General features: G+C 35.3%; 53 protein-coding genes (1 of these 53 running past the window's edge). 19 read left to right on the top strand and 34 right to left on the bottom strand.

Going from position 1 to position 57,671, the window contains the following annotated elements:
• Positions 1-35, bottom strand: partial view of a dipeptidase gene (locus KKG99_08540; GenBank protein MBU1013042.1) — the 5' end (the start) only. The gene continues 1,336 nt to the left of window position 1, outside the view; only the first 35 of its 1,371 coding nucleotides appear in the window; its start codon is at positions 33-35; its stop codon lies off the left edge, out of view.
• A 170-nt stretch (positions 36-205) separates the two neighbouring features.
• On the opposite strand from KKG99_08540, the gene gap reads away from it, so the two are divergent.
• The gene (gene gap, locus KKG99_08535; GenBank protein ID MBU1013041.1) at positions 206-1,219 is read left to right on the top strand and encodes a type I glyceraldehyde-3-phosphate dehydrogenase; all 1,014 of its coding nucleotides are present in this window, start codon (positions 206-208) and stop codon (positions 1,217-1,219) included.
• Between the two features lie 354 nt (positions 1,220-1,573).
• Here gap and KKG99_08530 read toward each other — a convergent pair whose 3' ends face one another.
• The 5 genes from KKG99_08530 to KKG99_08510 all read right to left on the bottom strand — a co-directional run bounded on the left by KKG99_08530 (position 1,574) and on the right by KKG99_08510 (position 6,585).
• On the bottom strand, positions 1,574-4,207 hold the full coding sequence (locus KKG99_08530; GenBank protein MBU1013040.1) for a valine--tRNA ligase: 2,634 nt from the start codon (positions 4,205-4,207) through the stop codon (positions 1,574-1,576).
• Between the two features lie 126 nt (positions 4,208-4,333).
• On the bottom strand, positions 4,334-4,861 hold the full coding sequence (locus tag KKG99_08525) for a DUF4252 domain-containing protein (protein MBU1013039.1): 528 nt from the start codon (positions 4,859-4,861) through the stop codon (positions 4,334-4,336).
• Between the two features lie 110 nt (positions 4,862-4,971).
• Positions 4,972-5,514, bottom strand: a complete 543-nt coding sequence (locus KKG99_08520) for a DUF4252 domain-containing protein (GenBank protein ID MBU1013038.1) — start codon at positions 5,512-5,514, stop codon at positions 4,972-4,974.
• 11 nt (positions 5,515-5,525) lie between these two features.
• A complete protein-coding gene (locus KKG99_08515) occupies positions 5,526-6,089 on the bottom strand; it encodes a hypothetical protein (GenBank protein ID MBU1013037.1) in 564 nt (187 codons plus the stop codon).
• Positions 6,070-6,585 carry an RNA polymerase sigma factor gene (locus KKG99_08510; protein MBU1013036.1) on the bottom strand — a complete coding sequence of 172 codons (516 nt, stop codon included), beginning with the start codon at positions 6,583-6,585 and terminating at the stop codon, positions 6,070-6,072. The genes KKG99_08515 and KKG99_08510 overlap by 20 nt, the downstream gene beginning before the upstream one ends.
• A 205-nt stretch (positions 6,586-6,790) precedes the next feature.
• Here KKG99_08510 and KKG99_08505 point away from each other — a divergent pair, with 205 nt between their 5' ends.
• The 3 genes from KKG99_08505 (at position 6,791) to KKG99_08495 (ending at position 10,133) form a co-directional block, all read left to right on the top strand.
• Entirely contained in the window at positions 6,791-8,596 is a 1,806-nt protein-coding gene (locus KKG99_08505) for a peptide MFS transporter (protein MBU1013035.1), read from the top strand.
• A gap of 28 nt (positions 8,597-8,624) precedes the next feature.
• Positions 8,625-9,104, top strand: a complete 480-nt coding sequence (locus KKG99_08500) for a hypothetical protein (protein MBU1013034.1) — start codon at positions 8,625-8,627, stop codon at positions 9,102-9,104.
• A gap of 87 nt (positions 9,105-9,191) precedes the next feature.
• Complete coding sequence (locus KKG99_08495; GenBank protein MBU1013033.1) at positions 9,192-10,133, top strand: TIGR01212 family radical SAM protein; 942 nt, start codon at positions 9,192-9,194, stop codon at positions 10,131-10,133.
• A 6-nt stretch (positions 10,134-10,139) separates the two neighbouring features.
• On the opposite strand, the gene KKG99_08490 is transcribed toward KKG99_08495, so the two are convergent.
• The 4 genes from KKG99_08490 to KKG99_08475 are packed head-to-tail and all read right to left on the bottom strand — an operon-like array spanning position 10,140 to position 12,509.
• Positions 10,140-10,823: a GPP34 family phosphoprotein gene (locus KKG99_08490; protein MBU1013032.1), complete on the bottom strand. Its 684-nt coding sequence runs from the start codon at positions 10,821-10,823 to the stop codon at positions 10,140-10,142.
• Between the two features lie 55 nt (positions 10,824-10,878).
• Complete coding sequence (locus tag KKG99_08485; protein ID MBU1013031.1) at positions 10,879-11,046, bottom strand: Arc family DNA binding domain-containing protein; 168 nt, start codon at positions 11,044-11,046, stop codon at positions 10,879-10,881.
• 12 nt (positions 11,047-11,058) lie between these two features.
• Positions 11,059-11,643, bottom strand: coding sequence for a hypothetical protein (locus KKG99_08480; protein ID MBU1013030.1), 585 nt, complete (start codon positions 11,641-11,643; stop codon positions 11,059-11,061).
• An 11-nt stretch (positions 11,644-11,654) separates the two neighbouring features.
• The gene (locus KKG99_08475) at positions 11,655-12,509 is read right to left on the bottom strand and encodes an SPFH domain-containing protein (GenBank protein ID MBU1013029.1); all 855 of its coding nucleotides are present in this window, start codon (positions 12,507-12,509) and stop codon (positions 11,655-11,657) included.
• A 102-nt stretch (positions 12,510-12,611) separates the two neighbouring features.
• Here KKG99_08475 and KKG99_08470 point away from each other — a divergent pair, with 102 nt between their 5' ends.
• On the top strand, positions 12,612-13,337 hold the full coding sequence (locus KKG99_08470) for a YjjG family noncanonical pyrimidine nucleotidase (GenBank protein MBU1013028.1): 726 nt from the start codon (positions 12,612-12,614) through the stop codon (positions 13,335-13,337).
• A 210-nt stretch (positions 13,338-13,547) separates the two neighbouring features.
• On the opposite strand, the gene KKG99_08465 is transcribed toward KKG99_08470, so the two are convergent.
• Genes KKG99_08465 through rsfS form a run of 5 tightly spaced genes read right to left on the bottom strand, consistent with a single transcriptional unit; the run spans position 13,548 to position 18,158 of the window.
• Positions 13,548-14,207: a phosphatidylserine decarboxylase family protein gene (locus KKG99_08465; GenBank protein ID MBU1013027.1), complete on the bottom strand. Its 660-nt coding sequence runs from the start codon at positions 14,205-14,207 to the stop codon at positions 13,548-13,550.
• 1 nt (position 14,208) lies between these two features.
• The gene (locus KKG99_08460; GenBank protein ID MBU1013026.1) at positions 14,209-15,024 is read right to left on the bottom strand and encodes a phosphatidate cytidylyltransferase; all 816 of its coding nucleotides are present in this window, start codon (positions 15,022-15,024) and stop codon (positions 14,209-14,211) included.
• Positions 15,025-15,033: 9 nt separating this feature from the next.
• On the bottom strand, positions 15,034-15,690 hold the full coding sequence (locus KKG99_08455) for an LUD domain-containing protein (protein ID MBU1013025.1): 657 nt from the start codon (positions 15,688-15,690) through the stop codon (positions 15,034-15,036).
• Between the two features lie 13 nt (positions 15,691-15,703).
• Positions 15,704-17,743 (bottom strand): ATP-dependent zinc metalloprotease FtsH, encoded by a 2,040-nt coding sequence (gene ftsH / locus KKG99_08450; protein ID MBU1013024.1) that lies wholly within the window; start codon positions 17,741-17,743, stop codon positions 15,704-15,706.
• Between the two features lie 37 nt (positions 17,744-17,780).
• On the bottom strand, positions 17,781-18,158 hold the full coding sequence (rsfS, locus tag KKG99_08445) for a ribosome silencing factor (GenBank protein ID MBU1013023.1): 378 nt from the start codon (positions 18,156-18,158) through the stop codon (positions 17,781-17,783).
• 87 nt (positions 18,159-18,245) lie between these two features.
• Here rsfS and KKG99_08440 point away from each other — a divergent pair, with 87 nt between their 5' ends.
• Positions 18,246-19,040: a biotin--[acetyl-CoA-carboxylase] ligase gene (locus KKG99_08440; protein ID MBU1013022.1), complete on the top strand. Its 795-nt coding sequence runs from the start codon at positions 18,246-18,248 to the stop codon at positions 19,038-19,040.
• A gap of 4 nt (positions 19,041-19,044) precedes the next feature.
• On the opposite strand, the gene KKG99_08435 is transcribed toward KKG99_08440, so the two are convergent.
• Both KKG99_08435 and KKG99_08430 read right to left on the bottom strand, forming a co-directional pair.
• Positions 19,045-19,446, bottom strand: a complete 402-nt coding sequence (locus tag KKG99_08435) for a hypothetical protein (protein MBU1013021.1) — start codon at positions 19,444-19,446, stop codon at positions 19,045-19,047.
• A 10-nt stretch (positions 19,447-19,456) separates the two neighbouring features.
• Positions 19,457-20,083, bottom strand: a complete 627-nt coding sequence (locus KKG99_08430; protein MBU1013020.1) for an orotate phosphoribosyltransferase — start codon at positions 20,081-20,083, stop codon at positions 19,457-19,459.
• A gap of 25 nt (positions 20,084-20,108) precedes the next feature.
• Between KKG99_08430 and KKG99_08425 the strand changes: the two genes are divergently transcribed.
• The 7 genes from KKG99_08425 (at position 20,109) to frr (ending at position 28,004) form a co-directional block, all read left to right on the top strand.
• Complete coding sequence (locus KKG99_08425) at positions 20,109-20,726, top strand: NUDIX domain-containing protein (protein ID MBU1013019.1); 618 nt, start codon at positions 20,109-20,111, stop codon at positions 20,724-20,726.
• Between the two features lie 42 nt (positions 20,727-20,768).
• A complete protein-coding gene (coaD, locus tag KKG99_08420) occupies positions 20,769-21,236 on the top strand; it encodes a pantetheine-phosphate adenylyltransferase (protein ID MBU1013018.1) in 468 nt (155 codons plus the stop codon).
• A 34-nt stretch (positions 21,237-21,270) separates the two neighbouring features.
• Positions 21,271-22,650 carry a TlpA family protein disulfide reductase gene (locus KKG99_08415; GenBank protein ID MBU1013017.1) on the top strand — a complete coding sequence of 460 codons (1,380 nt, stop codon included), beginning with the start codon at positions 21,271-21,273 and terminating at the stop codon, positions 22,648-22,650.
• A 193-nt stretch (positions 22,651-22,843) separates the two neighbouring features.
• On the top strand, positions 22,844-26,131 hold the full coding sequence (secA, locus tag KKG99_08410) for a preprotein translocase subunit SecA (GenBank protein MBU1013016.1): 3,288 nt from the start codon (positions 22,844-22,846) through the stop codon (positions 26,129-26,131).
• A gap of 20 nt (positions 26,132-26,151) precedes the next feature.
• Entirely contained in the window at positions 26,152-26,604 is a 453-nt protein-coding gene (locus tag KKG99_08405) for a hypothetical protein (GenBank protein MBU1013015.1), read from the top strand.
• Positions 26,605-26,673: 69 nt separating this feature from the next.
• Positions 26,674-27,381: a UMP kinase gene (gene pyrH / locus KKG99_08400; protein ID MBU1013014.1), complete on the top strand. Its 708-nt coding sequence runs from the start codon at positions 26,674-26,676 to the stop codon at positions 27,379-27,381.
• A gap of 59 nt (positions 27,382-27,440) precedes the next feature.
• The gene (frr, locus tag KKG99_08395; protein MBU1013013.1) at positions 27,441-28,004 is read left to right on the top strand and encodes a ribosome recycling factor; all 564 of its coding nucleotides are present in this window, start codon (positions 27,441-27,443) and stop codon (positions 28,002-28,004) included.
• Positions 28,005-28,024: 20 nt separating this feature from the next.
• On the opposite strand, the gene KKG99_08390 is transcribed toward frr, so the two are convergent.
• Positions 28,025-29,119 (bottom strand): AI-2E family transporter, encoded by a 1,095-nt coding sequence (locus KKG99_08390; protein ID MBU1013012.1) that lies wholly within the window; start codon positions 29,117-29,119, stop codon positions 28,025-28,027.
• 94 nt (positions 29,120-29,213) lie between these two features.
• Between KKG99_08390 and KKG99_08385 the strand changes: the two genes are divergently transcribed.
• Positions 29,214-29,537: a prolipoprotein diacylglyceryl transferase gene (locus tag KKG99_08385; protein ID MBU1013011.1), complete on the top strand. Its 324-nt coding sequence runs from the start codon at positions 29,214-29,216 to the stop codon at positions 29,535-29,537.
• Here KKG99_08385 and KKG99_08380 read toward each other — a convergent pair.
• The 3 genes from KKG99_08380 to lpxK all read right to left on the bottom strand — a co-directional run bounded on the left by KKG99_08380 (position 29,534) and on the right by lpxK (position 32,252).
• The gene (locus tag KKG99_08380; protein MBU1013010.1) at positions 29,534-30,307 is read right to left on the bottom strand and encodes a UDP-2,3-diacylglucosamine diphosphatase; all 774 of its coding nucleotides are present in this window, start codon (positions 30,305-30,307) and stop codon (positions 29,534-29,536) included. The genes KKG99_08385 and KKG99_08380 overlap by 4 nt on opposite strands.
• 99 nt (positions 30,308-30,406) lie before the next feature.
• Positions 30,407-31,216 carry a purine-nucleoside phosphorylase gene (locus KKG99_08375; protein MBU1013009.1) on the bottom strand — a complete coding sequence of 270 codons (810 nt, stop codon included), beginning with the start codon at positions 31,214-31,216 and terminating at the stop codon, positions 30,407-30,409.
• Positions 31,167-32,252 carry a tetraacyldisaccharide 4'-kinase gene (lpxK, locus tag KKG99_08370; protein MBU1013008.1) on the bottom strand — a complete coding sequence of 362 codons (1,086 nt, stop codon included), beginning with the start codon at positions 32,250-32,252 and terminating at the stop codon, positions 31,167-31,169. The genes KKG99_08375 and lpxK overlap by 50 nt, the downstream gene beginning before the upstream one ends.
• Positions 32,253-32,421: 169 nt before the next feature.
• Here lpxK and KKG99_08365 point away from each other — a divergent pair, with 169 nt between their 5' ends.
• Both KKG99_08365 and KKG99_08360 read left to right on the top strand, forming a co-directional pair.
• On the top strand, positions 32,422-33,516 hold the full coding sequence (locus tag KKG99_08365) for a Nif3-like dinuclear metal center hexameric protein (GenBank protein ID MBU1013007.1): 1,095 nt from the start codon (positions 32,422-32,424) through the stop codon (positions 33,514-33,516).
• Positions 33,517-33,533: 17 nt separating this feature from the next.
• Positions 33,534-34,379, top strand: a complete 846-nt coding sequence (locus KKG99_08360; protein MBU1013006.1) for a hypothetical protein — start codon at positions 33,534-33,536, stop codon at positions 34,377-34,379.
• A 59-nt stretch (positions 34,380-34,438) separates the two neighbouring features.
• Here KKG99_08360 and KKG99_08355 read toward each other — a convergent pair whose 3' ends face one another.
• Complete coding sequence (locus tag KKG99_08355) at positions 34,439-35,914, bottom strand: hypothetical protein (GenBank protein ID MBU1013005.1); 1,476 nt, start codon at positions 35,912-35,914, stop codon at positions 34,439-34,441.
• A 39-nt stretch (positions 35,915-35,953) separates the two neighbouring features.
• On the bottom strand, positions 35,954-37,441 hold the full coding sequence (locus tag KKG99_08350) for a hypothetical protein (GenBank protein ID MBU1013004.1): 1,488 nt from the start codon (positions 37,439-37,441) through the stop codon (positions 35,954-35,956).
• Positions 37,442-37,563: 122 nt separating this feature from the next.
• Here KKG99_08350 and proS point away from each other — a divergent pair, with 122 nt between their 5' ends.
• Positions 37,564-39,036, top strand: a complete 1,473-nt coding sequence (gene proS, locus KKG99_08345) for a proline--tRNA ligase (GenBank protein ID MBU1013003.1) — start codon at positions 37,564-37,566, stop codon at positions 39,034-39,036.
• Positions 39,037-39,054: 18 nt separating this feature from the next.
• Positions 39,055-39,828 carry a nucleoside triphosphate pyrophosphohydrolase gene (gene mazG, locus KKG99_08340; protein ID MBU1013002.1) on the top strand — a complete coding sequence of 258 codons (774 nt, stop codon included), beginning with the start codon at positions 39,055-39,057 and terminating at the stop codon, positions 39,826-39,828.
• Between the two features lie 51 nt (positions 39,829-39,879).
• Here the strand turns inward: mazG and KKG99_08335 are convergent, their stop codons facing one another.
• The 11 genes from KKG99_08335 to KKG99_08285 all read right to left on the bottom strand — a co-directional run bounded on the left by KKG99_08335 (position 39,880) and on the right by KKG99_08285 (position 56,029).
• The gene (locus KKG99_08335) at positions 39,880-40,509 is read right to left on the bottom strand and encodes a peroxiredoxin (protein ID MBU1013001.1); all 630 of its coding nucleotides are present in this window, start codon (positions 40,507-40,509) and stop codon (positions 39,880-39,882) included.
• Positions 40,510-40,609: 100 nt separating this feature from the next.
• Positions 40,610-42,088: a TolC family protein gene (locus tag KKG99_08330; GenBank protein MBU1013000.1), complete on the bottom strand. Its 1,479-nt coding sequence runs from the start codon at positions 42,086-42,088 to the stop codon at positions 40,610-40,612.
• Between the two features lie 119 nt (positions 42,089-42,207).
• Positions 42,208-44,778, bottom strand: coding sequence for a S9 family peptidase (locus tag KKG99_08325; GenBank protein ID MBU1012999.1), 2,571 nt, complete (start codon positions 44,776-44,778; stop codon positions 42,208-42,210).
• A 104-nt stretch (positions 44,779-44,882) separates the two neighbouring features.
• Positions 44,883-46,205, bottom strand: coding sequence for an ABC transporter permease (locus tag KKG99_08320; protein MBU1012998.1), 1,323 nt, complete (start codon positions 46,203-46,205; stop codon positions 44,883-44,885).
• Between the two features lie 104 nt (positions 46,206-46,309).
• The gene (locus KKG99_08315) at positions 46,310-47,782 is read right to left on the bottom strand and encodes an HlyD family efflux transporter periplasmic adaptor subunit (GenBank protein ID MBU1012997.1); all 1,473 of its coding nucleotides are present in this window, start codon (positions 47,780-47,782) and stop codon (positions 46,310-46,312) included.
• A 158-nt stretch (positions 47,783-47,940) separates the two neighbouring features.
• Positions 47,941-49,317 carry a peptidylprolyl isomerase gene (locus KKG99_08310; GenBank protein ID MBU1012996.1) on the bottom strand — a complete coding sequence of 459 codons (1,377 nt, stop codon included), beginning with the start codon at positions 49,315-49,317 and terminating at the stop codon, positions 47,941-47,943.
• Positions 49,318-49,346: 29 nt separating this feature from the next.
• Positions 49,347-50,198 (bottom strand): hypothetical protein, encoded by an 852-nt coding sequence (locus KKG99_08305; protein ID MBU1012995.1) that lies wholly within the window; start codon positions 50,196-50,198, stop codon positions 49,347-49,349.
• Positions 50,199-51,902 carry a peptidylprolyl isomerase gene (locus KKG99_08300; protein ID MBU1012994.1) on the bottom strand — a complete coding sequence of 568 codons (1,704 nt, stop codon included), beginning with the start codon at positions 51,900-51,902 and terminating at the stop codon, positions 50,199-50,201.
• A 21-nt stretch (positions 51,903-51,923) separates the two neighbouring features.
• Positions 51,924-53,393: an IMP dehydrogenase gene (gene guaB / locus KKG99_08295; GenBank protein MBU1012993.1), complete on the bottom strand. Its 1,470-nt coding sequence runs from the start codon at positions 53,391-53,393 to the stop codon at positions 51,924-51,926.
• A gap of 98 nt (positions 53,394-53,491) precedes the next feature.
• The gene (locus KKG99_08290; GenBank protein MBU1012992.1) at positions 53,492-54,787 is read right to left on the bottom strand and encodes an insulinase family protein; all 1,296 of its coding nucleotides are present in this window, start codon (positions 54,785-54,787) and stop codon (positions 53,492-53,494) included.
• On the bottom strand, positions 54,788-56,029 hold the full coding sequence (locus KKG99_08285; GenBank protein ID MBU1012991.1) for an insulinase family protein: 1,242 nt from the start codon (positions 56,027-56,029) through the stop codon (positions 54,788-54,790).
• Between the two features lie 208 nt (positions 56,030-56,237).
• On the opposite strand from KKG99_08285, the gene KKG99_08280 reads away from it, so the two are divergent.
• The gene (locus tag KKG99_08280) at positions 56,238-57,518 is read left to right on the top strand and encodes a serine hydroxymethyltransferase (GenBank protein MBU1012990.1); all 1,281 of its coding nucleotides are present in this window, start codon (positions 56,238-56,240) and stop codon (positions 57,516-57,518) included.
• Positions 57,519-57,671 lie beyond the last annotated feature (153 nt).

Raw genomic sequence — 57,671 nt, 5'->3', positions numbered from 1 at the left:
TTGTTTTCTTTGATGTATTTCTTCGCTTGTTCCATGATGGTATTTATATTTTATAAATTCATAAGCTATAAAGGTAAGAAATTTAAAATTTAAGCAGCCAGTATAATCATAAAATTAGTTAAAAGTACTGATGTATTTTAGATATATCTCCGAGCTTTTCCGTATAATTTTCATAATTTAGCAGCATCAAATAATTTATATAAGAATGGAAAAAATTAGGGTTGCTATTAATGGTTTTGGAAGGATAGGACGGATTACCTTACGTCAGCTAATGAAGAATGAAAGGATGGAAGTTGTTGCAATCAACGATTTAGCCGACAATAGAACTTTGGCACACTTATTTAAGTATGATTCTGTTCACCACCAATATCAAGGCAGTGTTGATTTTGATAAGGAAAATTTAATCGTTGATGGTCATCCTATTAAAATATTATCAGAGAAATACCCGGCCAAACTTCCATGGAAATCGCTTCAAATTGATGTGGTGATTGAGGCGACAGGAAATTTTGTTACAAAAAACAAGGCTATCCAGCATGTTACAAGTGCCGGAGCAAAAAAAGTGATTATTTCTGCACCAGCAAAAGGTGAAAGTAATGGGGTAAAATACATTGTATTGGGCGTTAATGATCACCTGATTGATAGGAACGATGTGATTATCTCGAACTCTAGTTGTACCACAAATAATGTGGCTCCATTGATTATGATTTTAGATGATTTATGGGGCGTTGAAAAGGGTTTTATTACGACTGTTCACTCCTATACCAAAGATCAAAATTTAATTGATGGGCCACATAAAGATTTACGCAGAGCTCGTGCTGCAGCTTATTCTATTGTTCCTACAACTACCGGAGCGGCAAAGGCTGCCACCAAAATTTTCCCACATTTAAAGAATAATTTAGGTGGGGCAGGTATTCGTGTTCCTGTGCCTGATGGTTCATTGACCGATCTTACCTGTACTTTAAGAAATCCGGCAAGCATTGAAGAGATCAATAAGGCTTTTAAGCAAGCCGCAGAAGGTAAACTGAAAGGGATATTGGAATATACTGAAGATCCAATCGTTTCAATGGATGTGATTGGCAATACCCACTCTGCCATTTTTGATGCCGGGTTAACCGCGGTATTGGGCGATAAAAATAAACTGGTTAAAGTCGTGGCCTGGTACGATAATGAAATGGGCTATTCTACACGATTGGTTGAGCTGATTGAGAAGTTTGTTTAGACCATGGTAATACAGTTGTTATACGATAGAAATACTTTGTAATACAATAGTTGTGCGAAGTTTAAAACTTCGCACAGCATTATCAGTTATTTTAGAAATAAGATGTACTCTAATTGAAAAATCCTAATTTTCAAATCAACACATTGACGAATTAACCTTGGACATTTCGATACTTTTCACTTCGTGAAAAACTCAATGTCCAATCATTAGCACACTTGCCTGCTGCAAGCAGGTCAGCACATTTTCAAATCATCAAATTACCAAGGACACTTCGGCTCCGCTCAGTGTCCAATGATTATTACATTTTCAAATTGGCACACTTGCCTGCGGCTGGCAGGTTTTCAAATCATCAAATTATCTTAGCATTTTCAGTTGCTCTTCCAATACCAATATCCTTGCTTCGGCATCAGCTTGTTTTTTACGTTCGATTTCAACAACTTTTTCAGGAGCACTGCTTACAAACCTTTCGTTCGAAAGCTTTTTTATCACCGTTTGGATAAATCCACGGGTATATTTTAATTCTGTTTCCAACTTTTCAATTTCTGCTTCAACATCAATATTTTCGAGAAGCGGGATATAAAACTCAGTCGATTTCAAAGTGAACGAATTGGCACCTTCAACTTTTTCGGTTACGTATTCAATTGTTTCCAGATTACAGAGTTTGGCAATTAAACTGTCGAAAGTTAGATCAGCCTTAGTGTCATTTTTTTTAATGAACAATTTCAGCGATTCTTTGTTTTGAATATTTTTCTGACTTCTTACACTTCTTAAAGCAATGATAACCTCGTTTGCGGTTTCAAATTGTGCCAGAATTTTATGATCAATTTTCCCTCTTTTTGGTAATAAACTAACCATGAGATCTTCGCTTCGTTTTTCATCAGCAATTTGATGCCATATTTCTTCTGATATAAAGGGAATAAATGGATGCGCAATCTTCATTAAGGTTTCGAAAAAGTCAATGGTTCTTTCAAGCGTGAGTTTGTCGATTGGTTTTTGATAGGCTGGTTTTACCATCTCTAAATACCACGAACAGAAGTCGTCCCAAATTAACTTATAGGTGGTCATTAATGCATCCGAAATGCGGTATTTTGAAAAATGATCGTCCAAAGTTTTAAGGGTTTCATTTAATTTGGCTTCAAACCAATGAATAGAAACTTTACTTGAATCAGGTTGCTCTATCGTTGAATCAACTTCCCAGCCTTTTACCAAACGCAATGCGTTCCAGATTTTATTACTGAAATTTCGTCCCTGCTCACAAAGCCCTTCGTCGAAAGGTAAGTCGTTTCCGGCAGGGGAGGTGAGGAGCATTCCGACACGTACTCCATCGGCACCATATTTATCGATAAGCTCAATAGGATCGGGTGAATTACCAAGCGATTTCGACATTTTTCGTCCTAGTTTATCTCGCACAATTCCTGTCAGATAAACATTTTTAAATGGAATATCTTTGCGATATTCAAGTCCGGCAATAATCATACGGGCTACCCAAAAGAATAAAATTTCAGGAGCGGTAATCAAATCATTGGTTGGATAATAATATTTGATGTCCTTATTTTCTGGATTTCGAATTCCGTCGAATACGGAAATGGGCCATAACCATGACGAAAACCAGGTATCGAGTACATCTTCATCCTGTTTTAAATCTTCAATCTTAAGGTTTGGCAGATTGAATTTTTGTTGTGCTAAGTTTAATGCTTCTTCTGGCGATTTGGCAACGACCATTTCATTGTTTGGCAAATAATAAACAGGGATGCGCTGCCCCCACCAAAGTTGTCTTGAAATACACCAATCCCTCACATTTTCCATCCAATGACGGTAAGTGTTTTTGAATTTTTTGGGATAAAATTGAATGGTATCGTTCATTACGATTTCAAGGGCCGGTTTGGCCAAATCTTCCATTTTCAAGAACCATTGCAACGATAGTTTGGGTTCAATAACTGCATCGGTTCGCTCCGAAAATCCAACCTTATTAACATAATCTTCGGTTTTAACCAAAAAACCATTCGCATTTAAATCTTTAACAATTTCTTTACGAACGGCAAAACGATCTTTCCCGATATATAATTGGGCAGCTTTATTCAAGGTGCCATTATCGTTGAAAATGTCGATGATATCAAGTTTGTATTTAAACCCCAGATTGTAGTCGTTGATATCATGTGCCGGGGTAATTTTTAAAGCACCGGTTCCGAATTCACGATCAACATAATTATCAAAAATAACAGGTACCGAACGGTTAACCAAGGGTACAATTACTCTTTTACCTTTTAGGTGTTGAAATCTTTCATCCTCCGGATGAACACAAAGTGCCGTATCGCCCAAAATGGTTTCAGGTCGTGTGGTTGCAATGGTTACCCAATCATCGGTACTTCCTTCAACCTGATATCTTAAATAATATAATTTTGAATTTACTTCTTTATGAATTACTTCTTCGTCGGAAAGTGCCGTTAATGCCGAAGGATCCCAATTAACCATTCGCACGCCACGATAAATCAAGTCTTTATTATATAAGTCAATAAATACATCAATTACCGATTCGTAAAGGGATTCATCCATGGTAAAAGCCGTTCTTTCCCAATCGCAGGAAGCACCCAATTTTTTAAGTTGCTCCAGAATGATCCCTCCATGTTTCTCTTTCCATTCCCAGGCGTGAGCCAAAAACTCATCACGATTGAGCATTGATTTTTCAATTCCTTCTGCTTTAAGTTTTGCAACCACTTTTGCTTCGGTGGCAATGGAAGCATGATCGGTACCGGGCACCCAGCAGGCATTTTTGCCCAGCATCCTTGCTCTTCTGGTCAACACATCCTGAATGGTATTGTTCAACATGTGGCCCATATGCAACACTCCGGTCACATTTGGTGGCGGAATTACAATGCAATAAGGCTCACGGTCATCAGGTTCCGAATGAAAATATCCTTTTCCCATCCAATGTCCATACCATTTATCTTCAGTGTCTTGAGGGTTGTATTTGCTAGGTATTTCGGTCATTATTCGTAGTTTGCAAAATTAAGTTGCGAAATTAGTAAAAATTTGAGTTAAACCATTTTTGTTTTAGGGCATAAAAAAAGGATTTGCTTAGCAAATCCTTTAAAAAACTCAATCAAATAATAATTTTTAGCGATGTTTATAATTCTTATGGTGATTATGTATTCCATAAAAGCGTGGCATATGACCATGCATACTTAAAAAATCAGCCGGTTTCATATTTCCACGAACAGAGATGATTGCTGCTTCTTCATCTTCATTTATGATAATTAAACCTTCTTTTACCAATCCATCTTCTCCTTCAATGATATAAATCCCAACATTTTCGTCACCGCTCTTTACATCAACCAATTGCTCGTAGTTATTTTTTTCGATAATGGCGTTTACTTCTTTATAAAAGTCAGAATCACGAAACGATTTATAATGATTTTCGAAATTAAGGATATTGATTTTACTGATTTGATTGATAAGGTTACCTAATTCACCTTCCTCAGCATTTGCAAAATGGATTTTCAAACCATCCAGTGAGAACATAATTGAAGTAACGTCTTTACTATCACTGTATTTATTGAAAAGATCGTCGAAAGGACCTTTTTGTGCCATTAATGTTAATGGCATGAGTAAAGCAACTGTAATAATGAGTCGAAGTGTTTTCATATTTTAAAATTTTATAGTGAATATTAATTCATTTCTAAATAAGGTTAATGATTGAATAAACTCAACTATACAATTTCATGATAGATTTACTTCCAAAAAATAGGGTGCAGCTATTTTTTGTATTTATCTAAGCTGTTCAATTTGTCCATTCCGTTAATTTTAACAGTTTTCGACAATTTTGAAATAGCTTGTAAGTCGATGATACCGAAGAAACTTAATACTGTGACTTCGTTATTTTCGCTGGCGACTAACATCAGTTCAACGATGTCTTTACCCACTGTTTTAGTCATGAACTTTACTTCCTGACCGTTTTCTTTCATTACCATCAATTCCTCAAAGTTTTTGTCTTTCAAGGAGGCGTTTAAGCTTTTTCTGAATTCTTCCAGCCTTGTGCTGTTTTGTGAATCACAGGATAGGATTTTTAAGCCATCAAGGTTATCCAATACGCCTTGCATTTGATTTAAATCGCTGTCTTCAATTCCTTCCATTTTTGCAAAAAAGGCAAACATTGATTTTGAAATATTTACTGAGGTAAATCCATCTTGTCCCGAATATTTATCGAAGAGTTTATCTATCGATGAACTCTGCGCGCTTAGCATTGAAGGGAATATGATTAATGCAAGGATCAAACTTTTAAATCTTAGTTTTTTCATGATTATTTAAATTAATTGTTTATTACTTTTTGCTGCGTTTCATAAAATTTTGAAATTTTTCCCACCTCTTCCATACCTTTACTTAGGCTTTCTACTTTTGATAACTGATTCATTCCATCATCGAATTTTGCAATATTATCGACTGGTTTCAGTCCATGGTTAAACAGTCCTGAAACAATGAGAAGTGCATTTTTTGTCTCCTCATAAGCTACTTGTGGATCGTTAAAAGTGTCTTTCATTTTTGATGAAAAAGGATCAATATTGGTAAAAATGCTGATGATTATCAGGATACTGGCGGCTATACCGGAAATATAATAAATGTACCTTCGGCGAATCTGACGTTTGTTGGATGTTTCGAAGTTGTTAATTTGGGCAAATAGCTTTTGATCAAAAGATTCATCAAGTTCATCTTTGGTTTTCTCTTGTGAGAAATAGTTGAATGAATCTTTTAAGGAAGCCAAATGCGGGGGTAAGTTTTCTCCTTGAAAAAACTCTTTCAATATTTTTTCATCTTCAAGCGATGTATCTCCATCGAAATACATCTCAAGCAATTTTTCAATTCGACGAAAATTCATAATTGTTTATTTTTATTAGTGTGTCACGTACTTTTTTTCTGGCCCTCGAAAGGCTTACCCTGATTGTATTCAGACTTAATTGTGTTATTTCTGCAATTTCATCATAATCACAATTCTCAATATCCCTTAAATGAATGATCAGTTTTTGCTGTTCAGGAAGCTCATTGATGATTTCATGTATTTTCCGAACCGTATCCTTCAGTTTTGTTTGTTGATATGGACTGTTTTCACTCATTTGTATGTCAATGTTTTTTAATTCAGTAGTCCTGTTTCTAAGTGATTTAATTTTATCAAGACATAAGTTTTTTGTAATAACCATCGCAAATGCTTCAATACTTCTGTACTCTTCAAGCTTTTCTTTTTTCGACCATAAGCGAATAAATACCTCCTGAACTGTATCTTCAGCCTCAGCAGTATCATTTAGCATTCTATTGGCCAAACGATAGAGCTTATTTTTAATGGGTAGTACTTCGCTTTTGAATTTTTCTACGGTCATTAATTTATATTCTTTACAAACAAGACGACTCAATCTTTAAAACATTACATCATCCTTACGAATTAATTTATCTCGATACTTTCTATATGTTCTTAATCATTTGGAATCCTTGTAAATTTAATTATTTTTGTATACTTCATACGATTATACGTCGTAAAGAAGAAAAGATATTATACTATTTATTAATAACCTAAAACTTAAATTTATGTTTAAAGGACATCCAAAAGGATTAATCGTAGCTTTTTTCGCCAATATGGGGGAAAGGTTCGGTTTTTACACCATGATGGCGTGCTTAGTATTTTACTTGCAAGCAAAATACAATATGACCGCCACAGTAGCCGGTGACATTTATAGTTGGTTCTATTTTGGTATCTATGCAGCTGCACTAATTGGTGGCTTAATTGCTGATGGTACCAACAATTATAAGAGAACCATCTTTTTCGGTATTGTCACAATGCTTGGTGGGTATATCATCATGTCTGTTCCGGGAATGGGCTTACCTATTACCATTACAGGTTTAGCCGTTATTGCTTTCGGAAATGGTCTTTTTAAAGGTAACCTACAAGCGATTGTTGGACAAATGTATGACGATCCTAAGTATGAAAAATTGCGTGATTCTGCATTTAGCGTTTTTTATATGGGGATTAATATGGGTGCCTTAATTGCTCCATTTGCTGCGAATGGTATTCGTAACTGGTATCTAAGAACTCAAGGATTTGAATATAATTCAGATCTTCAGGTGTATGCCGCAAGATTTAATATTGGCGAACTACCCCTAATCAATACCGGTGATATGATTCATTTTGCTGGGAACTCAACTGAAATGATGGTAACTTCTGGTAATAGCAGTTTAACAGGTTTTGTAACCAATTACCTTGATTCATTTGCAACCGGATATAACTATGCATTTGGTATTGCAGCATTTTCGATGATTATCAGTTTTGTGATTTTCTCAATTTTTAAAGGCAGATTGCCGGATAAAAAGAGACCGGTTGTTGAAGCTAAGACAGATAAAACAAGTTCAAATAGTATAAATCCTGTTAAGGTTGCGGTATCACTTGGTTTAATGGCTGCTACTGCAGTGATCTTTCACTTTGCATTCGATAACTATAAACTTGGATTGGCGATAGGTCTTTTTGTTGCGTTTGTAGCCTGGATTTTCCAAAATGCTACTAAAGAAGAACGACCACGGGTTAATGCACTAATGCTTGTTTTCCTGGTCGTAATTTTCTTCTGGATGTCGTTCCATCAAAATGGATTGACCCTATCAATGTTTGCACGTGATTATACCGCAAATGAAATTCCTGCATACTCGAACATGTTATTTACATTACCATCACTACTTTGTATTTTTGCATTTATTGTTGGTCTTGTTTATTTGATTGGCAAAAAATCTACTTCCAGAGAAAGATTATTAGGTGGATTAACTTCGATCGCAGGTATTGGTGTTGGATATTATTTGTATACCACATTCGGAACAGCAAATAAAATTGAGCCTGAAATTTTCCAAAGTTTTAACCCAATTTTCATCGTTTTCTTAACTCCGGTTATTTTAGCCTTATTTACCTGGTTAAGAAACAGGAAAATTGAACCTAGCACTCCACGTAAAATCGGGATTGGTATGATTTTAGCCGCACTTGGATTTGTGGTAATGATTGTTGGCTCAATGAACCTGGAGTCTCCATCTGCATTAGCCGGAACTCCTTCTCCTGACAGAATCTCGGTTTATTGGTTAATCAATACCTATCTGGTTTTAACCATTGCTGAACTTTTCTTGAGCCCGATGGGTATTTCATTCGTTTCAAAAGTATCTCCATCACGATTCCAGGGATTAATGCAAGGTGGTTGGTTATTAGCTACAGCCGTTGGAAATAAACTTCTTTTTGTTGGAAGTTCATTGTGGGGTGAAATCGAACTGTGGCAATTATGGGCAATTTTCGTAATCTGTTGTATTGCTTCCGCTGCTTTTGTTTTCGCTATCATGAAACGACTTGAAAAAGCTACTTTATAATTTATTCAGAAAATTAAAAAATATACACATGAAAAAGATAATATCAATAATCAGTGTTCTTTTCTTAGCCCTGATTTTTACATCCTGTGCGGAAAAAGAGAAAATCGATACATCACAGGCTCCTGCGGAAATAAAAGATGCAATTGAAATGTCTTATCAGCTCAGTAATCAACTTACAGATATGCAAGTTGCAGCCGGAAGTGATAAGGTAATCAATGCTGAGGAAATTTCCGTTATAGGCGTTGCATTCAAAAAACTTGCGATCGTTAACAATTACAACTTGAAAAACTTCAAAGACAACAAATTTTTTATTGCTCTAAATAAAGAGCGAAAAAGCGAGTACGATGCGTTAGCGAAAAAAGTTGTTTTTCTGAAAGATTGTGAAGGTTATGATGCCCTCGGACTTGAAGTTCAAAAAATTGCACTTGAAGTTAAAGGTGTGACCGAATTACCGGCTGAAGCGCCGGAAGTTGAAGAAACTACTGAAGAAGCTGAAGTAGTAAATTAAATTCTTTATTTCGTTATTCAACATATTTAAAGTGTTGTTTAAAAAGCTGTCATCTAGTTATGGCAGCTTTTTTTATATTTTTGATTTATGGATTATTTGTGGGGACATAAAAGACGTTTTAATGCTTATGCCAACTATTTTAAGCAGAAATTTGGCGAGCGGGTGCAAAAATTAAGCATTGATGCGGGCTTCACCTGTCCGAACCGTGATGGAAAAGTGGGTCGTGGTGGTTGTACCTATTGTAATAACGATGCCTTTAATCCTTCTTATTGCGAATCGGGTAAATCGGTTAGCAAACAAATTGAAGAAGGTATTGAATTTCATTCAAACAGGTACAGAAGAGCAAATAAGTATCTTGCTTACTTTCAGGCCTATTCAAATACATATGCAGATCATGAGCATCTAAAAATGATTTATGAGGAAGCTTTGAGTAAACCTGAAATTATTGGGTTGGTGATTGGAACAAGGCCCGATTGTGTGAATGAAAAGTTATTGGATTATTTTAAAGCGTTATCGGAAAAGTTCTATATCATAATAGAATATGGTTTAGAATCGTGTTATGATAAAACCCTGATCGAAATCAATAGGGGACACACTTTTCAACAATCCGTCGATGCCATTAAACTCACTGCATCAAAAGGGATTAAAACAGGGGCTCATCTGATATTTGGTTTGCCTGGTGAAAGCAGAAAGGAAATGTTAGCCGAAGCAGAAATCCTGTCAAAACTTCCTATCAATAATATGAAATTCCATCAGCTCCAGATTATTAAAGGAACTAAGATGGAAGAAGAATATAAATCAACCCCTGAACATTTTGAATTTTTTGAGTTGCACGAATATGTTGAATTCGTGATAGATTTCTTGGAAAGACTGAATCCCAATATTGTGATTGAACGATTTGCAGGAGAAGTGCCGCCTCGTTTTTTGGCCGGTCCTGGATGGGGTTTGATCAGGAATGATCAGATTTTAAATTTGATTGAAAAACGATTGGAAGATCGCGACACCTGGCAAGGTCGACTTTTCATTTAGGATAAACTAATGGCTTCCACCTGCCGCACCCGCCGAAGAGGCTGCTATTGCAATTGTTATAGCCATTTGGATTTGTTTGATAGTAGCCGCAAGAATTTCGGAAATCGGACTTTCTTTTAAAATCTGTTTTAGTTCTTGTCGGACAATTTTACGTTTACTCCGGTCTGGTTCAATTATGCTGTGCATCTTGCAAGATTCTACCAAACCAAGGATAGCGACATCTGCCTCGGTTTTTGGTTTTTTATAAATTAACACTTCTCTCAGATTGTATATTAATTTTTGTCTTGAACTGGTGTCAATCAGATAGCTTCTTCTATAGGGAATCCATAAAAATTTTAATTCCTTGATTCGAATCAGCCTTTTTTTTGCAAGTCCATCTAAGAATATCCATTTAAATTTTCTGGGTCGGCGGCCGAATTTTTGAATCCAAAATCTTGGTTTATGCAAGCGATGTCCAAGTTGTATGGATTGAATAATCTCTTCAAAGATTGGATAGTCGGGATCTATTGTTACCGGCTGTTGCTCAATTACAACACGAGCTTCCTTAAGTGAAATGATTTTTCTGAGCGAAAGTTCGAGTAAAATGGCTCCTGCAATTCCATATTTGAAATGGATGGGAGGAATTTTAAATCTTCCTTTTTCAGGATGATGGGCAATTAATAAAAATTTCTCAATTGTATTTAATTCCATAGTTGGGATCCTGTTTTTTATTAAAAGGCAAAAAGCATTTGTAAAAGTTAAAGAATTATTTCATGGTTTTTTCTTTAGGGAATCTACCTGCATCCTTTAACGCTTTACTTAGCATCCATTCAATCTGTCCATTGGTGCTGCGGAATTCATCCGCAGCCCATTTTTCAATCGCCTTCATCACTTCGGTGCTTATTCGTAAAGCAAATGCTTTTTTAGCCATAATTTATCATTGTCTTTAATCTTTTTTTATCATATTCAAAAGCTTGCTCCCCTGCTCCAAGAATAGATATAATTCTATTTCTTCGGTAATCCATCTGTTCGTTTTTAACCCTATAATGGATTTATCTGTTAGTTTTGGGTTGTAGTGCATAGAATTCTTTTCCACTACTAATTCTATAGGCGAAACTTTATCGTATAATCTTATAAATTCTAAACCTACTTTTTGATTTACAACTTGCTTTACAAAACTATCCTTAGAACAATTAATGTATAATTTTTTATCTAATTCTGAAATTCCTGATTTAGCGTTATGTCTAAAAGTCAAGAAATCAATCCAAAATTTTGGTCGAACCTTAAGTTCAGGAATTTCTCTATTAGAATAATTCCGAAATATTCCCGAAAAAGTATAATTAGCACCAGCATCAAATGCAACATAGTTATATGTGTGTACTCCTACTGTATATTCTAATATAAAAAACTTTTTATTTACCAGAGAACCCATATTTGATATGATTGAGGTATTTGGCTGTGTATTTGACAAAAAGCTATAATTATTCTTCTTTGAAAAATCAGTTAATAATTCAATAGATGATTTTTCCATAAGGAATTAGATTATTGATGTAAAGTCCCTGTATTGATTACCGGAGAAGCATCTTTGTCAGAGCAAAGCACCACCATTAAATTACTGACCATGGCGGCTTTTTTCTCATCGTCAAATTCGATAATTTCTTTTTGAGATAACTGTTCAAGTGCCATTTCAACCATGCTGACTGCTCCTTCAACAATTTTATAACGTGCTGCCACAATCGCTGTAGCCTGCTGTCGGCGAAGCATTGCACTTGCAATTTCAGAGGCATAAGCCAGGTAAGAAATACGAGCCTCCATCACACGAATACCTGCAATGGCAAGCCTTTCCCTAAGTTCTTCTTCTAGTTTTTCATTAACATCTTCACCTCCAGAACGCAAAGTGATATCGGCCTGTTCATCATCAAAATTATCATATGGATAATGTCCTGCTAATTTCCGAATAGCGGCTTCACTCTGGATATTTACGAAATGGGTAAAATCGTCCACTTCGAATGCAGCTTTGTAAGTGTTTTCTACTTTCCAAACCAACACGATACCGATCATGATCGGGTTGCCTACCTTATCGTTTACCTTGATTGGATCGCTGTTAAGATTTAATGCCCGTAACGAAATTTTCTTTTTGTTAAAGAAAGGATTCACCCAAAAAAATCCGTTTTCTTTAATGGTTCCTTTATAGGCACCAAATAGAACCAACACGCTTGATTCATTGGGGTTTACAACAACAAATCCTCCGGTACAAAACAATGCAATGGCTACAAAAATGAAGAGTGGAAACATTTTTGTGAAAATGATGCCGAGTACAGGAACAATGATAAATAACAGGATAAGGAATAAGGCAATGTATCCTGATGAGGGCAAATAGGTTTTTTCTTCTTTCATGGTTTTTTAATTTTTAGGATGATATTAAAATGATATCACAATGATACATCAAATTTAATAAGAAGTCAAGTATTTTTAAAAAAATATTCAAGGCTGTTTTAAATGAATGACTATTTTTGCCGCATGAATAAAGCTAAAAAATACAAACATCTTTTTATTGATTTGGATCGTACTTTATGGGATTTTGAGAAAAGTGCACAGCAAACTTTTGAAACTATTTATCTAAAACACGATCTTAAAAAATTGGGGGTTCCGAGCATCGATGAATTCGATAAATACTACACCATACATAATAACCGACTTTGGGGATACTATAGAAAAGGGGAAATCAAAAAGGAAGTTTTAAGCGTTCAGCGCTTCGAATTAACTCTTAAGGATTTTTCAATTGAAGATGATGAACTGGCAAAGCATATTGCTGCGGATTATATTAATCTCAGCCCTACTATGGTTAGTCTGTTTCCGTATACACATGAAATATTAAGCTATTTGAAAACAAAATATACTTTGCACATTATCACCAATGGGTTTGAGGAAGTGCAGCAAAATAAGCTTGATTACGCATCTCTACGACAATATTTTACCCACATCATCACTTCCGAAATGGCAGGTGTAAAAAAACCGGAACCGGAAATATTTGATTATGCATTTCGTATAACAAAAGCCACCGCAGAAGAAAGTTTAATGATTGGCGATGATTTGAAAGTAGATATTATAGGGGCGAAAGCCGTCGGTATGGATCAGTTATATGTGAATTATGATAAAATCAGGCATCAAGAAGAACCTACTTTCGAAGTAAAAAGTTTGAAAGAAATAGAATCCATATTGTAATTGTCGTTTTTATAAATTAAGATATAAGACGTTAGATTTTAGAGATTAGCAGAATACAGAATACAGTAGACAGTAGTTAGTAGACAGTAGTTAATTGCTATTTGACCAACAGCTAAATGCCAATAGCTAACACCTTGTTAGCTCAAAAGGCTAAATTTCAGACATACTGAACCAGTTTCATGAGAAATGCTTAGATCGAACTGAGGCTAATTAGTTAAAAAAGGCAATAGTATCTATTCCGGCACATACCTTTTGGGAAAGCTTAACATTGACCTTGGCATCCAGGGGTAAGAATAAATCGACCCGTGAGCCAAATTTAATAATTCCAAACTCATCGAATTGATCGACTTTCTGATCAGTTTCAGAATGGAAAATGATACGTCGTGCAACACTTCCGGCAATTTGCCGGATCATAATTTCATGTCCGTTTTCGTTTTGAACTACAATGGTACTGTGTTCATTGTCAGTTGATGATTTTGGTAAGAATGCGGGATAATGTTTTCCGGGATGGTGCTTAGCAAATTTTACGATTCCTCCGATCGGATACCAGTTGACATGCACATTCATTGGAGACATGAAAACCGAAACCTGCAATCTTTTTGCATTAAAATATTCATCAACAAAAACCTCTTCAATGGCAACTACCTTGCCATCGGCCGAACAAAGGATTGAATTTGCATCTCTTACAACTTTTCTTTTTGGAACCCTGAAAAACCGGATCACAAAAAAGAAAAACACCAATTCGGCAAAATAAAAAACAAAATGTAAAATACCTATTTCAGGAAATTGGTTATTAATGATTGAGGTAAGTACGACCAAAATTAAACCGATAATCAGTATAATAATGTGCCCTGCTTTATGAATCTTCATGCTAGCTGATAAAAGTTAAATATACATAAATCGCTGGAGCTGCCAACAGCAAACCATCAAAGCGATCTAAAATTCCACCGTGCCCCGGCATGATGTTTCCCGAATCTTTCACATTTGCTTGCCGCTTAAACATGGATTCGGTTAAATCACCCAGTGTTGCAAAAATACTGATTAAAAAACCAATAACAAGCCAGTTTGTTAAGTTTAATGATAAAAATATAGTTGAAAGCAGATATGCCGATAATACAGAAAGGATCGTACCTCCAATGGTTCCTTCCCATGTTTTTTTAGGGGAAATCTTTTCGTACAACTTCGTTTTCCCAATAAGTGAACCTACAATATAGGCGAATACATCATTAAACCAGAGGATGATGAAAAATCCAATCAGAAGTTCAGGTAGTTTTGATGGGGTGTCACTTTGATAAAAGCCAATCATGAGTACAAAAGGAATTACTACATAAGCAAGGCCAAAAACAAATTCTGAAATTTTAGTAATCGCTTCTTTAGGACTTAATATCAGTGTTCTTATTACTATTATTAAAAAGAGTACAAATAATAAATTCAGATTCTCAATTTTAATTATTCGGGTTTGGACCAAAAAAACGATAACAAAGAGTCCAATTCCACTAAGCAGCAGACTAATTTTATCAGTAAAGGTTTTAAAAGTATTTGGTCGAAGTTTAATATATTCAGTTATTCCGATAATGCTTAACATCAGCATAAATGCTGAAAAAGTCATGGATCCAAGCATAACTGAACCAATAACAACGATTACAAAAACAATTCCTGTCAGGCTGCGGGTGACTAAATTTTTCAAATTATGCTGTTAATAGTTGGTATCTACCGTATCATCAATCAAAAAAACGAACAATTCTTTGGGTCCGTGCGCACCCATCACCAGGGTTTTCTCAATGTCAGCTGTTCTGCTCGGGCCGGTTATCACTGATATCATGGATGGTAACTGATCCTGATATTTTTTCTGAATTTCCTTCAGGGCATCTTTTAAATCAGGCACCAATTGTGAAGAAAATGCAAAAACAATCTGAATTTCAGGGAAAGCATTCATCCTTCTTCCTTCACATTGTTTTGAACTTACCATAATGCTGCCTAATCGTGAAATCAGGAATTCGCATCTGGTGATCCCGACCTTCATTTTCAAGAAATCTTCTTCAGCGGATTTAAATGGGATCTTTGAGTTTTCGAGGGCATATTGTATGCTTTTATCTAAACAAAATACTTCTTCCCAACCTCTTTGTTCCATCAAAAATTTCAGATTCGATGGGAAGTCAGCGGGGGATTCGCAATACACAAACTGTCCATTTGCCTCGGTAAAGGCCTTAGCAAAAGTAATGTCTAAAGACTCATCGGTAGTCTGATAAATTTCTGATTCGAATTCAATGGATTGAAACGGGTTTTCCTGCTTACTCATTAAAGCATTTCTGACTTTTTTCAGAATTTTTTCCCTTGAAGTACTTTCTTCCATTTAGCCCCGATTTTTAAGCTTTATCAATCTCTTTCGATTTCTTTTTAGCTTTTGTTACTTTTTTTTCGGTTGGTTCAACTAATTTTTCGAATGCCTCTTTTACATCCGGATCAATAACCAATGAATTAACACTATTTTCAGATCCAAAAGGCCGTTTTCCAAAAACACTCTCAAGATCTTCACTAAAAATTACTTCTTTCTCAAGGAGCAGTGTTGCCAACTTTTGTAATTTTTCTTTGTTTTTGGTCAAAAGATCCTTTGCACGATCATAAGCATCCTCAACCAATTTGCTTATTTCACTATCAATTATTTCAGCCGTTTTTTCGCTGTATGGCTTGTGAAACGAATATTCCTGTTGTCCACTTGAATCATAAAAACTGATGTTTCCAATTTTTTTATTCAATCCGAAATAGGTAACCATCGCAAATGCTTGCTTGGTTACTTTCTCAAGATCGTTTAACGCACCGGTCGATACTTTTCCAAAATTAATTTCCTCGGAAGCACGGCCTCCCAAAGCTGAGGTCATTTCATCATACATTTGCTCAAATGTGGTAATTTGACGTTCTTCGGGAAGGTACCAGGCAGCACCCAGTGCTTTTCCACGGGGAACGATGGTAACTTTTACCAAAGGATGAGCATATTCGAGCAACCAACTAACAGCAGCATGTCCGGCCTCATGAAATGCAATAACCCCTTTTTCGGCCTGAGAAATGATTTTGTTCCTTTTTTCTAATCCTCCAATGATACGATCGATTGCATCAATGAAGTCTTGTTTGTCGATGATTTTTTTGTTTTTTCTGGCTCCGATCAAAGCGGCTTCATTACAAACATTTGCTATATCGGCTCCTGAAAAACCCGGAGTTTGTTTAGCCAAAAATTCAACAACAATGGTTTTATTATATTTTAATGGTTTAAGGTGAACATTAAAAATGGCTTTTCTTTCTTCCAGATCGGGAAGTTCAACATGGATCTGTCGGTCGAATCGTCCGGCTCGCATCAAAGCCCGGTCGAGAATGTCGGCACGGTTTGTTGCAGCAAGAATGATAACACCAGTATTGGTAGCAAAGCCATCCATTTCAGTCAGAAGCTGGTTTAATGTATTTTCCCTTTCATCATTGGCTCCTGTCATGGCATTACGGCCTCTGGCACGTCCAATGGCATCAATTTCATCAATAAAAATGATACACGGTGCTTTTTCCTTTGCTTGTTTGAAAAGGTCGCGTACCCTTGAGGCACCAACTCCAACAAACATCTCAACGAAATCGGAACCTGAAATGGAAAAGAATGGAACTTTAGCTTCGCCAGCAACAGCTTTTGCCAGTAGAGTTTTTCCTGTACCGGGAGGGCCAACCAGCAATGCACCTTTTGGAATTTTGCCTCCAAGTGTAGTATATTTTGATGGATTCTTCAAAAAATCTACGATTTCCATTACTTCAACCTTAGCTTCTTCCAATCCGGCTACATCGTTAAAGTTGAGACTTACACTTGTACTTTTATCAAATAACTGTGCTTTGGATTTGCCAATATTAAAAATTTGGCCACCTGCACCCCCAGATCCTTTACTCATCATTCGCATGATGAAGAAAAAGACACCAACCATGATTAAAAGTGGAAGTATCCATCCAAGAATTTCCCCACCCCAGTTTTTACGGGTTTCATTATCAATATAAACAGGATTGGCAATGTTTTGTTGGGCTTCTTTTACATCGTCTTTAAAGCTGTCGGGAGAGGTAATGTTATAATAATATTGAGCCTTTGAGGCTCCAAAAGATCCACCTCTAACTTTTTCATATTTCGGTCGGGATAACTGATCCTTTTTAATATAAATCTCAGCTTGCGTTCCATTTACCAAAATAATTTTCTCTACATCACCATCGGATAGCATGGTTTTTAATTCACCCCAATTTACTTTCTCTGAACCACTATCCCAGCTTAAAGCTTGAAGTATGAGGAAAGAGACTGCCAATATTCCATAAATCCAATAAAAACTAAATTTAGGTTTTTTGCTTTTCGGGCTGGTATCTTGTGTTTTTTCCGGTTCTTTTTCTGCCATTCTGTCGTTTTGTTATTTCTTCTTAAATATTCAATTCTTAATCGTCGCTATTAATATGTTGAATTTCAGCGTCTGCCCATAGTTCTTCGAGTTTGTAATGTTTTCTGCTAGTCTCCTGAAATACGTGAACAACAACGTCAGCATAGTCTATCAAAATCCATTCCGCATTTTCAAAACCTTCTTTATGCCATGCATTGTGTCCTGTTTCATTCTTAACAAACTCCTCAACTGCATCGGCGATGGCAGTAGTTTGAGGCCGGGATGTGCCCTGACATATAATAAAGAATGAAGTTATGGCATTGGGAATCTTTTGCATATCCAGTACCACCACCTGTTTCCCTTTCTTGGATAAAATTCCCTCTAAAGCTGCTTGAACTGTATTGTTTTGATTTTTTTTGTTTGATTTTTTAGGCATACTAACCATATTGTCTTGATGCAAAAATAGTTATTTTTAAACTATTTATAATAATTTAACATCTTCTCATGTTCAAATCATTTTCAGTTGAATTTGATTAGTATTTTTACAGGATTAACAGATAGGAACAACCAAGATATGATCGGAAAAAAAATTATAGCATTTAACACAGTCGAATCCACAAATTTAACTGCGGTCGATTTGATTAATGAACAAAATATTGAGGATGGAACAATAATCACGACCTCATTTCAGAAGCATGGAAAAGGGCAGGAGGGTAATTATTGGGAGAGCGAGGCCGGAAAAAATTTAATTATAAGCGTGATTATCAAGCCTGAATTTTTAAAACCGGAGAAGCAATTTATTCTTAACAAAATGGTTTCGTTGGCTGTGGCCGAATTTGTTCAAAGATATGCTCCAAAAGATAGGGTAAAAATAAAATGGCCCAATGATATTTATTTGGGCGATCAGAAAATTGCAGGTATTTTGATAAATAATTTCATCCAAGGCAATGTGATGAGTGCATCAATTTTGGGCATCGGAATTAATATTAATCAGAAAGTTTTTACCAGCAATGCGCCAAATCCGGTTTCCCTTATTCGTTTTATGAAAGAAGACCTGGATCTTATTCAAGCATTACAATTGCTATGTGATTCGCTTAACCACTGGTATTCGCAAATGGAACTGGGATTGTTTAAGTCAATTGATAAAAAATACATTTCATTGTTATACAGATACGAAGAATACCATACCTATCTTATTTCCCGTAAAAAAGTCACTGCTAAAATTACCGGGATCTCTGAATTTGGACGACTGCAACTGGAAGGCAAAAATGGCGAAATGTATGATTGTGACCTGAAAGAAGTCGAGTTCGTAATTTGAAAACTTATTTTTCCATGAAAGTTTTTAGCTTCTGACCCATAATTTCAACAAGATTTTGAAGCGGCTTTTTTACCATCATGCTCAGCATTGGGTTTACTTCGGCATCAATCTCAAAACTAAATTTTGATAAATTCTCGTTAAGCGGCTCAAGCTTAGAAATAAGTTGAAATGGAAAAGGACTCTTTCCTTCTGAATTCATCTTGAGTTTGCGCCCTTGCTCACGTTCGGTTATCCGGAGTTCGATGGTTGCCATGTTGTTTATTTCAAATGAACAACTTTCGGAATCCGATTTCCAGTGATCGATCTGCTCGGGCATCAGATTCTCAAAATTATTAAAATCGTTCAGGAAATTATAAATATGATCTGCCGGACTTTTAATTTCGATTGGGTCACCTTTTATTTCCATGATGTTAAAACTATTTAGCGCCCCATTTTGCAGGGTTTTCTCTCCATTTAACCAATGAGTGAACATCTGAATCGGAAATATAATTGCTTTCAACAGCTTTTCTGATCAGGGAGTCGTAGTTTGATAAGGTCACCAACTTACAATTAGCTTCTTCAAAGTTAGTTTTGGCAATTTCCATTTCATAAGTAAAAATGGCGACCATGCCTTTAACATTGCATCCCGCATCGCGAAGCGCTTTAACAGCAGCCAGACTACTTTTCCCTGTCGAAACTAAATCCTCAACAACTACGACCGATTGACCTGATTGAACAACTCCTTCAATTTGATTGCTCAAACCATGCTCTTTTTGAGATGAGCGAACATAAACAAATGGCAATCCTAATTCCTGGGCCACCAATGCTCCTTGCGCAATGGCACCAGTTGCTACTCCTGCAATTACATCCACAGATCCAAATTCTGCATTAATCATCTCAACAAATTGTTGGCGGATATAGGTCCTGATTTTTGGATAAGAGAGGGTAATTCGGTTATCGCAATAAATAGGCGATTTTAATCCCGAGGCCCATGTAAATGGATTAGCAATATTTAGTTTTATTGCTTTAATTTGTAATAAGGATTCGGCAACGCTTCTTGCTATATCATCATTAATTTTCATACTGCAAATGTATAAAGTTTTTTATCTGACCAAAGAAATTATTTTCGATCAGGACATAAAAAAGTTGAATGTTTTGGTAGATGATTTGATCGTTGAAGTTAATAATGATGAAGTTATGCGTAAGGAATATCAACAGTTTATCTTTAGCGAAATTTATAGCAGGCTCATATTTTTGTGTGGGGAAAATCTAGATTTAAGTTTTAATTTTTTCAAAAATTCATTTGAAAAGATTGAAGCTGCAGGCGGGTTTGTTCGAAATGACCGGAATGATTTGCTTATGATTTTCAGATTAGGGAAATGGGATTTGCCTAAAGGTAAAATTGAAAAAAATGAAACTTCAGAAAATGCAGCTTTAAGAGAGGTTAGCGAAGAAACCGGGCTTAAATCCCTTCAGATTATTGCACCGCTTAATCCAACATATCATCTTTATATGTATGGGAATAAGCATTTTTTAAAGAAGACTTATTGGTATGAAATGAATTGCACAGATTTAACCATTCCCACTCCTCAAACAAATGAGGGAATCAGCAAGGTTGAATGGATGAACAGAGAGGGAATGAAGTTCGCAATGCAAAACACTTATAGCTCTTTAATTGATTTGATGAATTTATATTTGAAAAGTTAAGACTGTTAGAATTTGTATATTTGTATTTAAATGAGCTGAGCAATGAAAAAAATAGCCGTCTTTCCGGGATCCTTCGACCCCATCACTCGCGGTCACGAAAATGTAATTAAAAGGGCAATCCCATTGTTTGATGAGATTATCATTGCAATTGGTGAAAACTCTCAAAAAATAAATTATTTCAGTTTAGACGACCGGATAAATTGGATCAAAAAAGTGTTTGAAGGAAATCCCGGCATTAGCGTACGAACATACTCCGGCTTGACCATTGATTTTTGCAGAAGTGTTGGCTCAAAATTTCTACTAAGAGGGTTAAGAACTTCGGCTGATTTCGAATTTGAACGAAGTATCGGGCAGGTGAATAAGCGATTATATCCCGAAGTGGAAACTGTTTTTATGTTGACTGCCCCTGAGTTTACCGCTATCAATTCGTCCATTGTCAGGGATATTCACTTTAACAAAGGAGATATCGCACAATTTATTCCTGAAGCCATTCATTCGTATTTTCAATAAAAATCAGAACTACCTTTGCCAAAATTAGCCTTGAATGAATAAGAAATATACATTATTTACCCTTCTTTTTGTGTTGTTGTTTTCAGTTGTATCAGGGCAAGAAACAAAAATTTACGGGAAGGCCGAAAATGCAGCTGGATATGTGATCAAGCTTAAAACTTATTCCGATTTTTTTTCAATGAAAATGAAAGAGGTTGATGAATGCGTTGTGCAACCGGATGGATCTTTTAAATTAAAAACAACATTACAAGCAACACAAATATTTATTCTCGTGATAGGTTTTCAGAAAACTGAAATATATCTGGAACCCAATAAAACTTATAAATTATTCATTAAATATGATAAGAGCAGGGAGCAGATCACATTTGTGAACAATCCTTATTTAGAATACCAATTCATCGATCTTCCCAAAGATGATTTGAACAATCAGATCAGTGAGTTTAATTTTCGGGCAGATCAGTTTTTAGTCGCTAATTTTAATCGGATTTATAAGAATAAAGAAAGAAAATTGATTGTTGATTTTGGTTCAGAGATTAAACAATTATTCAATAATCCAGGTGGTTATTTAAAAGTGTATATCGATCTTAGATTGGCATCTTTTGAATTAAATTCAGGATTGAAAAACAGGGAATCTGCTTATAAATCGTATTTACAGAATCAGCCTTTTTATTCGCATCATGATGAATACATGCGTTTCTTCAATCAGTTGTTTGAGAAATACTTGATGGTTCCCAATAAATATTTTGACCAAAGTTTATTGATGCAGAAAATATTTGGAAATGCGGATTTAGAATCTGTATCGGCTTTATTGAAAAAGGATCCCATGCTTGAAAATACTGAATTCAGGGAAATGGTCCTCTTGAAAATTATTTATGATTTGTACTTCATTCCATCAGCAAATCATGCTTCTATTCTTAAATTGTTTGATGAAATCGCTAAGCGCTCCGGCAATTCTTACCATACACAAATTGCTAAAAGTATGGCACAGCAGCTAAATTACCTCCAACCCGGTACAAAAATACCCACGTATAAGTTAACGGATTTAGAGGGCAATAATTTTAACATTCCTGATCCATCGAATCGAGTTACTTTTATTCAGTTCTTCACTGTTCCATGTAACGATTGTATCAGGGAAATGGATAGTATTGCGGAATTGTATCAGCATTATGCCAAAGATGTTCAATTTGTAAGTGTTGCGATTAATACATCCAAAAACATTCTGAATGATTTAATTAAAAAATATCCGTGGAAATTTTTCCTCACAGATAAAGTATTTGATATTGCTGATATTTATCAAATTAATGCGCTCCCGGCATATCTCTTAATTGATCCGCAGGGTGTGATCATGCAAAATCCGGCTTTAGTACCATGGATGGGATTCAGTCAATCTTTTAAATCTGAATTCAAGCACTGAAAGCTTTAGTTCAGTGCTATTTCATCAGCAATAATTAAGAATTTTAAACTATTTTTGTTTCGAATAAATTATAAGAATTCAATTAAAAAAGCTTTGAAAAAAATTCTGTGCTGACGATCTGTCATAGATTGCAATGAATTGGCTCAGGAATGATTATTGATCTAGCTGTTATTTAACTTTATTATTACCAACTATGCTTAATGCGATAAAAAATTTACTGGGAACTAAATCTGATAGGGATCTTAGGGAGGTAACGCCTACTCTTAAAAAAATTAAAGAAGCTTACACCGGAATTACCAAATTATCCAATGATGAGTTAAGAGCTAAAACAGCTGAGTTCAAGCAAAGAATAAAAGATTATATTGAGCCCGAAGAAAATCAAATCAAGGAGTTAAGACAGCAAATTGAGAGCGATACAGTTTCAGTCGGGGAAAAGGAAAAAATGTATGATACCCTAGATAAACTGGAGAAGCTAAGCTACGATAAGAGTCAGGAAATACTTGATGAAATCCTTCCCGAGGCATTTGCTGTGATGAAAGAAACTGCAAAAAGGTTTTTTGAAAATGAAAAAATTGAGGTTACTGTCACCCAAAGGGATCGGGATATGGCAGCAAAGCGTGAAAGCATAAATATAGTTGGAGATAAAGCATATTATAATAATAAATGGATCGCCGGGGGTACGATGATTACCTGGAATATGGTTCATTATGATGTTCAGTTAATTGGTGGCGTTATTTTGCATCAGGGTAAAATTGCGGAAATGGGGACCGGTGAGGGTAAAACGCTGGTAGCAACACTGCCCGTTTACCTGAATGCTTTAACGGGTAAAGGGGTTCATGTAGTTACTGTTAACGATTATCTTGCAAAACGTGATGCCGAATGGATGGGCGTTTTATATGAGTTTCATGGTTTGAAAGTCGATTGTATCGATAAGCACCAACCAAATTCGGAAGAACGACGAAAAGCTTATTTGGCTGATATTACATTCGGTACTAACAATGAATTCGGATTCGATTATTTGAGAGATAACATGACCAGTAATCCGGATGAATTGGTTCAACGGCCCCATAATTTTTCAATTGTGGATGAGGTCGACTCGGTATTAATTGATGATGCCCGAACTCCTTTGATTATTTCAGGTCCAACGCCACGAGGCGATATCCAGGAATTTGATGAATTGAAACCTCCGGTACATAAATTGCATACGGCCCAAAAAACATTGGTTACTAAGATACTAGCCGAAGCGAAGAAGTTATTGACAGGAACTCCCAATGCCGAAGATGAGAAAAAAGGTGGGGAATTATTGTTCAGGGCTTATCGCGGATTACCCAAAAACAAAGCACTGATCAAGTTTTTAAGTGAACCTGGCATGCGTGCCCTGATGCAAAAAACCGAAAATTTTTATTTGCAAGAACAGGCCAAGCACATGCACCTAATCGATGATGAATTGTTTTTTGTTATTGATGAAAAGCAAAACACTATTGATATCACTGAAAAAGGGATTGATGTGATGACGGAATCTTATCAGGAAGAAGACTTTTATTTGCTCCCCGATATTGGATCAGAATTGGCTGAAATTGAGAAAGAGGATGTAACTGAAAATAAAAAACGGAACAAAAAAGATAAAGTACTTCGCGATTATGCCATCAAATCTGATCGTGTACATACCGTTAATCAGTTGTTGAAAGCGTATGCACTTTTCGAAAAAGATATCGAATATGTTATCATCGATAATAAGATTAAAATTGTTGATGAGCAAACAGGCCGTATTATGGAAGGTCGTAGGTATTCAGATGGCTTGCACCAGGCTCTTGAAGCAAAAGAAAATGTAAAGGTTGAGGCTGCTACTCAAACTTATGCCACCATTACTTTGCAAAACTATTTCAGAATGTACCGTAAACTTTCGGGTATGACCGGGACTGCCGAAACGGAAGCAGGCGAATTTTGGGATATTTATAAATTGGATGTGGTTGTGATCCCCACAAACAGGCCGGTTATTCGAAAAGATATGGAAGACCTGGTATATAAAACTACCCGTGAAAAATTTAATGCGGTTATCGATGAAATTGATAGTTTGATAAAAGCAAAAAGGCCGGTACTTGTCGGAACTACCTCGGTAGAAATTTCTGAATTGCTGAGCCGAATGCTTACCCGAAGGAATATCAAACACAATGTTTTAAATGCCAAATTGCATCAAAAGGAAGCTGATATCGTTGCTGAAGCGGGTTTGCCGGGAACAGTTACCATTGCAACCAACATGGCTGGTCGGGGTACCGACATTAAGCTTGGAAAAGGCGTACAGGATGCAGGTGGTTTAGCCATCATCGGTACCGAGCGTCACGATTCTCGCAGGGTTGACAGGCAGTTGCGTGGTAGGGCCGGTCGTCAGGGTGACCCGGGTAGTTCGCAGTTTTTTGTTTCACTTGAAGATGATTTGATGAGAATGTTTGGATCCGGCCGGATTGCTAACATCATGGATAAACTTGGCCTAAAGGAAGGCGAAGTCATCCAACATTCAATGATTACAAAATCAATCGAGCGTGCCCAGAAAAAAGTTGAAGAGAATAACTTTGGAATCAGAAAGAGACTGCTTGAATATGATGATGTAATGAATAGCCAACGTGAAGTGATTTACAAGAAAAGAAAACACGCCTTATTTGGTGAACGACTAAGTGTAGATATTTCAAATATGATATTTGATGTTGGGGAACAATTAGTTACAGATTATCAGTCATCTGGTGACTATGAAGGATTTGAAATGGCTCTTCTAAAGACATTTGCATGTGAATCGCCATTTAACGAAAAAGATTTTCTTTCAATGAAGGCTGATGAAGCAAATTTGATTTTATTCGAAAATGTTTACAGCTCTTATGAAATGAAGTCAAAAAATATCGGGGAAAAAGCCTATCCGGTAATTAAAGACGTTTTTGAAAGGAATACACATTACGAAAATATTGCCATTCCGTTTTCAGATGGTCGTAAAACCATGAACGTTATCGCAAATTTAAAGCGTGCTTATAACGATGGCGGACGTGAAGTCGTTCTTTCGATGGAGAAGGGAATTTCACTTGCCATGCTGGATAACTCATGGAAAGAACATTTGCGAGAGATGGACGACTTAAAACAATCGGTTCAGAATGCGACTTATGAACAAAAAGATCCATTATTAATTTATAAATTCGAATCTTTTGAGTTGTTTAAAACACTGGTTCAAAAGATTAATAATGATATTGTTACCTTTCTTACAAAAGCAGATATTCCTCTTGTTGATTCAAAGGGTGTAAGTGAAGCCCACATTGGAAAATCTGATAGGAGTAAGTACAAAGAGGAACGTAAGGATCTGCTTTCAGAAGCACATAGCGATACTCAACAACAATCAGTTACACAACCTGTAAAAGTTGAGAAAAAAGTTGGTAGAAACGAAACGTGTCCATGTGGAAGTGGAAAAAAATACAAACAATGTCATGGTAGAAATGCATAATTTTGTATTTTTATAAATCAATGACAAGAATAGTAAAAATAACACTTTTGTTTTTCATTGTTTTTGCAATGACAAGTAGTACTTGTTTCAAGAACAATCCGGTTGATGAAGAATCAAATATTTACTCTAGTGTGGAAGATATCATTTATCCGCCTGATGAATTCCAATTGTATTTCAATTTACGAACTTTCAATAACTATGAAGGGATAATCGTATTTAAGAGTAATTCGGTTTGGGAAGTTGAAAAAATTACTGCATTCAGTTCAAAGTTTTGGATCGAACGTGAATATCCATTATATATAGCAACTCTTGATTTTGGGCAACTTGGAGTAACTAAGTATCAAATCGGGTTTGCCGCAGATACTACATATCATTTCTGGGCGAATAACAACTCGTTTGTTGAAGCTCGGAATCTTTTCGTACGGTTTAGAAGGCTTGATAATAATTATGAAACCTTTGATCCTAAATTCTAGTTCAATTTTTATACATTGCAGTATTCAAAATAATTGAAGACCATATAAAATTCAAATTTTGGCATTTTTATGAAATATAAAAGAATTCTTTTAAAGCTGAGTGGGGAATCCTTAATGGGTGATCAACAATATGGCATTAATCAAGTGCGATTAAAAACCTATGCTTCAGAAATTGCGGAAGCGGCAAGTATGGGGGTTCAAATTGCTATAGTTATTGGCGGAGGGAATATCTTTCGTGGCCTTCAGGGAGCCGGTCAGGGTTTCGATCGTGCACAAGGTGATTATATGGGAATGCTTGCAACAGTAATCAACAGCTTGGCTCTTCAGTCGGCAATTGAGGAGCAAGGAAAAAATACCAAACTTTTATCAGGTTTGGCGATCGATCCCATTGCTGAGCCAATGTCGGGAAGAATAGCTAAGGAATATTTATCGAAAGGTACGATCGTGATTATTGGAGGAGGAACCGGAAACCCTTATTTTACAACTGATACTGCCTCTGCTTTAAGGGCAATTGAAATTAATGCCGATGCCATTTTTAAAGGAACTCGGGTTGATGGGGTCTATGATGCTGATCCTGAAAAATATCCGGAAGCTAAGAAGTTTAAAAATATTTCTTTTGATGAAGCGTATCAGAAGCAATTGAAAATTATGGATTTGACCGCTTTTACTTTATGTAAGGAAAATAAAATGCCAATATTTGTTTTCGATATGAATACTAAAGGCAATTTGAAAAAAGCGTTAATGGGTGAAGAAATCGGGACTATTGTAAAAAACTGAACATGATTAAAAGATTTTTTTAATTTTGCCCCCGCAAAATAATAATTAAGACTAAAATTATGAATGAAGAAGTACAATTTTGTTTGGATGAAGCAGAAGAGAGCATGCAGGGTGCGATGCTTCACCTCGAAAAAGGGTTTCAAAAGATCAGAGCAGGAAAAGCCAGTCCGCAAATGCTTGATGGTGTAATGGTCAATTATTATGGTGTACCTACTGCAATTGCTCAAACTGCCAATATTAATACTCCCGATCCAAGGCAAATCATAGTTCAGCCTTGGGATAAATCTATCCTTCACGATATCGAAAAAGCTATTCTGGCTGCAAATTTAGGCTTTAATCCTTCAAATGAAGGTGAAGTGTTAAGAATTCTTGTGCCAGCCATTACAGAGCAACGAAGACTTGAGCTTGTGAAGCAGGCTAAAGCTGAGGCTGAGAAATCAAAAATTAGTATCAGAAGTGCAAGAAGATCGGCAAATGAATATATCAAGCAACTAGAAAAAGAAGGACTAGCTGAAGATGAGGCAAAACGAACACAAGACATAATTCAGGAGCTTACGAATAAATTTATCGAAAAAGTTGATAAGCTTATGGATATAAAAGAAAATGATATTATGAAAGTATAAAACCTTGAAAGAGGTTTTATTTATAACTTCTCGGTAAGTTTTTGCACAATTCTGGATTGACTTAAAAATTCTTTTGCAACAATCCTGATCACAGTATAAGAAGGAATAGCCAGCATCATTCCCGGAATACCAGCCATACTGCCAGCCATGATAATTACAATAAAAATCTCAATTGGGCGGGCTTTCACACTATTTGAATAAATTAACGGTTGAAGCAGAAAGTTATCAAATAGATTTGCAATTGCAAATACTCCAACAATACCAAAGGCAAGAAAATCAATTTTATCATAAATTCCCATATTCAGAGATGTTGTAATTCCAAAAACAACACCCACAGTTGCTCCGATAATTGGTCCTAGGTAAGGAATAATATTCATTAATCCTCCCAAAAACCCAATAATAAGGGCTCCTTCAATTCCTAAAATAGACAATCCAACTGTAATAAGAATCATCATTGATAAAACTTCCATCATTAAGCCAATAAAATAGCGAGTTAAAAGTGATTTGGTTTGAGCAAGGATACGTTTCACTTTATCTATGTATTTTTCAGGGCTTAGTAGGAGTACAAGATTCTCAAACATTTTTTCTTCACGCAGAAAGAAGTAGGTTATAAAAAGAATGGAGAATAAGGCCATAAACAATGCACCGGTTGTGCTTAATAGGTTTTGAGCCAGACTTGAAAAGGTGGCAATGTTAACCATCGATTGAATTTGTGTCTCAATTGCTCCTTCAATGGATTTGTCGCCCGATAAAACATTATAATGGGCTAGAGTTTCCTTAAGTGAATCAATGGGTCCTTTAAAATAATTCACAAGTTCGGGAATATTAAGATTTGAAATCATTTGAGCTTGTGATAGGATTAGCGGAGTGAAAAACCAAATAAACCCGATAAAAGCAATAAAAATAATGAGCAGTGCCAATAATGCACTTAATCCGTGGGGCATTGAAAATTTCCAGAACTTAATTTTATCAAAGCGACGAACAAGCGGGTGCCCGATCATTGATAAAACGGCAGATATAATAACATAGATGACAATATCCGAAAAATACCAAATCATGAAAAGGGTTAATAAAAACCCAAATGCTGCGAAAAAAACCCGATATTTATTGTTCATATTGTAATTTTATATGAGGATACTAAAGTAGTAAATGTAAAGGTATAATAATTTTTATTTCTGATGCTGCAACCAACTAAAAACAACTTTTTCGATGACAGAGCCACTGAATTTTATTCAAAAACTTAAGAAACGCTGGGGGATCCAATCAGGTCTTCAGGTTATTATCATATTGATCGTTTTTTCGTGTACCGGATTTTCTGTACTCTACGTTGAAGACTTAATTCTGGAATTAATTAATTTGAACCATTCAAACAATTGGTGGATTGCCATCCTGATATTTCTTTTAATAACCTTACCGCTCTACAATGCTTTGTTGTTGATATACGGATTTATCTTTGGACAGTTTAAATTTTTCTGGAATTTTGAAAAACGATTTTTTGGAAGAATGATAAGCTTATTCGATAAGAAAATTTAAGCCTGTGTATAATATTTCAATTGCATCTTCTCACCATCAAAAACGGCATAACTAAAATTGGTGATCCAATCACCTAAAACAATCAGCTCGCAATTATTTGATAATGGATACTGAGTTGGGATATGCATATGCCCAAAGACAAAATAATTGATGTGAGGGAATTCTTTTAGTTTATCGGAAGCAAAAATATAGAGCATCTCTTTCTCAAGCGGGATTTTGTTTTCAGGCTTACCATCTCGTGCTATATTTGCAATTCTGCTTTTTTTAGAGAAATACAATCCCATTCTGGTTCCCAGATCAGGGTGCAGCCACTTAAACAGGAATTGATTTGGTTTAAACTCAAATACTTTTTTAAGAAATTTATAGCCTTTGTCTCCCGGTCCAAGGCCATCTCCATGAGCTAAATAAAACATTTTTGAACCAAACTGTGTAATGATCGGTTCGCGATGAAGCTTGATGTTTAATTCCTTTGTTAAATAATTGAAAGCCCAAATATCATGATTGCCTTTAAAAAGATGAATCTGGATTCCTTTATCACTAAGTTCTGCCAATTTACCCAAAAGCCTGACATAGCCTTTTGGAACAACTGTTTTGTATTCGAACCAAAAATCGAAGACATCGCCCATTAAAAAAATGATGGATGCATCTTCCTTAATTTCATCTAACCAGGAAACCAATAGTTTTTCACGTTTCAGGCTTCTTTCATAATCCGGAACGCCTAAATGGAAATCCGATGCAAAATAAATTTTGCCTTTGTTTTTATATGCGATGTTTTCAGAAATTTCCAAGTTGAATATTATTTATTGCAATGATACTAATTTTCATCTGACCCGACATGAGAAATTAATTCCGGAACAAAATAAGCCAATTTATAAGGCTTCTAAAAGTTCTTTTATAATAATGGTCATTTTAGGTTCGACTGTGCTTGCTGCATCAATTACCTCCTGATGAGAAATTTCGACAATTTCACCTTCAATCCCCAGATCAGAGATAACCGATATGGCAAAGCAGGTCAAATTCATGTGCCGGGCTACGATCACTTCCGGTATTGTAGACATACCAACTGCATCAGCTCCAAGGGTATGAATATATTTATATTCGGCCGGAGTTTCAAAAGTAGGACCGGAAACTCCTGCATAAATTCCTTTTTGGTATTTGATATTGTGATGACGTGCAATTTTAGTTGCTTCTTTAATTAAGTTCTTGTCATAAACCTCACTCATATCCGGAAAGCGCAGGCCTAATTCGTCGAAGTTTTTTCCGATTAATGGGTTGGGCATCAGGTTAATATGATCGGTTATCAGCATAATGTCACCTACCTCAAACGAAGGATTAACTCCTCCACTTGCATTTGATACGATCAAAGTATCAATCCCAAGAGACTTCATCACACGTACGGGGAAAGTAACTTCATGCATTGTATAACCTTCATAATAATGAAAGCGTCCTTGCATCGCAACAACATTTTTCCCACCTAAAATTCCAAATATTAACCTGCCTTGATGACCTACAACTGTTGATACAGGAAAATTTGGAACCGATTCATATGGAATTATGTGTTTTATTTCGATTTCGTTTACCAATCCTCCTAATCCGGTTCCAAGGATGATCCCAACTTTTGGTTTATGATCAAATTGGCTGTTTATATAATTTACTGTTTCCTGGATGCGTGCTAACATATTCTAAAATTTGATTATTTATTTCAGTTTCTCCTCCTGCATGAAATTTGATTTCAATGGGTGTGTAATATACTGGTAAATCATTTATTTGTTTAATTAAATCAGTTTTAATGATGCGCATGGCATCTTTTTCTGTAGTAATGATAATTTTATTCCTCGAAAAAATTTCGGCATAGGTATGTTTTATTTTTTCAATATCCTTTGGTATATACTTATGATGATCGGGAAAGTTCATGGTAATTAGTTCACTACAAAATGTTTTGAGATATTCCTGAAGCGGATATGAATTTGCAATTCCTGCAAAGAGTAATATTGTATTATATCTGGCTCTTTCGGTTATTTGTTTAACGCCTGGTATTGGTACGAAATCACCATTTTTTACATATGAGAAATATAATTTTTGGTGCTTAAGTGGTTTGATTAACTCAGTTAACCGGCGTTTGGTGATAGGTGAGAAAACAGAAAAAGTTTTGGTCACAATAATAATATCAGCCCTTTTAAACCCTGATCTGAACTCACGAAGGGTACCTGTTGGTATTGGGTAATCATTTACAAAAAGTTTATGATAATCGGTTAATAAGATTGATAATCCCGGTTTTATAAAACGATGTTGATAAGCGTCATCAAGCAAAATGCATCCTAGTTTTGGAAATAAATTTTTTAGGATTTTAATTCCTCTTCTGCGATAAGCATCAACACTTACTTCAATTTTATCAAATTTTTGTTTGTATTGAAGTGATTCATCACCAATGTCGAAGTAGGTTGATTTTTTATTTGCAAGAACAAAGCCATTTGATTTTCGGCCATAGCCACGACTTAATGTTGCAATTTTAAATTTATCTTGTAGTAATCGTATCAGGTATTCAATATGAGGTGTTTTTCCGGTTCCGCCATACGAAAGGTTTCCAACAGAAATGACAGGAATATTAAAACTTTCCGAAGGTAAAATCCCCCAGTCAAAAAGTTTATTTCGGAAGGCCATAAATAGCCCATATAGACAAGCTACCGGAAATAAAATTATTCTGATGATGTTCACAGCTTAAAATTACAAAGTAAATTTTAAAAAACAACAACAATAAAATTAATCAAAATTTCAATTCCATTGGTTTCACATAGGGTAATAAATGTTATATCTTTGATAAATTCAGGAAGATACAATTAAAAAAGATCAGTTGTAAGATTGATATAACCGAATAAGCAAGAGAATGAAAATTGAAAGTTTGATTAGTATTTTAGAGGACTATGCCCCAATTCCTTTGCAAGAAAGCTACGATAATTCAGGGTTAATTATTGGCCATCCTCAGGATGAAGTTAAGAATGCATTGATTTGCCTAGATGTTACGGAAGGAGTTTTAAAGGAGGCAATTGATAAAGGTTTTGAGTTGATTATTTCTCATCATCCCTTAATTTTTAAAGGGATCAACAAAATTAATCGAAAAAATTCAGTTGAACGGATTATCGTAGATGCGATAAAGTATAATATTGCTGTTTATGCCATGCATACAAATGTGGATAATATTATTCAGGGTGTGAATGGAACGATTGCACAAAAACTTGGTTTGACAAATATTTCCGTTCTGGATACTAAGAAAGACTTATTTCGTAAAATTGTCACTTTTTGTCCTCATAATTATGCTGAAAAGGTGCGTAATGCTTTATTTGAAGCCGGATCTGGCCAAATTGGGGATTATGATAGTTGTTCTTTTAACTCTGAAGGAACAGGTACATTTAAAGGTAATGATGAAACAAACCCATTTGTAGGAGCGAAAAATGAATTGCATTATGAAGCCGAGATCAGGATAGAAACCATTTATCCGTTTCATAAAGAACAAAAAATAATTGATGCATTGCTTTCATCACATCCATACGAGAAGGTGGCATTTGATATTTTTAAACTTGAAAATCAATATCAGGAATTTGGTTCAGGTATAGTTGGGGAATTGAAAACAGAATTGGATGAAGTAGTTTTTTTGGATCAGTTAAAAAATATTTTCAATATACACACCATCAGGCATAGTAAATTGTTGGATAAACCAATTAAGCGTGTTGCTGTTTGTGGAGGAGCAGGTAGCTTTCTGATCAAGAAAGCAATATCAAGTGGTGCCGATATTTTTATTACCGGTGATATTAAGTATCACGACTTTTTTGAAGCTGAAGATAAATTGATAATTGCCGACATTGGACACTATGAAAGTGAACAATTTACAAAAGAATTAATCCATACAATACTTATTGAAAAAATCCCTAACTTTGCACTCCAAATTTCGGGACTAAATACGAACCCCATAAATTACTTTTAAATAAAAATATAATTATTATGGCAAAAGCAGAAGCTAAAAATAATGAATCAGAATTAGAACCAACTGTGGCCGGCGAAGAGACCAAGCAAGCAGGTTATGTATTCTCAAATGAATCTGAAGATAACCTTCAAGTTACAATAGAGAAGAAACTTAGAGCACTTTATAATCTTCAGTTGATTGATTCCCATATAGATAAAATTCGCATTGTTAGAGGTGAGTTGCCATTGGAAGTTCAGGATCTGGAAGATGAAATAGCAGGTTTAGACACAAGGATCGAAAAATATACACTCGAATTGGATTCTTTGAGCAATCAAATCGTTGAAAAAGAAGCTGCTATTAAGGAAAGCCAGGCGATGATAAAAAAATATCAGGAGCAACAAATGAACGTTCGGAACAATCGTGAATATGACTCAATAAGCAAAGAGTTAGAATTTCAGAATCTGGAAATTCAGTTGAGTGAAAAGAGAATAAAAGAGTTTTCATTTAAACTTGAAAATATTAAAGCTGAGATAAAAAAATCTCAAGTGATTCTTGATGAACGTAAGAATGATTTGGCAATTAAGAAAAGTGAGCTAGAGGATATTATTATTGATACTGAAAATGAAGAATCAGATTTATTGACTAAATCAAAAACAAACCAAAAATTTGTTGAAGAAAGAATGGTTGTTGCTTATCAACGAATCAGAAAAAATGCACGAAATGGTTTAGCGGTTGTAAAAATAGAAAGAGATTCTTGTGGTGGATGTTTTAACAAGATTCCTCCTCAACACCAATTGGATATCCGTATGCATAAAAAAATCATAGTATGCGAGTATTGTGGCCGAATTTTAGTTGACGACGCAATTGCCGAGGCAGTTGAATAGCAAAATGAACTCATAAAAAAAGGGGCTGAATTTTCAGCCCCTTTTTTTATATAATTTGACTAGAATCTATAACCGTAAGTGATTAAGAAATTTGAATTATTAAAACTATTTACTGCTTTATTGGCGGTTACATTCTTATATCCGTACAAGTAGTAATCTTCACTTTGATTTGTAATTACCCATGCAACATCAAAATAAAAGTTCCGTTCTTTATATCCAATGCCCAATGAATAAGAAGTAGCTGAGGCATCATTGATATTTTTCTTGTAAGGGCTGCCATAGTAACTGAACCCCCCTCTAAAGCTAAAGTTTTTAACCCGCCATTCAGTCCCTAGTTTTATATTACCAGCGGCGGTATAAGTCATTCGAACATCATCGTTTTCTGATGCAAAATTATAATTAGGTGCTTGAAGTTTTGCAGTCGAATAATCAATTACTTCAAAATCGGCACTAATAAGTCCGTAATTTTTAATAATAAAGGCAACACTGGCCAAGGTTTTAAGTGGACTTGTCAGATTATATTCGTAAAAACCAACTGGTGAATAGGCAGTAGTATCACTATAACTATCCCATGTCGATCCTATTGAAATATCCCATTCATCCTGAATTTGAGCAAAATAAGTAGGAGTATGTATTGCTAAGCCAAACCTTAACCAATCGTTGGCGCGGTAAATTGCGCCAAGTTTAAAATTGAAACCGGTGCCTTTTGAATCTAATCTATCTTCAATTGCAAGGGACCGAAAAGTTGAGCTCGGAATATTAGAACTTAAAGCATTTTCAGTATAAGTACTTCTTTCCTGATAATTATAATAAAGGATTCCAATGGTGGCACCTAAATAAAGTTTGTTATCATAATTAGCTCCAAAAGTAAGACTGACTTCATTCATAGAGCCCCATGACTCAATAAATTTATTTTGATATACGCCACCGGGAGGTGTATTTCCATAATATTGGTTTGTGTTTTCAATATTATTAAATAAAAAAGACCACCACGCAGGGTTTAGGTCATAGGTGTATTCACCATAAGTATCATCTTCAATTTCCAGGACACTAGATCCATTTGCTAATTCAGCATACATATCGGCAATTGAATTTGAGGTGTTATTCCCAACAATATGAATCGATCGGTTAAAGTTTTTTAATTGATTATGGCCAAAGCCAAATTGAACATTTTTCCATTTACCATAGGTCTGAATATTTAAATATTCTTTGGTTAAAACAATTCCTATATTACCTAGCGAAGTATTAAAGCGTGAATCTGTTCCTTTGTCTCCATTATATACTGATTCAGATTTTGAGTTCAGTAATGATGAAGAGATATTAAATTCAGGATTATTGAACAATCCAATTCCTGCTGGATTAGTGCTGAAAACCGAAGTATTGGCCCCCAAGGCTCCAAATGCTCCTCCCATACTCATGTATCTTGCATTCCCTCCATGCCAGATGTATGAATATCGTAGTGCATCCAGCGCACTTTGAGCAAATGTAACAGTACTCCCTAAGAAAAATATGATTGCAAATATTATCTTTCTCATAACGAATTTGTATTTGACTATTTATAAAATGATGAATTTTTATTTTCTCTCACCTCTTGATCCTCCTCCGGATGAACTTCCAGATGATGATGAGCTACTGCTAGATGAACCTTGAACCGATGATCCACTACTTGATCCTGAAGATACACTTCTACTGCCTGATCCTGTGGGTGCTGAATAAGAACCAGATGATCTGCTAGGAGTTGAATAAGATCTACTTCCTGAAGAGGATGGTCTTGTTATTGAGATTGGCCTTCCGTTCGATTGTGCAGGCGATGAATAATTCTTGCTTGATCTTGAAGGAGCAGTGATTATTTTCCTTGTAGAATTTCCTACAGTATTAGTTGACTGCCTTGTATTTGACGGAGTACCAATTTTAGCTCCCGAATTTATGCTTTTTGGAGGAGTACTATATTGTCGTGTATTGGTATTTCTATTATTTGGTGAATTAAAGGTATTTGGTTTACTATATTTTAAAACGGGTTTTTGATAGGTTTTAACAGTATTTGTGCTTTGATTGTTAATTCTTTGAGAATTTATAATACTGCTGTTTCTATTTGCTTGAGGTTTACTATACGATTTTTGAGTTTGAATAGTTGTTTTTTCTTGATTAGTTGACCTATCAGCATTATTTAATCTACTATAAGGAAGATTTAAATTACCGCCGGCCGATCCATTGGCAATAGTGGTATTACTACGATTTCTTCCGGTCGAAGGAGTTCCTGTAGTTAGTGATTTGTTTGTAAATGCCTTAGGGTCTCTATTGTTAGTTCGTTCGGCATTGTTTGGGTTTCGATCCTCTCGAGAAGCATAATATTTTTTCTCGTACATTTCACCAAAAGTGCCTTGCGTTCTGGAAGAGCGGTCATAATTTCGCCCATTACTAGGACGGTGGCGATAATATTCCGAATAACTATCCTGACTATTGTAATAATAACCTTGTGTATAGTAATAAGGATTATAATAACCGTATCCGTAACCATAATAATTGTACCCATAATAACCAATTCCGTAATGAGGCCAACCATAATAATAGGGCCAACCCATACCATAACCACCAAAACCCCAACTTAAACCTATATGGAAATTCCCATACCAGCCAAAGTTGTCGTAAGGGTACATCCATGCTAAGTTTGAGTAAATGCTGCTTCCCCATAAATATGGGTTCGACTCATACCAATACATATTGGTATAGTAGTTATTATAATAGCCGAAACTATTGTATGGGTGATGAAATCTTCGGAGTCTTGCAGTATATAAGTAATTATAATATGAGTTAAAGTCCGGGCCATATTCCGGATTTTCGTCTAAATATATTGTATCTTGGCCTTCTTCTGCATATTCCGGATCATATTCTCCTTCATAAACCTCAACTTCATTATAGCCATTATTATCGGCTACTGTATTATTATTTTGATCTTGTCCATTATAATAAACATCATCATACGGAATAGAACTATAATAAGTTGTTGAGCAGGAAGATAGGAAAATGATTGTAATAATTAGAAGTGTAAGTTTGGTTTTCATGGTATTTCCCTCCTTTAATATTGTTGTAATTCAATCGTTCGTGTTAATGTACAGAATTATTTTAGTATTTTTGCCATTATTAAACACTCTAAAATTAAGCAAATACTATACCAAAATTAAATATGGCTAAAAATTTTTCAACAAGAGAGGAAAACTACTCTCAATGGTATAATGAACTGGTTGTAAAGGCAGATTTAGCAGAAAATTCAGCTGTTAGGGGATGTATGGTCATTAAACCATATGGATATGCAATTTGGGAAAAGATGCAAGCCGCCTTGGATAAAATGTTTAAAGATACCGGGCATGAAAATGCATATTTCCCTTTATTTATCCCAAAGTCCTTTTTTAATAAGGAAGCCAGTCATGTAGAAGGGTTTGCCAAAGAGTGCGCCGTAGTCACACATTATCGTTTGAAGATATCTGAGAATGGAAAAGACATTGTAGTAGATGAAGATGCTAAACTTGAGGAAGAATTGATTATTAGACCGACCTCTGAAACCATTATTTGGGATACTTATAGAAAGTGGATTCAGTCATACCGTGATTTACCGTTACTTATCAACCAATGGGCAAATGTTGTTAGATGGGAAATGAGAACCCGATTGTTTTTGAGAACTGCCGAATTCTTATGGCAAGAAGGTCATACTGCTCACGAAACTAGCCAGGAAGCGAAGGAAGAGACTTTAAAAATATTGGATATTTATGCAAATTTTGTTGAGAACTGGATGGCAGTCCCGGTATTAAAAGGGATGAAATCGCAAAGTGAAAAATTTGCAGGAGCTATCGATACCTATTGTATAGAGGCTTTGATGCAGGATGGTAAGGCTTTACAAGCAGGAACCTCGCATTTTTTGGGCCAAAATTTCGCCAAAGCTTTTGATGTAAAATTTTTATCAAAAGAAAATAAGCTAGAGTATGTTTGGGCTACCAGTTGGGGAGTATCAACACGATTAATAGGGGCTTTGATTATGTCGCATTCTGATGATAAAGGATTGGTATTGCCTCCAAAACTTGCTCCGGTTCAGGTTGTTATTATCCCGATTTATAAAACGGATGAACAACTTGAACAATTAAATGAAAAAGTCAAATCAATTAAGCAACTCCTCGAATCAAAAGGAATTTCTGTTAAATATGATAATAGGGATACCTATAAACCGGGTTGGAAATTTTCGGAATATGAATTTAAGGGAGTTCCTGTTCGTTTGGCAATAGGGCCAAGGGATTTGGAAAATAATAGCATCGAAATTGCAAGAAGGGATACCCTAAATAAGGAAATTGTTCCTATTGAAGGAATTGAAAATGTTATTGTGAAACTTCTTGATGATATTCAGCATAATCTATATCAAAGGGCTTTACATTTAAGAGAAAATAATACTTTTAGTGTAGATACCTGGGATGAATTTAAAGAACAAATTGAAAAAGGGGGATTTGTGATGGCCCATTGGGATGGAGCTCCTGAAACTGAGTTAAAGATTAAAGAAGAAACAAAAGCAACCATTCGTACCATTCTTTTGAATAACCCTCAAGAAGAAGGTAAATGCATTTTTTCCGGAAGCCCTTCGAAGGAAAGAGTGGTATTTGCCAAAGCATATTAATTTTCAAATACACAAAATATGTTGGATGAACGTTTATTGGCTTTCAAGAGATTGCTTGATATTATGGATGAACTAAGGGCTAAATGTCCTTGGGATAAGGAGCAAACCCTTGAGAGTTTAAGATACCTCACCATCGAAGAAACCTATGAACTTTCTGAAGCTATTTTAGATAAGGATTTGGATGGTATAAAAAAGGAATTAGGTGACTTAATGTTACATCTTGTTTTTTATGCAAAAATTGGAGAAGAGCATAATGCTTTTAATATCACAGATGTTTTAAGCTCAATTTCTGAGAAATTAATCTATCGTCATCCTCATATTTTTGGAGATATTAAAGTGAAAAATGCTGAAGAGGTAAAGGATAATTGGGAAAGCCTCAAACTTAAAGGGGGATATAAATCAGTTCTTGAAGGGGTACCATTATCACTTCCTCCTCTTGTAAAAGCATACCGTATGCAGGAAAAGGCCAGGGGAGTTGGGTTCGATTGGGAAAAGCCCGAACAGGTATGGGAAAAGGTTATAGAGGAGTTAAACGAACTAAAATCTGAAGTCGACAATAAGGGCAGTAAGGAAAGAATGGAAAGTGAATTGGGCGATTTGTTATTTGCATTGGTTAATTATGCCCGTTTTCTGGAAATTAACCCTGAAGATGCTTTGGAACGCACGAATAAAAAATTTAAATCCCGATTTCAGTATTTAGAGGAACATGCAAAGAAACTTGGTAAATCATTGCGCGAAATGAGCTTAGCTGAAATGGATGTATACTGGGAAGAAGCAAAAAAACTGGAATAAAAAAGCCCTTGAAAAAGGGCTTTTTTATATGATAAAAGTTTTAGATCCTATTTATTTTGAAAGATATTTTGCAACACCTTCTGCAGTTGCTTTCATTCCTTCGTCTCCTGCATGCCAGTCTGCAGGGCAAACTTCGCCATTTTCTTCGAAAAATTGCAATGCATCAACCATTCTTAAGGCTTCGGTAACACTACGGCCTAATGGAAGATCATTGACTACCTGATGGCGAACAACCCCTTGTTTATCAATCAAAAATAATCCGCGATATGCAACAGCATCTCCGTCAAATTCAAGTTCTCCATCGTCGGTATAATCATATTCACCGGCTAAAACATCGTAATTTTCAGAAATGGTTTTTGATAAATCAGATACCAAAGGAAATTTAACTCCTTTAATACCGCCATTGTTTTTTTCAGTATTTAGCCATGCCCGATGTGAAAATTTTGAATCAACTGAACAGCCAACCACGGCAACGTTTCTTTTTTCAAATTCTTCTATTTTATCTTGAAATGCAATTACTTCAGTGGGACAAACGAAAGTGAAATCAAGTGGATAAAAGAAAAATACAACATGTTTTTTGCCAATAAATTGCTCCAAAGAGAATCTTTCTACAAATTCACCTCCGTTAACAACGGCATCTGCTTCAAATAAAGGTGCTTTTTTACCTACTAATACAGCCATTTTTTCATTTAATTTTTAAGGTTTAATTTTCAATTTAAATGCAAATATATAAAATTTTATTTATTTATAATATTTCTAAATTGAAAAATAGTTGCTTAACTTATTCAACTTCACTTATATTGAATTCAATTTTTTTATTGTTCTTGAAATCATATAAGGTCAGTTTTCTGATCGTAAAGTAATTGGTCCAATAGGTTTGAAGCGATTGATAATAGGATTTTCTGGCATTGTCGTTGTCAATCTGAGCATTGTTGAGTTCCAATACATCATTAACTTTTCCAATCAAATATCTCTGTTGAGTTACTTCATAACGTTTTTGAGCAACAGTATCTGATTTTGCTGCGATCATCAATTGATTTTTTTGCATTGCAAATTGCATCACCTTCAAATAAATATTCTGTTCAAAATCTATTCTCTCCTGTTCAATAGAAGTACGTGTTAATTCGGCACTTGATTCGGCCATTTTGATTTGGCCCCTGGCTTTACCCCAATCTAAAATAGGAATTGTAATTCCGAGTGATAATTGCTGTTGTTCCAGCGGATTAGTGTATGATCCTCTTACCGATTCAGCAGTCTGAGTGAGTCCATAAACCGCATTAAGTGTAGCATCTATTCGTCCATCCATCTTTGCTTTATTAACATCAGATTCAGCCTCTAGTAGTCTCCGATCAAATGCCAGTGCAGTTGAAGTGTTTTCCTTAGCTTCTTTTATTGCTTTATCAATGTCTATATCAAAATGAAAAGTTTCAGCAGGAGGGATTAATTCAATAATCGCGTCCGATTTTATTCTTAAGAATGATTTAAGAATGAACAACACATTCTCGTAATCCAATTGCGCATTTTCTTGCGCTCCTTGGGCCCTTAATAAATTTAATTCGAGTTGAAGCAACTCATTTTCTGCAATTTTTCCAAGCTGGTACCTGCCTTTTGCAATGTTATATAGTGTATCATAACTGTATAAATTCTTCTTCGCAATTTCTTTTTGAATTTGGGCCGCAAGTAAGTTGAAAAAATGGTTTATAGCTGTAAGTGATACTTGTTCAACATTCTCAATATAAATTTTACTTGCTTCATCATAGATCATCGGTTCAATTTTTCGATCCCATTTAAATGAATTATATTGGAAAAGGGGTTGACTATAGCCAATATTAATCGGAGTAGAATTATAAGCTGTACTTTTATTATCTCCAAAAACGTTATCATTTCGCCTAAGTCCGGAAGTTAAAAATATTTGACCACCTGTAAGACCAATTCTTTGTCTTACTGACATATCAAGTGAGTATTTTGTAAAATTTTGGCTTACATAGTCTTCTGTTCCATCAGGCAAAGTAATGTCTGTGATTGAATGGTTAATATTGGGTAAAGTACCGCTCAAACTTATTGCCGGTAAGTTTGAAGCCTTAAAGGACCTATATTGCCAATAGCTTCTGCGAAACCTATGCTTGGCAATTAAAGCATCAGGTGATTGTTGTTTTGCAATGTACAGGACATCATCCAAAGTTAATCGGTTAACTTCAGTTTGAGCAACGAGGATCAGTGACTGAATGCTTATTAAAAAGATTAAGAAGTATTTCATCATTAGATGTATTTTTATTCGTAATAAATTCTATGTTAAATCAAAGTCGATTTTCTCAATATTTTTGTAAGCAGGCAAACTAAATAAATGGCCTTATTTGAAATAATAAGGCCATTTATTTATTATTTACTTTCTGTTTTGCTAGGAGACGTTTTAAATTCTCTGTTCATTTCGAAAATATCGGTGCTGATAGAAGAATCCCCAATCAAATACTGGCAGAAGTAATCTGCTTTGAGCCAGAAAAAATATTCGGATTGATCACCGTAACCATGCCTTTGTCCAGGGAAATTAAAGAAATCAAATCGTTTATTCGCTTTTATCAAAGCATTGGCCATGCGAATGGTATTACCCGGGTGAACATTATTGTCAATATCACCTGTTGTCAGCAATAATTTCCCTTTAAGATTTTTGGCCAATTGTGAATTTTTTTCAATTTCGTAAACGAATTTGATTTCATTTTCCTTTTCGATCAATTCTTTTACACCATGGTGTTTTTCGCTCCACCAACGGTTATAAATGTTATTTTCATGATTTCCTGAGGAGGAAACAGCTACTTTAAAGAAATCGGGATATTGGCACAAGGCTGCAGTTGACATGAATCCGCCACCCGAATGACCAGTGATCCCTACTTTGTTAATATCGATATAATTATACTTATCGGCTAATTGTTGGGCAACATATTTTTTATCTGCCAATCCGTAATCTCTTAAATTGCCATAACCATAATTGTGGTACCATTTTGACCTGGCAGGGTGTCCGCCTCTATTTCCTATGGTGATAACGATAAATCCTAATTGAGCCAGGCGGTCTGTATTATCCATTCGGGCAGAGAATGAAGAATTTACTGCTTCAGTTTGTGGACCAGGATAAACATACTGGATCATTGGGTATTTAATGGTTGAATCAAAATTAAAAGGTTTGTACATAACTCCATATAGATCTGTGATTCCATCGGCAGCTTTAGCCTTAAAAATTTCTGGGAATTGATAACCGGCAGCAAATAAATTCCTTAAGTCAGCTGTTTCAAGATCCATTACTAAACGACCGGCATTGTCTCTAATCTCTGATTTTGGAATTGTATTAACTCTTGAATAATTATTTACAAAATATCGGTAGGTATCACTCATTGCATTGCTTCCACGAAAACCAACCAAACCGGTACTGGTATAATTGCCTTTATTTAAAAGCTGTAATCCGCTTCCGTCAAAGTTAACTTTATATAAATGCTGATAGTATGGATCTTCATCAACTTCACGACCATTAGCTACAAAATAAATAACCCTGCTTTTTTCATCCACTTTAATAACATCTTCGCAATGCCATGGACCACTTGTTATCTGATTTTTTAGTTTTCCATTGCCATCAAATAGATATAAATGTGCCCATCCGTCTCTTTCAGACCAATAAATTATTTCATTGCCGTTATCTACAAGGTGAACCGATTTTGTTTCAACATAGGTGTTCATCCTTTCATCAATCAAAGCTTTAACTTCACCATTGTCAAGATTTAAAACACAGAAATCATTTTTGTGAAGATTTCGGCTAATCCTGTTAAAATATATTTTGTTGGAAGATTTAGATAACCAAATTGTCGGAACATAATCAGGGATTCGTTCTTTGTTCGACAGATTGGCAGTTTCAACACTAATAGTTTGATCTTTAAAAGCTTCGACTTTGTATTTTTTTCCTTCTTTTTTATCCATATCAAATACCCATAACTCGTCCTGAGGAGCTTCTTCCTCACCGGGTAATTGATATTTATAAGTTTCTATTGTTGGGCGCGGTTCAGCAATGCTATTAATGACCCATAGTTCTTTTACTTTTCTTGAATCGGTGCGCTCTAACGCAAACTTTTTTGAATCGGGTGACCATATAACTCTTGCACCTTGTCGTTTAGCTGATTCTTCTTTTGCTTTTTTTTCTGTTTCATTAAAGCTTGCAGTGTAACCTCCACCATAAGGATAGTATTGTTCACCATCCTTGGTTAACTGATGCTCAACAATTGTAGAATCTTTTTTATCATCTTCTTCTACTTTGGCTTTCAAATAATTTTCTTTATCCATCCAAAAAAGATTATAATCGCGTGCAAAAATTACATATTCTCCGTTAGGTGAAATATTAGCCCATCTGGGATCTTCTTTTTCTTCTTTCCAGTCTTTTATTTCATATAATTGTCCGGTCAAAATATTATATTCGAAATGGAAAATTTTTTTCTTGGTTTTTTTATCCTTTTCTATTTTCTTCTTATCTTTTCCATCTGATACTGTATCTGCCTTAATTTCTTCATCCTGAGTACTGGTCACATCAAATTGAAAAACGGTGTCACCTTTTTTAAATTTTGGTTTAATGACCGGAAGATGCTGATAATCATAAGGATCTTTGGTTATAAGTGTAATCATTCGAGCCATATTGTGATTGTCGAATAATGGGCTTTTTGTTTTTTTATCAAGATCAACAATATAAAAATTTATTCCATCAGAGGTTTCGTATGAATACCAAAAACGGTCACCTGTCGAAAGCCAGTTTGGATTAACACCTGTGCTGAATACCATTTTCTTAAGTTTTTCAGGAGAAAACCTTTCGGCTAAATGATAGTTTGCCTTAGTCAGAGGGCTAGGTTGTGCCATCATATTTGTCACGGGTATAGCCAGTAACAAAATGATTAAATTGAAAACAAGGATTTTTTTATTCATGATGTAAAATGTTTAATTTTCCAGATAATTAGTAAATTATAAAAATGTCAATCTTTAGTTAATTCACGATTAATTAAAATAGTTCCATTCTAAAACGTTCAGACTTAATCATGGCGAAGTGAAGTAACAGGATCTTGATCGGAAGCTTTTTTTGCCGGCATATATCCAAAAAGAATCCCTACTGTAGCAGAAACCCCGAAGGAAACTAATACTGAATCCCAAGAAATTATAGTTAGAATATCGGTTGCTTGCATAATGCCTTTTGAGAGTAAAACCCCTAATAATATTCCTATCAAGCCACCGGAAACACTTATAATTGTTGCTTCGGACAAAAATTGAAGAATGATATCTTTTTTACGGGCTCCTGTAGCCATTCTTACCCCAATTTCACGAATCCGTTCCATTACAGATGCGAGCATGATATTCATAATTCCAATTCCACCAACAATTAAAGAAATACTTGCGATTGCCCCAAGAACGATGTTGAAAATATCTTTTGTTCTTTGTTCCTGTTTAAGTAATAATTCAGGAACTTTAAGTTCAAAATCCTGAACCCCTTGGTGGCGTCGAAGAAGTAATTTATTGATGATACTTGTGGTTATGTCCAACTGGTCCGATTCATCAACCTGAACAATTAATTTATCCAACTGATTGGTGTTAGCTGTGCTATTTCCGCCTGAAGAACTAGCAGATACTACAATTTCATTGCGGCCGCCTCCGCCTCCCATAACCATCACTGATGCATTCACCTGGCTTTTTAAGGCAATACTTCTGTCCTGATATCTTAACAGTAAGGTTTGAAGTGGGGCGTATATGTTTTCGTTATAATCGGATATGCCGAGATCCTTGGATGTATTCTGGCTAAATTTCTGTGTTTCTAAGATGCCAACTACAGTTAACCATATTTGGCCACATTTAATTGTTTTTCCAATAGGGTTTTCCTGGGGGAAAAAACGTGCTTTGATTGATGGGCCTATGATGCATACAGAGCTTCCTTCTCGATAGTGTTCGGTACTAAAAAAACTTCCCTCCTGCATTTTTAAATTATAGACTGAGAAGAAATCTGCTGTTATTCCGTTTAATGAAGCAGAACTTCTTTTGGCGTTTTTTACAATTTCTGTTTCGTAAGTTACTTCCGGGCTTACACGTTTTACTGTAGGGATAATCTCTTTAATGCTTTCTGCATCTTTCAGTGTAAGTCCGGGAGAAAATTGGTTTTTTGCGGATTTACCTGCCTCACCTTCCGTGTCTCCAGTAGCCGAATAATCAATAATGGGAGTGATTACAATATTATTTACACCAACCATTTTTATTTGATCGAGAATTTCCTGACGGGCCCCATTTCCAATACTCATCATGGTGATTACAGCCGCAACACCAAATATAATTCCCAGCGCAGTCAATATCGACCTGAATTTGTTAGCCATCACAGCCTCAAAGGCTATAATTAATATTTGAATATAACGTTCCAAAATTTTTATTTTAAAAATTAGTTGTGTTACCTATAACCCTAATTTGGATTTCTACTTTTTTAATTTCCACCTGGCCGTTGTCCACCTTGTCTTTGCCCCCCTTGACGTAAATTCATTTTAGTTGGATCCATCCCATTTTCCTTCATACGGTCGAACATTTTACGGAGCTCTTCATCGCTTCTGTTTTTGAACTGTTCAGGCAAATTTTTCTTGAAAACCTCGAACTCATTATCGGATGATTGTGGCACTTGTTTTTTTAATGCTTCATCCTCTCGTATTATTTTATTTACAATGGAGGTATCTAATTTAACAAATTTATATGTATCAGCATTTTCAGGTGGCAACAAGTATACTTCGTCTCTTTCATCCAATCCTGCCCTTATAATAACTTCGTTATCATTTGATTCTCCGATTACCACTTGCTTTTTGGTGTTTCTCGTGTATACAAAAGTCATACTATCCTGATTTTGTACTGCTTCGATCGGGATAAAATAGACACTGTCGATGGTGTTGGTTATGATTTTATTTTTAGTCGTCATTGCTGGACGAAGAATTGTATCGTATTCATTAACATCTATTACAACCTCAAATACTTTTGCATTTGTATTTTTTAATTGTTCTCCAATATTTGCAACTTCAATAACTGAACCTGAATAACTTTTATCAGGGAAGGCGTCAACTCCAATGATGACTTTTTGTTTTTCTTTTATTTTACTGATATCAATTTCGTTAACATAAGTTTTTGTGATCATTTTAGATAAGTTTGGAAGTGTAGCAACAACCGGATCCCACGCGTTAATTGAGCCACCAACCCCAAGTTTAGTTCCGTCCCAGTTTCTTTTATAAATTACCATTCCTGATTTTGGAGCAGTAACTGTAAATTGTTTTAAAACGTCTAACATTTCATGATAATCACGTGTTTCCTTTTTTCTTTCCGATTCAACACTTACCATATTAGCTTTAGCCCTTTCCAGTATGAGCGAATAATTTTGAACGGCTTGGTCATAGGAACGTTGTGCTTTGTCCAAATTGATATTGAGTTGCCTGATGGTTGAAGGGGGCTCGTAAATCGATAAGTCGAGTTCTATCTTGATTTCTTCCATGTTGAACTTGAGGTTAATGAGCTCATTTCGGGCATTCCTTAATTCTAACGATGTGTCAAGCTGTGTTTTGATATAGGTAGATGCAAGTTGTTCAAGTTCGGTTTCCCTGTCTTTGATCCTGCCTTCTAACTCCGTACGGTCCAAAGTTGCAACCCAGTCACCCGAATCTACCACTGTACCATCCGGAACTATACTTTCAATTTTAATGTTAAACATTCTTACATTTCTAATATTTTGAGGCCCCATGATTTTTTCACTGTTTTTAGCTTCGAGTTCACCTGTGGTTGATACACTAATCTCAAATGTTCCAAATGAAACAGGTACCTTGACCGTATCTATTACAGAAGTATCTGAACCGGCGGCAGACCAAATAATCACAATGATGATCACAGCTGCAATTGAAAGAAAAATAATATTGTTTTTTTTCATTTTATAAAAATTTCAGCAAAAGAAATAAATCTTAATTTAAGTTATTGATTGTTTATTTATCGGTATTATGACACGAAATTAGGAATATTCTTTCTTAAGAATTGTTAATATGGATTTAATATAGATAAAGACATTCTTAAATTCTATGAATAGGTTGTTTATAGCCATTTATGTTCGAATTCACATCCTTGGTATTCTTTATCAAGACGAATATAAGTGGTAGATATTCTATCTTTGATCCATTCTGAAATCACACCTTCGTTCTTATCCTGTAAAGCCCATCTTTGAATTATATCATAATCATCAGTAAGAGAGGCAACATGAGCATCGGTACGCGATTTTAACCGGATTATTTTATAAGCAGCCTTTCCGTCATCCGTTTTATGGGATATGGGCGCTGAAATATCCCCAATTGCCATTTTCTCAACTACAAATGCAACCGCCGGTTCAAGCTCACTAATATCAAATGTACTTGAAAGCGTATTTGGGTTAACTACTGCACCCAAATTAATCCTATTGGGATCATCGGAGAAGCGGAGAACAGCATTCTCAAAGGTAATAGAATCAGATTTGATCAGGGTAGCTATACTGTCGATAAAACTTGCGGCACTTACAAGATCTTCTGGAGATGGCTTGACCATAAGCAGTATATGTCGAACATTAACAAATTCTCCTCTTCGGTTGATAGATTGAACAATATGATATCCGGCTTCAGTTTCAATTATATTTGAAATATCACCCTGTTTGAGTGAAAATGCAGTAGCTTCAAATTCGGGATACCAGGCTCCTCGCTTGGTTAAACCTAATTCTCCTCCTTTTTTTGCTGAACCCGGATCTTCAGAATAAAGAATGGCCAAAGTTTCAAATTTCTCACCTTTCAAAATTCGTTCGCGTAAACCATTTAAACGGTCATACACACTCTTTTTATACTCTTTACTTATAGGAGGAATTCTAACAATCTGATCAATTTCAACAATTGGATTTATAGTTGGTATTGAATCTTTTGGTATTTTTCTAAAAAATGCTCTGACATCCGAGGGTGTTATTGTTATCCCTTTGGTAATTTCATTACTTACTTTTTGAGAAATCAATTGTTCTTTAACAATCTCCCTGAGTTCTTCTTTTATTTTTTCAAGAGGTTTATGATAATATTCAGCCATTTTATCTTCCGATCCAAACTGATTTACATAATAGCGTAATCTCATATCAAGCGATTGATTAATCTCGTTTTCAGCTACGTCAATACTGTCTACATCGCCTGCAAAGAGCAAAAGTTTTTCATAAAGTAGATTTTCAATTATTGAACATTTAATAGTTGATTCAGAACCCGTAATTCCGTTCTGCATTCTATATTGTAAATACTGGGTTTCAATATTTGATTTTAAAACGATATGTTTTCCCACAACTGCTACAATCTCATCAACTACAATTTCTTCTTGTGAATATGATTTTACGGTAACCAATATAAGAATGGTTAATACTATATTGATCAAGCTTATTTTCATGATTTTTTTCACGTTTATTTTTTTTGTCATTATCCTGTTTCTTTTCGGTGTAAATGTAATTAATATATTTCTACAATATCACTATTTAACGCATCTTCAAACAATTGATTATGCATCTTGTTTATTAATTCTATTTTGCGTTTGTTAAGTATAATATTTTTAATATTTTCTCTTTCGAATGTCAAAGGTGAAATTTGATCTTTAATACTGTAGGCTAAAAATTTCACGAAATATTGTTTGCTGTTGTCACTAATCTCTACAAAACGGTTGTTTTGTAGAAATGATTCCTGATTAAAGGTTTGAATTGGGATGATATTTAGTAGGTCGTTGAACGACATCCACTGATTCTGATCTATCAAATATCGATCAGCATATAATTGGCAGTAAGTTTCCAATGAATCAACCAAATTCATGTTATTTGATTGAAGAAAAGTTTTGATTTTCTTTACATGGGGAGAATTGACATCGATGATTACATAATCTGCTTTCACAATACTTTGTCGGAGTTTAAAATTATCCTTGTTCCTTTCGTAATAATCTTCAATTTCATATTCAGCTACATCATTATCAATTTGCTGACTGATTAATAAAGCCTCGTATTGATAAATGATCAGGGAATTCCGATAAGTTTCAATCTGTTTATCGAAATTCATCTGCTCAGGTGTGAGATTTTTTTCAGCTTGAACCAATAACAATTTCTCACGAACCCAGATATTAATAAAATTTTTGGCCAAAGTGAGGCTGTCCTTTGCTGCAATATTTTGTGGAAGGGATCCTTTCAAATCATTTTCATAAAGATAATATTCCCCGACTCTTGCCAGGACGTTTCCCTCAGATGTACTGTTTTTATCGGAGCAAGCCGACGATATAAGCACCAAAGCAACAATTAATTGAAATACTTTCTTATCCATCTATAATATTGGTGATAATGCTTTTTTATTGATTGAAATTGAATATTTGTTTTTTAGTTCTTTGATCCAGTTGTCCTCCAAATACCTTTGGTAATCGGAGATTACAAGTCCTTTAACTTCTTTAAATTCAGAGTCGGAATATTTTAATTGATTTTGGTTGAAAAATTCATTTAGCTCCTTTTCATCACTCATTGATTTTTTCCAGATTTTTTCCTCCATCAGCTCAAAAAGTAAAACCCCGTTGCGGTATTCTTCCATTATTTCACTATATTCAGGTTGAGTATCGGTAAGATGATCATAAAAATACTGTTCACAAACCATATTTACAAAATCATGATAAAGCTTATCGTAAAGCAACATAAGGTTCGGGGACGAATTATTAACCTGATTATTATTAATGTACTCGGCAAAATCGAACTGGGTTTTATATTGTTTGCCAATCTTCAAAAGATTTTGATTAAACCCTTTTGCCCTTGATAAATCCCAATTTCCATTCAGTATACTTGAGTCAATTACTGAAAACAATTCGTCTTTTGCTTTAGAAAACAATTTTATACCAAGCTCATTTTTAAAACGATTAAGTTTTGCTGTTTTGCTTATTTGTGAACGGCTATCTTTTATCAGTTCATTTGTGAGTACATTTTTTTCATCCTCGAAACTTCCATACCTGTTGCGCTCGATTAGTTTTATGATGTGCCAGCCATAAGGGGTTTGTATTGGTTCAGAATATCCTCCAATGTTATCAATTGAAAAAATGGCCAAATAAAAAGATGGAACCATTTGATTTGCGCCTAAAGTCGGCAAAATCCCCTTATTCGTTTTTGTTGTGCGATCTTCAGAATAATCAAAAACAAGCTTTTCGAAATTTTCTCCTTGATTTAGTCTTTTATATATCTCAAATATTTTATCTTTCTGACTGTTCTGATCATTGATTGTAGTATTGTTCGCCAGAAAAAGATGCGCAACTGATACATTCCCTAATGCTTCGTGTCTATCGGTTGTTTTTACCAGGTGATAGCCAAAACGTGTACGGATCGGATCGCTTACGCTACCCAATGATGTTCCATATGCAGCATTTTCGAAGGGATAAACCATATCAAATACCGAGAAGTAACCGAGATCACCTGCATTGCCTTTTTTTATGATTCGACCTTTGTCATCCGTTTGGTCACGAGCTGATAAATCATCAGAATATTGGGCAGCAAGCTGTTCAAATGACTCATTATTGATTGCCCTTTTCTTAAGGTCGATTATTTTTTGGTATGCTTTCAAGGTGTCTGATGGATTTGCATTTTCGGCACAAGCAATTAAAATATGACTTACCCGAACATCAATTAATAATCTTTGGTATGCTTCATTTAGTAAATCGTTATTTATTTTTTGATCAAAAAGATAAGGCTCAGCTAATTTTTTTGCATAACCATCAAGCTCTTCTTTAAGCCTGCTGATGGTGTCCATCTTTAATGATTTGGCTTCAATTACCTTTAATCGGTAATTGATATACAAATCAAGATAATCGTTGATGGTGGTTGTTGGGTAGTCAATGTTATTGTTGTTACTCTTATTATAAGCTTTCAGGAATTCATCAACAGTGATTTCATTGTCATCAATTTTTAGTAATACTTGTTTGTTTCGCTTTTGTGCCTGAACATTCAAAAGAAAAAAAAACGAAAAGAGTATCGCTATAAGCCTGATTGTTTTCATCCTGCATTCAATGGCCGAATATTAACGACTATAATTTGGTGCTTCCCTGGTGATTGTAATATCATGCGGATGGCTTTCAATTACACTGGCAGGTGTGATTTTTATGAATTTTGCTTCCCGAAGTTTCTCAATTGAACTGGACCCTGTATAACCCATTCCGGCTTTTAAACCTCCAACCATTTGATGAATAACTTCCGTTAAAAGGCCTTTATAAGGTACACGACCCACGATCCCTTCAGGAACTAATTTACTGATATCTTCTTCATAATCCTGGAAATAGCGATCTTTTGAACCTTTTTGCATAGCTTCGATTGATCCCATTCCTCTGTATGTTTTAAATTTTCTGCCTTCAAAAATGATTGTTTCGCCAGGTGATTCATCCACTCCTGCAAATAACGAACCTGCCATGATCGTATGTGCACCTGCAGCAATTGCTTTAACAATATCTCCCGTAAAACGAATACCACCATCAGCTATAACCGGAATCCCGGAATCTTTAAGCTCACCGGCAACATTATAAATTGCTGAAAGTTGAGGAACTCCAACTCCGGCAATTATTCGGGTTGTACAAATTGAACCAGGACCAATACCTACTTTAATTCCATCAGCACCAACTGCCCTTAAAGCAGCAGCAGCTTCTGCAGTAGCAATATTTCCTGCAATAACATCAACCGTTGGAAATTTCTTTTTAATAAGCTTCACCATGTTAATCACATTGATAGAGTGACCATGGGCGGTATCAACTACGATGGCATCAACTCCTGCTTTAACAAGTTCAGCAACACGATCGAGCGTGTCATGGGCTGTGCCAACAGCGGCAGCAACCCTAAGCCTGCCGCGTTCATCCTTAAAAGCGTTTGGCTTGGCTTTGATCTTGATAATGTCTTTATAAGTAATTAATCCTACAAGTCGATTGTTGTCGTCAACAACAGGGAGTTTTTCAATCCTATATTTCTGAAGTATGTCGGCTGCTTTTTCAAAATCGGTAAATTCTTTAGTAGTGATCAAATTTTCCTTGGTCATCACATCTGAAATCAGTCTTTGCAGATTTCTCTCAAAGCGGAGATCACGGTTTGTCACAATCCCAATTAATTCATTCTTCGCATTAACAACCGGAATCCCACCAATTTTATACTCTTTCATTAACTGAAGGGCATCAGCGACGATCATATTTGGCATTATTGTTATAGGATCAAGGATCATCCCGTTTTCAGCACGTTTTACCTTTTTCACTTCGATTGCCTGATCTTCGATTGACATGTTTTTATGAATAACCCCAATACCACCTTCCTGAGCAATAGCGATAGCCATTGTTGATTCAGTTACGGTATCCATTGCTGCCGAAACAATAGGGATATTAAGCTTTATATTTCTTGAAAAACTAGTGGTTATATCTGCGTCACGGGGTAAAATATCGGAATAGGCCGGTACTAATAAAACATCATCATATGTTAAGCCTTCGCCTATAAATTTATTTGAATCAAAAGACATAATAAATCGATTTAAAGTTGTGCAAATGTATAAAAAAATGCCGAAAATTGCTTCTTAAATAATGTTAATAACGCCTAAGGAGAGTATAAGATAAACAGTTACACTTTCAATTTACCGACTATTAATTCAGATAAACTGTTTTTTTGAAGGTGTTCGTTTGCCAATTGTTTTAAAGTTTCAGGTGAAATTGTTGAAACCTCATGAATATATCGTTGATAGTATTGCATATCAAAATTGTATAATACAACAGCTTTTAATTTTTCGTGAACAGCAAACGGCCCATCCATGCTGCGGATCAACTGACCGGTTAAGAAGTTTTTGATTAGTTCAAGTTCTTCTGTGCCGATAAGCTTGGTTTGAAGTAGTTTAATTTCCTTATAAATTTCAGTCAGCGTTGCATCGGTGTGTTTGGTTCCGACTTCAGTTTGAATTGCCAGATAGCCATCATATTTGTGAGATACGATAGAAGATCCAATTCCGTATGTAAATCCTTTATCTTCCCTAATATTTGTCATAAGGCGTGAACCAAAATATCCTCCCAAAGCCGTATTTAATACCTGCATCCCTATAAAATCGGGATGAAATTTGTTGAATATTTTTTTCCCTACCCAAATGGCCGACTGCAATGTATCCTTCACTTTTATTTGCTTGAATTTCTCTGTGTTAGCATTAGAGGAGAAATCGGGCATTATTGCATTTGAATTTAACTTGATGTTAAATTGGCTCAAAGTATGATTTAATTTTTCGATAATATTCTTGTCAAGTTTCCCTGATATAAAAAGTTTGCTATCGGCATTCAGATAAGATTTTTGATAGAAAGTTCTGATATCTTCATGTGTTACTTTATTGAAATCGTCAATGCCGGCAATTTGGCCATAAGGATGGTTGTTGCCAAAAATTAAAGGAGGGAAGTATAACTGTGCAAGCGATTTAACTTTTTTAAGATTAATGATGAACTCTTGCTTGCTTTTATTCGCCAATATTTGTAACTCATTATCGGGAAAGAGTGGCTCACAAATAATTTCAGCGAAAACGGGCAAAACCTGATCAAGATATTTTGTCAAACAATATAAGGCAACTGAAGCAAAATCCTTATCAATATTAGTGCTATAATAAGCACCATACCGATCGAAAGTTTCAGCAATTTCATAAGCAGAATAGGATTTGGTGCCTTCTGCAAGCATTTTATTCGTAAAAGAAGAAATGAGTGTTTTGCTTTGGTATGCCAGTCCGGCTTCACAAACCAATTCGATTTTTACCAGATCCTGAGTTCCTAAATTCAGCAAATGAACTTGAAGCCCATTAGCTAGTTTCAAATTCTCTGATTCCATCAAATCAATAGCTCTAATGGGCCTTATATCAGGTTGTGTTTTCCGGTCGATTGTTAAATCCATCTATTCTTGCTTACTTAAATAATAAAGGGTTGAGCAATTCTCTTTGTGAAATATTGTATTTGCCATTTTCCGGATCTGATCCACGCTGATTATTTTATATTTATCAATTTCTAGGTTGATCAAATTTGCATTGCCAAGTATTTCAAAATAGGCGAGGTTCATTGTCTTGTTCAGAATATTTACTTCCGAAAAAATGAGTGATGATTCAGCTTTGATTTTAACTTTATCTAATTCGTCCTCTTCAACCGTTTTGTTACAAATAATTTCCAATTCATGCAATATTGCATTTTCAGCAACTTTAACATCGATTCCATTTGCAATTTTTCCGATAATGACAAATAAGCCCTCATCAAAATCACCTGTTAAAAATGCATTAATCTCAATAAACAATTTTTGATTTTTAACTAAATTTTGATAAAGACGGGATGAATCCCCGTTTGATAAAATATCAGATAATAAATCGCTTGCGTAATAATCAAGGTCAAGCCTCCCGCTCATATGATAAGCTTTGTAAATTACGTTTGTCGGTACATCCCTTTCAACGGTGAGTTTTCTTTCCTCTGTTTGGATTGGCTCTTTGGGCAAATTTCTGACAAAGCTTTCACCTCTCGGAATTGGGGCGAACCATTTTTCAGCAAGATGTTTAATGTTTTCAAGATCAACATCCCCGCCTATAACGAGAACGGCATTATTCGGATTATAATACTTTTTATAAAAGGCCCTAACGTCATCCATCTTTGCATTTTCTATATGCGAAATCTCTTTCCCAATGGTTGGCCATCGATAAGGATGAACCTTATAGGCCAATGGTTTCAGCATTAACCAGGCATCCCCGTAAGGTTGATTTAAGTAATTCTGTCGGAATTCTTCACTCACAACATTGCGCTGAACATCAAGACTCTTTTTGGAGAAAGCCAGATCCAACATACGATCAGATTCAAGCCAAAAGGCGGTTTCAATATTTTGTTTTGGTAGGGTCAGGTAGTAATTTGTGATATCATTATTGGTAAATGCATTATTTTCACCTCCTACATTTTGCAAGGGTTCATCATATTTTGGGATGTTAACTGAACCACCAAACATCAGATGTTCGAAAAGATGCGCAAATCCGGTTTTGTCTGGATTTTCGTCACGCGATCCCACATCATAAATTATATTTATTGCAACAATCGGCGTTGATGGATCCTGATGAACGATTACCCGAAGCCCATTGTGCAAAGAGAATTTGTCAAATTTTATCATCCTGAATTTTTACTTCTTTACTGGCTTAAATAGTAATCAACTAAAGTAAATGAAATTATCTGAAATGAATAAAAATACTGTACTTAATTTTTTTCGAATTATGAATAAGCTCTTTTTGTTATGAGTAGAAATTTAATTTTTTACCTTTGTATGCAATTTTAAAGTACCATTTAATTTATTTGTCACATTACCTAATAATCAGTAGTTTATGAAAAAAGATAAATTGATTTTCGATTTAATAAAAGATGAAGAAGATCGTCAGAGGTTTGGAATAGAATTAATTGCTTCAGAAAACTTTGTCAGTGAGCAGGTTTTAAAAGCTATGGGCTCAGTTTTGACGAATAAATATGCCGAAGGGTATCCGGGTAAAAGATATTATGGTGGTTGTGAAGTTGTTGACCAAACTGAACAAATAGCTATTGACAGGGCATGTGCACTTTATGGAGCCGAATACGCTAACGTTCAACCTCATTCAGGAGCTCAGGCTAATATGGCGGTGTTCTTGGCATGCCTCAAACCTGGAGATACTTTTATGGGGATGGATTTATCACATGGTGGTCACTTATCACACGGTTCTCCGGTGAACTCTTCCGGAATTTTATACAATCCTGTTGCCTATAAAGTGAATGAAAATAATGGATTGGTTGATTACGATAACATGGAAGAAGTTGCACTAATCGAAGAACCAAAATTAATAATTGCGGGCGCTTCAGCTTACTCAAGAGATTGGGACTATAAACGCATGAGAGAGATTGCAGACAAAGTTGGAGCATTATTAATGTGCGACATGGCTCACCCTGCAGGATTAATCGCAAAAGGATTCCTAAACGATCCATTACCTTATTGTCATATTGTAACAACTACAACTCATAAAACCCTTCGTGGTCCAAGAGGTGGAATGATTTTGATGGGAAAAGATTTTGAAAACCCATGGGGGCTTGCTACACCCAAAGGAGAGATTAAAATGATGTCGACCATTTTAAATTCTGCCGTATTCCCCGGGATTCAAGGTGGACCGCTTGAGCATATCATTGCTGCCAAAGCCGTAGCATTTGGTGAAGCCCTTTCTGATGAGTTCTTAGAATACATCAAACAAGTTAAAAAGAATGCTAATGTATTGGCTCAAGCCTTTGTTGATAAAGGATATCACGTGATTTCCGGTGGTACCGATAATCATTTAATGCTCATTGATCTTCGAACAAAATATCCTAATATTACCGGTAAATTGGTTGAAAATACATTGGTTAAAGCCGATATTACCGTAAATAAAAATATGGTTCCTTTTGATACCCGTTCTCCATTTCAAACTTCGGGATTAAGAGTAGGTACACCTGCCATCACCACCCGTGGTTTAAAAGAAGAGCATATGGCTCCGATTGTTGATTTGATTGATGAAGTTTTGAGTGATATCGAAAATGAAAAAGTAATCGAATCAGTAAAAGAAAGAGTAAACAAAATGATGAGTGATTTCCCGATGTTTGCCTGGTGAGTATCCATAACAAGGGGTGTGTCGTCCTAAAAAAAGTTTACAGATTAAACATTTAAAGTTACTGATTTTTTATAATAGTTTTTCCATCTTCTTTTTAGTTTTCCTGATGTTAAATGTGCTTGTTCAGGAGTCAGCATATTACAGCTAAGATGC

It is taken from the genome of Bacteroidota bacterium, from assembly GCA_018816945.1.
In the GTDB taxonomy this organism is placed as follows: Bacteria; Bacteroidota; Bacteroidia; order Bacteroidales.
The sequence above is the reverse complement of the archived record's forward strand: the minus strand, read 5'-3'. Positions and strand labels throughout refer to the sequence as shown.

What these genes read in the sequence shown, in the direction of transcription:
- frr (MBU1013013.1), top strand. Translation starts at nt 27,441, where the DNA reads ATGAATGAAGAAGTACAATTTTGTTTGGATGAAGCAGAAGAGAGCATG.
- pyrH (MBU1013014.1), top strand. Translation starts at nt 26,674, where the DNA reads ATGAAATATAAAAGAATTCTTTTAAAGCTGAGTGGGGAATCCTTAATG.
- KKG99_08285 (MBU1012991.1), bottom strand. Translation starts at nt 56,029, where the DNA reads ATGATAAAATTTGACAAATTCTCTTTGCACAATGGGCTTCGGGTAATC.
- KKG99_08530 (MBU1013040.1), bottom strand. Translation starts at nt 4,207, where the DNA reads ATGACCGAAATACCTAGCAAATACAACCCTCAAGACACTGAAGATAAA.
- KKG99_08520 (MBU1013038.1), bottom strand. Translation starts at nt 5,514, where the DNA reads ATGAAAAAACTAAGATTTAAAAGTTTGATCCTTGCATTAATCATATTC.
- KKG99_08355 (MBU1013005.1), bottom strand. Translation starts at nt 35,914, where the DNA reads ATGAGAAAGATAATATTTGCAATCATATTTTTCTTAGGGAGTACTGTT.
- KKG99_08310 (MBU1012996.1), bottom strand. Translation starts at nt 49,317, where the DNA reads ATGACAAAAAAAATAAACGTGAAAAAAATCATGAAAATAAGCTTGATC.
- KKG99_08325 (MBU1012999.1), bottom strand. Translation starts at nt 44,778, where the DNA reads ATGAATAAAAAAATCCTTGTTTTCAATTTAATCATTTTGTTACTGGCT.
- KKG99_08505 (MBU1013035.1), top strand. Translation starts at nt 6,791, where the DNA reads ATGTTTAAAGGACATCCAAAAGGATTAATCGTAGCTTTTTTCGCCAAT.
- mazG (MBU1013002.1), top strand. Translation starts at nt 39,055, where the DNA reads ATGTTGGATGAACGTTTATTGGCTTTCAAGAGATTGCTTGATATTATG.
- guaB (MBU1012993.1), bottom strand. Translation starts at nt 53,393, where the DNA reads ATGTCTTTTGATTCAAATAAATTTATAGGCGAAGGCTTAACATATGAT.
- KKG99_08305 (MBU1012995.1), bottom strand. Translation starts at nt 50,198, where the DNA reads ATGGATAAGAAAGTATTTCAATTAATTGTTGCTTTGGTGCTTATATCG.
- KKG99_08335 (MBU1013001.1), bottom strand. Translation starts at nt 40,509, where the DNA reads ATGGCTGTATTAGTAGGTAAAAAAGCACCTTTATTTGAAGCAGATGCC.
- KKG99_08375 (MBU1013009.1), bottom strand. Translation starts at nt 31,216, where the DNA reads ATGTTAGCACGCATCCAGGAAACAGTAAATTATATAAACAGCCAATTT.
- rsfS (MBU1013023.1), bottom strand. Translation starts at nt 18,158, where the DNA reads ATGCCTAAAAAATCAAACAAAAAAAATCAAAACAATACAGTTCAAGCA.
- KKG99_08280 (MBU1012990.1), top strand. Translation starts at nt 56,238, where the DNA reads ATGAAAAAAGATAAATTGATTTTCGATTTAATAAAAGATGAAGAAGAT.
- KKG99_08525 (MBU1013039.1), bottom strand. Translation starts at nt 4,861, where the DNA reads ATGAAAACACTTCGACTCATTATTACAGTTGCTTTACTCATGCCATTA.
- KKG99_08470 (MBU1013028.1), top strand. Translation starts at nt 12,612, where the DNA reads ATGAATGACTATTTTTGCCGCATGAATAAAGCTAAAAAATACAAACAT.
- KKG99_08405 (MBU1013015.1), top strand. Translation starts at nt 26,152, where the DNA reads ATGACAAGAATAGTAAAAATAACACTTTTGTTTTTCATTGTTTTTGCA.
- KKG99_08480 (MBU1013030.1), bottom strand. Translation starts at nt 11,643, where the DNA reads ATGGAAAAATCATCTATTGAATTATTAACTGATTTTTCAAAGAAGAAT.
- KKG99_08390 (MBU1013012.1), bottom strand. Translation starts at nt 29,119, where the DNA reads ATGAACAATAAATATCGGGTTTTTTTCGCAGCATTTGGGTTTTTATTA.
- KKG99_08515 (MBU1013037.1), bottom strand. Translation starts at nt 6,089, where the DNA reads ATGAATTTTCGTCGAATTGAAAAATTGCTTGAGATGTATTTCGATGGA.
- KKG99_08385 (MBU1013011.1), top strand. Translation starts at nt 29,214, where the DNA reads ATGACAGAGCCACTGAATTTTATTCAAAAACTTAAGAAACGCTGGGGG.
- KKG99_08475 (MBU1013029.1), bottom strand. Translation starts at nt 12,509, where the DNA reads ATGAAAGAAGAAAAAACCTATTTGCCCTCATCAGGATACATTGCCTTA.
- KKG99_08320 (MBU1012998.1), bottom strand. Translation starts at nt 46,205, where the DNA reads ATGGCTAACAAATTCAGGTCGATATTGACTGCGCTGGGAATTATATTT.
- secA (MBU1013016.1), top strand. Translation starts at nt 22,844, where the DNA reads ATGCTTAATGCGATAAAAAATTTACTGGGAACTAAATCTGATAGGGAT.
- KKG99_08455 (MBU1013025.1), bottom strand. Translation starts at nt 15,690, where the DNA reads ATGGAAGAAAGTACTTCAAGGGAAAAAATTCTGAAAAAAGTCAGAAAT.
- KKG99_08360 (MBU1013006.1), top strand. Translation starts at nt 33,534, where the DNA reads ATGGCAAAAGCAGAAGCTAAAAATAATGAATCAGAATTAGAACCAACT.
- KKG99_08315 (MBU1012997.1), bottom strand. Translation starts at nt 47,782, where the DNA reads ATGAAAAAAAACAATATTATTTTTCTTTCAATTGCAGCTGTGATCATC.
- proS (MBU1013003.1), top strand. Translation starts at nt 37,564, where the DNA reads ATGGCTAAAAATTTTTCAACAAGAGAGGAAAACTACTCTCAATGGTAT.
- KKG99_08365 (MBU1013007.1), top strand. Translation starts at nt 32,422, where the DNA reads ATGAAAATTGAAAGTTTGATTAGTATTTTAGAGGACTATGCCCCAATT.
- KKG99_08435 (MBU1013021.1), bottom strand. Translation starts at nt 19,446, where the DNA reads ATGGAAATAAAAGGTGACCCAATCGAAATTAAAAGTCCGGCAGATCAT.
- KKG99_08465 (MBU1013027.1), bottom strand. Translation starts at nt 14,207, where the DNA reads ATGAAGATTCATAAAGCAGGGCACATTATTATACTGATTATCGGTTTA.
- KKG99_08300 (MBU1012994.1), bottom strand. Translation starts at nt 51,902, where the DNA reads ATGAAAACAATCAGGCTTATAGCGATACTCTTTTCGTTTTTTTTTCTT.
- KKG99_08330 (MBU1013000.1), bottom strand. Translation starts at nt 42,088, where the DNA reads ATGATGAAATACTTCTTAATCTTTTTAATAAGCATTCAGTCACTGATC.
- KKG99_08490 (MBU1013032.1), bottom strand. Translation starts at nt 10,823, where the DNA reads ATGGAATTAAATACAATTGAGAAATTTTTATTAATTGCCCATCATCCT.
- gap (MBU1013041.1), top strand. Translation starts at nt 206, where the DNA reads ATGGAAAAAATTAGGGTTGCTATTAATGGTTTTGGAAGGATAGGACGG.
- KKG99_08350 (MBU1013004.1), bottom strand. Translation starts at nt 37,441, where the DNA reads ATGAAAACCAAACTTACACTTCTAATTATTACAATCATTTTCCTATCT.
- coaD (MBU1013018.1), top strand. Translation starts at nt 20,769, where the DNA reads ATGAAAAAAATAGCCGTCTTTCCGGGATCCTTCGACCCCATCACTCGC.
- KKG99_08510 (MBU1013036.1), bottom strand. Translation starts at nt 6,585, where the DNA reads ATGACCGTAGAAAAATTCAAAAGCGAAGTACTACCCATTAAAAATAAG.
- KKG99_08425 (MBU1013019.1), top strand. Translation starts at nt 20,109, where the DNA reads ATGTATAAAGTTTTTTATCTGACCAAAGAAATTATTTTCGATCAGGAC.
- KKG99_08495 (MBU1013033.1), top strand. Translation starts at nt 9,192, where the DNA reads ATGGATTATTTGTGGGGACATAAAAGACGTTTTAATGCTTATGCCAAC.
- KKG99_08290 (MBU1012992.1), bottom strand. Translation starts at nt 54,787, where the DNA reads ATGGATTTAACAATCGACCGGAAAACACAACCTGATATAAGGCCCATT.
- ftsH (MBU1013024.1), bottom strand. Translation starts at nt 17,743, where the DNA reads ATGGCAGAAAAAGAACCGGAAAAAACACAAGATACCAGCCCGAAAAGC.
- KKG99_08415 (MBU1013017.1), top strand. Translation starts at nt 21,271, where the DNA reads ATGAATAAGAAATATACATTATTTACCCTTCTTTTTGTGTTGTTGTTT.
- KKG99_08500 (MBU1013034.1), top strand. Translation starts at nt 8,625, where the DNA reads ATGAAAAAGATAATATCAATAATCAGTGTTCTTTTCTTAGCCCTGATT.